A 56745-nucleotide genomic window follows, 5' to 3' on the forward strand; every position below is an offset into this window, starting at 1 on the left:
GCCTGTAGATGAATTTTAATAACACCTGTTCAAGGGATCAATTTCCATGTTGAAAACAACATTTCGTGGCCTCGCTCTAGCTGGCGTTCTTGCTCTTTCTCTTCCCGCATATGCTGATAACCATAAAGAAGACCGTGTGGTTGCAACCGTAAACGGTGCCAACATCTTTTATTCAGAGCTGGTTGAAGCGCAAAAATCCATGGGCGGTCAGGCCCAAGCTATGCCATTGGAAATGATCCAGGGAATTTTGGTTAATTCAATTGCGGATCGCAAACTTGTGGCTGCTGCTGCGCGCATGCAAGGTGTTCATAAAACAGATAATTTCAAAAAACGCATGATGGGCATTGAAGAACATGTACTTCAGCGTGAATTCCTGACCAAATTTGCGGAAGCTAAAATGACGGATAAAGCCGTTAAGGCAGCTTATGACGAAATGATCAAAGGCTTTGAGCCGAAAAAGGAAGTTCATGCACGTCATATCCTTGTGAAAACACAAGAAGAAGCCGAAGCCCTGATTAAGGAGCTTAAAGGTGGTGCGGATTTTGTAGAACTTGCCAAAACAAAATCAACGGGTCCTTCTGGCCCCAATGGTGGTGACCTTGGTTTCTTTGGTCAAGGCATGATGGTGCCGGAATTTGAAAAGGCGGCCTTTGCTATGAAAGCAGGGGAGTTTTCCACAGAACCTGTAAAAACAAACTTTGGCTATCACGTGATCAAGGTTGAAGAATTCCGCAAATCAGAAGCACCAAAACTGGAAGAAGCTGAAGAGCAGATCAAAGGTAAAATTGCCAATGATGCGGTGACGGCTTATGTGGCTGAGTTGCGCAAAAAAGCAAAAATCAAACTGTTTGATGAAAACGGTAAAGAGATTAAAGAAGATAAATAAAATTTATTTTTCCTGTCTTTAAAAGGCAGGGGATTATGAGCTCCTGTTGATGCAGGGGCTCAGTTTTTTTCTGGATGAGACGACATGACTGATATTTCCCCTTTGGCCCCTGAAAAGTTCCCTGACGTTGACCCTGTTAAAGGTGTGCGTTTTGCCACGCGCGGTGTTGGGGTGAAATATGAAGGACGCACGGACCTGATGGTTGCTGAGCTTGCCCAAGGCAGCGCCATTGCGGGTGTCTTTACTCAGTCTTTAACTGCCTCTGCCCCGGTTGATGCGTGTCGTGAGGCTTTGGTATCTGGTAAGGGGCGTGCGCGTTGCATGATCGTTAATTCAGGCAATGCCAATGCTTTTAACGGAAAAAAAGGCATTGCCTCGGTTGAAAATATCGTCAAGGCTTCTGCTGATATCTTTGGCTGTGAAGAAGGCGAGATTTTCACCGCCTCAACAGGGGTGATTGGGGAAGCGTTGCCCGATGCTAAAATCACCGGGGCTTTGGCTGAGATGAAGGGCATGCTTGGCACCGCAAGCTTTGAAGATGCCGCCAAAGCGATCATGACGACCGATACCTATGCCAAAGCAGGCTCAAAAAAAGTCAAAATTGGCGATGTAGAGGTGACTATTTCCGGCATTGCCAAAGGCTCTGGCATGATTGCGCCGAACATGGCGACCATGTTGTCTTTTGTCTTTACGGATGCAGCTATCGCACCGGACGTGCTGCAAGGTCTTTTAAAAGAAGCAACTGATAAATCCTTTAATGCCATCACCGTTGATAGTGATACCTCGACCAGTGATACGGTTTTATTGGCGGCCACTGGCAAGGCGGGGAATGGCGAAATTACCAGTGTTGGCGATGCAAACTTGGGTGAGTTCAAGCAAGCCTTTGAGGCATTGATGATTGATCTGGCTCAACAGATTGTGCGCGATGGCGAAGGCGCGACCAAGTTTATCAGCATCAAGGTTAAAGGGGCTGAAACTGATGGGGCTGCCAAACGTATTGCGTTGGCGATTGCTAATTCTCCTTTGGTGAAAACAGCCATTGCCGGTGAAGATGCAAATTGGGGCCGCATCGTCATGGCGGTGGGTAAGGCCGGTGAAAAGGCTGATCGTGATAAGCTGCAAATCTCCATTGGCGGGGTTCTCATTGCAGGTGAGGGGGAAGCCGTGGAAGGTTATGATGAAGCCCCGGTTGCCGCCCATATGAAGGGTGATGAAATTGACGTTCTGGTCGATGTGGGGATTGCCTCAGGTGAAGCAACCGTGTGGACCTGTGATCTCACCCATGGCTATATCACCATTAATGCGGATTACCGCTCTTAAAAAATCTGAATAAAAGGGTCGTGAAAATGGATGCAGAAGATATGGGCTGTTATGGCCTGCAGGTGACAAAACCGGGTTTGAGAACTGTGTTTGTCTCTGCTGTTGCCATGGTTGATGCAGATGGCCGTGTTTTGATGGCTGAGCGCCCTGAAGGTAAATCCATGGCAGGCCTGTGGGAATTTCCCGGTGGCAAGGTTGAAGCAGGTGAAACACCAGAAGTCACCTTGGTGCGCGAACTTCATGAAGAGCTTGGCATTGATATCACCGAAAGCTGCTTGGCCCCTTTTACCTTTGCCTCTCATTCCTATGAGGATTTCCACTTGTTCATGCCGCTTTATTTATGCCGCGTGTGGAAGGGGGAACCCCATGGCAAGGAAGGCCAGAAGTTGAAATGGGTTTATCCTCATAAAATGGTCGACTTGCGCATGCCCGGTGCTGATGTGCCTCTTATTGCCATGTTGCGCGATTTTTTAGGCTAAGCAGAATGTCTCTCAACTAAGCATTAATGCTTAGTTTTTATATTCTCTTCTTTGGTGTATGCTTTTATTTAGAATGATTATTACTCTTGCCTTTTGAATAAAGCTTAAAATTTTATGTAAATTGAGATCATTCTATTGGAAATTGTGGAACGATTGTGTTAGCGTCTGCAAAAAATAATAAACTAAATAGTTTTACTTAGCTGTAGAAATGCCATGTTAACGAAGAATGATACTCTTGATTTAAGCCACGATAGTGACGCACAGGAACTGTTAAAACAGTGGTGCTCGCTTGGGGAAACCCAGAAAAAAGCCTTACTCGCCATGAGTAAGGAACTGCAAAAAGTGACAGACTTGTCTGAATCCAGTGTTCAGGGCATGACGGGTAAGTTTATTGAAATGCATAGTCTGGCGGAAAACCAGTCAAAACGCATGGAAGATTTTGCTTATGCTTCTTCAAAGATTACCATTGATGAAGAAGAAATCTCCATCTCAGAAGCTTTTTCAACGCTTGAAAAAAACCTGTCCATTGTGGTTGAGAAAATTTTGCAGCTTTCCCAGCACGGCATCAGCATGTCTTATACATTGCAGGACCTTGGCACCTATGTTGATGAAATTCATTCCTATATGAATGAAATTCAAAATATTACCAAGCAGACCAATTTTCTTGCCATTAATGCGAAGATTGAGGCTCAACGTGCGGGTGAAGCAGGCAGGGGCTTTAACGTGGTGGCTAACGAAGTACGCTTATTATCCCAATCCATTGATAAAATCTCCACCTCCATTAACAATAAAATGGGGCAGATTTTTGAAAGTGTGACCAAGAGCCAAACCTCCATGGAAGCGCTTACGACAATGGATATGACGGAGAACCTATTGGTGAAAGACCGTCTGGAAAAAATTTCAAGCGGCTTGATGGAAAAGAATGCCAGCATGGAACAGTTGTTAAATGTTTCTGCCCAAGAAACCCATCATTTTGCGGATAATATTAATCAGATCATCAAGGATATGCAGTTCCAAGATCGCGCAACGCAATCCATGTCAACGGTTATGGCAGCGCTTGAAATGAGCTCGCGCCTTATCGATAGCTATCAAGCAGGCACTTATAATGTGATTGAACCTCACCTTAATGCAAATGAAGGGGTGGAACGTGTAGCCGCCCTTGCTCGTGAAATGGACATTGGTGAGAAGAGAAGCCATTTCATTGATTATGCGTTTTCGGGACGATATGATGAGTATGCGGCCGAAAGGGTTGCACAAGAAGCACAGGCTGAAAATGCCGATGCATCTGAGGATGAAGAAGAAATCGAATTGTTTTAAGTTTTCCTGATGGGGTGGGGGAATTAACCCCTTGCATTGGGTAGATGAAAAGAGTAAACCTGCGCCCTTCACTTGGGTGGGGTTTATTCTGTCCAAGTTTAACCTGCTCCTTGAATTATATATACGGTGATGTCATGGCTGTTCGTTCTGCCAATATCAATGTGATGGCGAAGGCTGTTGAAGCGGCTGGTCGCGGTCTGGTTCGCGATTTCGGTGAATTGGAAAATCTGCAAGTTTCAAGAAAAGGTCCGGCTGACTTTGTAAGCACAGCTGACACCCGTACAGAAAAAATCTTGGTCAAAGAACTGACTAAGGCCCGCCCTGAAATTGGCTTTTTGCTTGAAGAAGGTGGCGAGATCAAAGGCGAAGATGAGACCAAACGCTGGATCATCGACCCGTTAGACGGCACAACAAACTTCCTGCACGGCATTCCGCATTTTGCCATTTCCATTGCGTTGGAAGAAAATGGCGAGATTGTTACCGCCATGATCTATAACCCGATTACAGATGAAAAATACTGGGCAGAAAAAGCTCAAGGCGCCTTTTTAAATGGTCGCCGCCTGCGTGTCTCAGGTCGTCGCACAATGGAAGATGCGATTTACGCCACAGGTATTCCGTTTCGCGGTCGTGGCGATCACGGTCGTTTCCTCAATGAACTTGAAGCCATCATGAAAGTTTCTGCAGGCGTGCGTCGTATGGGCGCGGCCTCACTTGATTTGGCTTTTGTGGCTGCTGGTCGTTTTGACGGTTTTTGGGAAACAGGCCTCCAGACGTGGGATATTGCGGCTGGTATTTTGATCGTTAAAGAAGCAGGCGGTTTTGTTTCAGAATTTGATGCACGTCAGAAAATGCTAAAATCAGGCAACGTTGTTGCGGGTAACGAATTTCAACATAACCTGATGTTGAAGACCTTCCGCGATGCGCGCAAACGCGGATAAAAAAATCCAGATTTGTTAAAAAAGACCCTGATCTTTGTGATTAGGGTCTTTTTTTTATCTTCAATGGTTGTTTGTCGGGCCAAGCTTGGGTATCTTGTTTGATAATTGAATCTACAGGTAATGGGAGCGCTCCTTCACAAAGGGGTTTTGGTTGATGGGTAAACTGGCTGGTTTTCGTAAAGTTCTTATGAGCACATCTGTTGGTGTCGGGCTCGTTATTGCAGCATCTGCACAGGCACAAACAGCGATGAATTATGATAACAATGTCATGGTTGATCTAAGTGTATTGGAAGATAATGGGGTAAACCCATCTCGCCGTGCAGCGCCAAGCAGCAGTCCTTTTTCTTATGCTAAGATGCCGCCCGCTGCCATGCCGCGCTCGACCCTACATGGCTTGCCACGTAGCATGGGCCAAGCTGCCCCAGCGATGGATGAACACAGATATGCCCCACAAGGAGTGCCAAAATCACGCCTTGTGTTGCGCAAACCTGATGTGCAGCCCGCAGCAAGACCTACCCTGCCAAGTGAACGCAATAAATCACTTGTGCTGACTAAACCTGCGCCTGCACCAACAAAACCTGTTGAAAGAAAAGTTGAAGTTGCCAAGGCAGCGCCTAAGCCAATGGTGAAGGTTGAACCAAAACCTGTTGTCGTTGAAAAGCCAGCTGTCGTGGCCCCGAGCCCTGCACCAGAACCAGTTAAAGAAGTTGTAAAGGTTGAGCCACCAAAGCCTGTTGCGGCTCCGGCCACACCTGTTGAAGTGACAAAAGCTGAGCCTGTGATGCCTGCTGCGCCAAAAGTGATGGAGAAAAAGGCTGAAGCACCTGCTGTGCCAGAACCAGCTCCGGCACCTGCAACAGTGATGGCCGAAGCACCACCACCACCGCCACCTTCTGCGGTTGAACCTAAAAAGGTTGAATCTAAAATGAAGGCAGCGCCTAAGCCAACAGCAACGGCAGCGCTACCGCCAAAATCAGAATCTTCTGTGCGGGTATCTTTCCAATCTGGTCAAAGTAAATTGCCCGCGAGCGCGCAAAGCAATTTGAAAGAAATGGCTGCAACCCTGTCTAAAAACCCGGATGACCGTGTGCAGTTGCTTGCTTACGCCGGTGGGGAAGAACTTTCTGCCAGTAAGGCACGCCGCCTGTCATTATCACGGGCATTGGCTGTGCGTTCTTACCTGATTAATCAGGGTGTTCGTAGCACACGCATTGATGTGCGCGCCTTGGGTAACAAAACAACAGAAGAGCCGTTTGACCGCGTGGATGTACAACTCACACCACGCTAATCTCACGAAATAAAAAATTGGTCAGGAGCCGCAGATGACCCGCCCCCAACGATATCTTTTTCGGATGGTTTTATTCCTTATTGCAGTGGGGGCAGCGGCATTTTTGCTGTTGGGTCAGCTACAGGAAGCTTTTTTTGCCAATCCGGCTTTAAATGGTCTCATCCTTGGTGTTTTGCTCATCGGGATTATGAACAGTTTTCGCCAAGTCTTCATGCTTAACCCTGAAGTGCGCTGGCTGGAAGAGTTTAAATCTGATCGCCCAACCACAAGCTCAGGCACCCAACCCCATCTTCTTGCGCCTATGGCAACCATGTTGCGTGAGCGCGAAGGAGGGGAATTTACCCTTTCGGCCCTGTCTACACGTTCCTTGCTCGATGGCATTGCCACGCGCCTTGAAGAACAGCGTGATCTGTCTCGCTATAATATCGGCTTGCTGATTTTCCTTGGCCTATTGGGCACCTTTTGGGGGTTGCTTGGTACGGTCAGCTCTGTCGGGGATGTGATTAGTAACCTGACCATTGGGTCGGGCGGGGACCTTGGTGTTGTCTTTAATGAGCTAAAACGCGGCCTTGAAGCCCCGATTGAGGGCATGGGCACGGCCTTTAGTTCTTCCCTTTTTGGTTTGGCGGGCTCGCTCGTTTTAGGTTTTCTTGATCTCCAGATGGGGCAATCACAAAACCGTTTTTATACGGACCTTGAAGACTGGCTTGCCAGCCAGACACGCCTTTCAAGCGGGGCTTTGTCCGATGCGGGTGGGGATCAATCGGTTCCGGCTTACGTGCAGGCCTTGTTGGAACAAACTGCTGACAGTCTTGATAAGCTGCAACGCACCATGACCAAAAGTGAAGAAAGCAAATCTGCTGCCAATTCACAATTTATGGAATTGACCTCTAAACTGGGCACGCTTAGTGACACCATGCGCACTGAACAGGCTTTGATGCAGAAATTGGCGGAAGGTCAACTTGCGCAAAAAGCTTTGCTGGATAAAATTGCTCATGGGGCAGGTGGGGGCGGGGCTGGCCTTGATGACACCAGCAAGGGCCATCTGCGCAATATTGATATTTATACCCAGCGACTTGTTGAAGATATGCAAGGCGGGCGTGAAGAAACCGTTTCCCAGATCAGGCAGGAAATCCGCCTGTTAGCGCGCACGATCGCAGCCAAGGACGCATAAAATGGCGCTTGGGCGACGCAGACGCATTCATCAAGATAATATCTGGCCCGGCTTTGTTGATGCCTTGGCGACCTTGTTGATGGTGATCATCTTCTTGTTGATGATCTTTGTCTTGGCCCAAGTTTTCTTAAGTGAAACCCTATCAGGGCGTGAAAATACCCTTGAAAAGCTCAGCACCGATATGGGGGAATTGACCGAGCTGTTAAACTTGGAGCGCAAGGCCAATAAGGATTTACGCTCCAACATGGCGGGCCTTTCAAGCGAGCTTCAAGCCTCAGTTAAAATGCGTGATGATTTTTCAGCACGGCTGAAATCCCTTGAAGATGAAAATGGTCGTATTGAGACCCAGCTCCAAGATGCATTTCAGATTATTGAAGCCGATAAAGAAACCATCGAGATGAAGCTGGCTGAACTTGCCAAGCTGCAAAATGATGCCGAGGCTTTAGAAGCTTTGCGCGATGAGTTGACCAAGCAGGTGAAAGAACAAGCCGCAAAGCTTGAAAGTAAAGATGGCAAGATTATTGAAGAGCGCAAACTGGCTGAGAGTGCCAAGGCACAACAGGCCTTGATGAACAAGCAACTGGCAGCTTTGCGCGAACAATTAGCGGCCATTCAAGAAACGCTGGAGAGCTCTGAAGCTTTAAATAAAGAGCAAAAGACGCAAATTCGCTCCCTTGGGAAACGGCTAAATGCGGCCCTTGCCACCAAGGTGCAGGAGCTTTCAAAATACCGCTCTGAATTCTTTGGGGAATTGCGCAAAGTATTGGGCAACCAATCAGGCATTCGCATTGTGGGGGACCGTTTTGTCTTTCAGTCGGAAGTTCTGTTTAATTCAGGCCGTGCCGTTCTTGAACCCGCAGGCCAGTTCCAACTTCAGCAATTAGCGCGCACCTTAAAAGACATTACCCATAAAATCCCCTCCAAGATTGAGTGGATTTTACGGGTGGATGGTCACACAGATAATATCCCTATTGCCACATCCAAATTCGCGTCAAACTGGGAGCTTTCAACCCAACGCGCTATTTCTGTTGTGAAAGAGCTGATTAAACAGGGTATCCCTGCAAATCGTCTGGCAGCAACAGGCTTTGGTGAGTTCCAGCCCCTTGATGACCGTGTGGATGAAATTGCGCGTCGACGCAATCGCCGGATTGAGTTGAAACTAACGCAACGTTAGAGAATTTTTGAGATTTGCCCTTATTCAGCCAAAATTGCTATGCATAAGGTACACATTCAGATAGAAAAGACGTTTCTAATTAAGGGGCCTAGCCAGCATGTTTGTTTTATTCTTAGTCGTGTTTATCGACCTTGTTGGTTTTGGGATCGTGATCCCGCTGTTGCCCTTTTTTGGTGAACATTTTCAGGCCTCCCCCGATGTTGTCACGCTTTTGCTCGCAACCTATTCCATCACGCAATTGATCTCAGCCCCGATTTTAGGGCGTTTGAGTGATCGTTATGGGCGTCGTCCTGTTTTGTTACTCTCACTTTTAGGCTCCATCATCACCTATGTGTGGCTTGGCTTTGCAGAAAGTCTGATGATGTTGTTTATCGCGCGTGCCTTTAATGGGTTAATGGCAGGCAATATTGCCACGGCATTTGCCTATATTGCCGATATCACAACCCCTGAAAACCGTGCCAAAGGTATGGGGGTGATCGGTGCGGCCTTTGGTTTGGGCTTTATTATGGGCCCGGCAATTGGTGGTATTTTAGCAGGCGATGATCCGGCAAATGCAAACTTCCAGCTGCCTGCATTATGCGCGGCTGTTTTATCAGCCATTGCCTTTATCGTGGCGGTGGTGAAGTTAAAAGAATCGCTTTCTGATGAAGTGCGCGCCAAAATCGCTGCACAAGGCCCACGCAAACATTGGAAATCTTTCTTTGAAACATTGACCCGCCCGCATTTGGGCCTGTTGATTATCCTCTCCTTTGTTTGCACCTTTGTCTTTGCGGGCATGGAAACCACCTTTGCCATGTGGACGCGGCGTGAATTCAACTGGGGGCCGGAGCAAAATGGCTATCTCTTTGCCTTTCTTGGGGTGGTGAGTGCGATGATCCAAGGTGGATTAATCGGTCGTCTATCGCGCAAATTTGGCGAAGGCAAGCTCGTGGTGGCAGGCACGTTATTCCTTGGCCTTGGTTTAGGGCTGATCCCGCTGAGTGAAAATACCATCATGCTGGCAGGTGCAACTATGATTTTAGCCATTGGCTTTGCTTTATCAACGCCTTCGCTTAATAGCCTGATTTCACTGGAAGCTGATGAAACAGAGCGCGGTGGCGTTATGGGTGCAAGCCGTTCTGCTGCCACACTGGCGCGTGTGCTTGGCCCGATCCTTGCCGGTGTGCTCTTTGCCCAGCTTGGGCGTGATGCGCCTTATTTTGCCGGTATGGTGATCATGCTGGGCGTTACAGTGGTTGCCTTTGTCAAGCTGAGCTCAAAACGCGCACCAAAGGCTGTTGAAGCGACAGACTAATAAGCCCGTCTGACTTCACCAACCGTTTTGCCCTTGCGGTTTTTAAGCTGGGTGGCATAAAGATCTTCAACGCCTGCTTTGATGAAATCATCTTTGCTCAGCACGCCTAAATCTTCCAGCACGGCTGTGAGGATATGTTCTGCCCCTCTAAAGGCGCCATCATCGCATTTAACCGCAATGCCAAGCCCTCTTTCAGGAACAAAGGCGGTAAAGACCCCTTCAGCCCCGATTTTCACAAAGACTTTGCCCTTAAAGGCCGTCATCAGTGTGGTGTCATAACGCTCTTTACCCGCCACCATATAAGGGTGGGCAAAAATCGCATGGGTGAGGCGTTTAACCGCACTGGCGCGTTCATTTGAAAAAGATTGCTCCGGTGTGGCGTATTTGGCAAAACCCCATGCAAGGTTTTTAAGCGGCAGCGCCCATGTGGGGATATCGCAGCCATCAATCCCCACGGGAGCATCATCCAGATTAACCTCACAGACCTCTTCCAAGGCAGCTTTAATAGCTTGCTGTAAAGGATGATCAATTTCGGTGTAGCCTTTTGGCGTGACCTTCATATGTTTTAAATAGGCCAGAAAACCTGAATGTTTACCTGAGCAGTTGTTATGAAGGGGGCTGGGTGTTTCACCTTCCATGGCAAGGGAGCGCCCCGCTTCCTCATTCATGGGCCAGTGAGACCCGCATTGCAGGAGCTCTTTGGTCAGGCCCATTTTATTGAGCATGGATTGCGCCACGCCTGTGTGTTGGACTTCACCACCGTGTGATGCACAAGAAAGGGCGATCTCTTCATCGCTAAAGTCAAAAGCATCAGCTGCGCCACATTCCATCATGGCAAGGGCTTGAATGGCCTTGATGCTGGAGCGTGGAAAAATGGGCAGATCAATATCACCTTGGCTGAGAATAACGTTGCCCGCATTGTCGCACACACAAAAAGCACCACGATGTTGGCTTTCTAGCGTATCACCACGGGTGACTTCGACCAGCACCGGGTTCATGACAGGGAGACTTTTAGCTCATCGCCAAGGCGGGCAAGAAAGTCAGCTTGGTCGCGCGTCCCTGTCCATGCACCTTCAACATAGGCGTAATGGCTCGCCCCGCTTTTAGGAGACGCCATCCAAATCTCGCGATTGATGGCATTTTTATTGATGATATAGACACCGCCTGCGTCAAATTCGATATTGAGAATCCCGTCTTGCAGGTCAATATCGGCAACGTCACCAATGGCTTCATCAAGCTCATCAAAGAGTTTTTCCAGCAGTTCATCGGCAAGTGTGTGGTATTGGCTTTCATCAAGCGGCATCGCAAAAAATCCCATAATGCTTTAAGTCTTTGATCGGATATAGCAACCTCACCCCTGTCTCACAAGGTGAATTACACAAAAATGCAAAGAATGCCCTTGCACAGTCGTTTCATTGTGGTTATATAGGCGCCTCGTTTTCCCGACAACTATGTCACCCCTTTGGTGTGACTATAAAGATTGAGACGAAAAAAATGCAAAAAGAAATTCACCCAGAATACCACACAATTACTGTTCAAATGACAGACGGTACAACTTTCGAAACACGCTCTACTTGGGGCAAAGAAGGTGACGTTATGAAACTGGACATCGATCCGAAATCTCACCCAGCTTGGACAGGTGTACACCGTCTGCTCGATTCTGGGGGCCAACTGGCGAAATTCAACAAACGTTTCTCTGGCTTCGGCATCAAATAAGGCGCGCGCAATTTTATTTGCGACCCTCTTTTGTCGGGAATGCTATGCTTGAATCTTAGGATTTAAGCGATTTATTTAAAGGCGATGGATCATTTTGGTCCATCGCCTTTAATTTTAGTTGAAGAGTGACCAAATCTTGCGCACACTCTAAGAAGTGGCGTATAAATTTCCAGATGAATAATATGAAGAATACAGATACACAACTGGTCGAAAAATCAGATCTCTCTTATGAAGAGATGCAGCAGCTTGCCTCCCATGGGAATATAGAAATTCGCTGTCAGTTGGCAGAGCGTCGTGATTTACGCCCTGAAATTCTTTATTTCCTTGCTGAAGATAGTGAAAAAGAGGTGCGCAGACGCATTGCGCTTAACCCAACGACTCCAAGGCAAGCCGATCTTCTTCTTGCGCGCGACCAAGATGAAAATGTCCGCCTTGATCTGACTGAGAAAATTGCCAAGCTTGCCCCTGATGTGAGTGCAGAAGAGCGCAATAAAATTAAATCACTGACTTATGATGCGTTGATGGTCCTTTCGCGCGACCAAGCCACCGTTGTGCGCCAGATTTTGGCTGAAACCCTAAAAGACGTTGCGGATGCCCCAGCAGACGTGATCATGCAACTTGCCAAAGATATGGAAGTGGTTGTCGCAGGGCCTGTGTTGCAGTTCTCCCCTGTTTTAAGTGATGATGATCTGTTGCAGATCATTTCTTCAAGCCATGCCAAGGGTGCCTTAAATGCGATTTCCAAGCGTGGTGGTGTTTCTGAGGTTATTTCAGATGCGTTGATTGCCACCAATGAAGAAAGTGCAATTGCGGACCTTTTAGCCAATGACAGTGCACAAATTCGTGAAGATGCTTTGGATTTATTGGCTGAGCGGGCGCAAGACATTCAAACATGGCACGCCCCTTTGGTCAGAAGGCCGCAATTAAGCACTAAAGCCGCCAAGCGTATGGCGCATTATCTGGCGAAAAACCTGTTGAGCGTTCTTGCTGAGCGTAAAGATTTACCTGCAGAGGTGATTTCCCTTATTCAGGTTGAAGTCTCAAAACGCATTGACGGGGAGGAAGCGGCTGAAGAAGAGGAAGCCGAGGCTGAAATTTCCCCTTATGATATTGCCAGAGAGATGATCTCTAAAGGTGAGCTCAATGAAGAGCAGATTATGGACTGGATGGATGAAGCCAACTGGCCTTATGTTTCTGCTGGTTTGGCTGTTCTTGCTGAAGTTAAAACCTCAACGGTTAAGAAAATTGTCTCTGCCCAAAGCGGGAAAGGTATGATGGCCTTGGCCTGGAAGGCTGACCTATCGCCAAACCTTGGTGAAAGCTTGCAGTTCAAGCTGGCAAAAATTCCTGTGAAGAACATTTTAAAAGCCGATAAAGACGGTGATTTTCCACTATCAGAAGATGAGCTAGCGTGGCATCTGGAATTATTTACCTCTTAAAAAAATGAATGCAGCCCCTTGCGCCTGAAAATAGGGCTGCCTAATTCTCCTTTCATAAGCAGGCTGGCAAAGATGCCGCAAAGCGGGTCTTAAAACACCACCTGTCTATATGCACCCGACCTTGCCCAATATGGGAAGGTCATTGTTTTTAACCATGTTGCTCAATGGAGAATATGGACATGCGTACTTTTGACTTAACACCCTTATTGCGTTCATCAGTTGGTTTTGATCGCCTTCAACACGCCCTTGAAACCGCACAGCGTGTAGACCATGCAGCCAATGCCTATCCACCTTATGATATTGAAGTCTCAGGTGAAGATTCTTATCGTATCTCACTGGCTGTTGCAGGTTTTGCACAAGATGATATTGAGATTACGGCCAATGAAAACAGCCTTGAAATCGCAGCTCTTGCTAAAACCGATGAGACTGAAGGTAAAGAATATCTCCATCGCGGTATCGCGCGTCGCGCGTTTGAGCGCCGCTTTGAGCTGGCAGACCATGTAAAGGTGGTTGGTGCCAGTATGGAAAATGGTTTGCTCAACGTCGATCTGGTTCGCGAAATCCCCCAAAGCTTAAAGCCGCGAAAGATCGAAATTTCAACACAGACAACCCCAACACTGGAAAATAAAGATGCGGCATAAAGCCCGTATCAGCTGAACTCCCCTCCTTTCTAGTGTAACTTGGCGCATTGCTTGTCCGGCAGTGCGCCATTTTTTTATTTCTTGTCCATATGGTCAGCTTGGTGATAGTGTTTGAAATCGGTGCTATCAATGAAGGAGCCCTTGGCCCAATGCGTATCGATACGGAAGTCAAACTAGACTATAAAAATGTTCTTATCAGACCCAAACGTTCTTACCTGCATTCACGCTCAGAAGTGGATATGAACAGGGAGTTTCGCTTTCCCCATGCGCCTTATGTCTGGAAAGGCGTGCCGATCATTGCCGCCAATATGGATACGGTTGGCACCTTTAAAATGGCAAAAGTCTTGGCAGAACAGGGTGCGATGACAGCGCTACATAAGTTTTATGGCCTTGAAGATTATGAGGCTTTTGTGAAGGCTCAACGTTCTGTTGAGGCGGAAAATATCCCGCTTGAACCTGAGCTCGGTTTAAATGCATGGAACAGCACCTTCTTTTCTTTTGGCATTACCGAAAAAGACAGTTACAAGCTTGATGCGGTGATGAAAATTGCTCAGATGCGCCCCGAAGGCGAGCCTGTGTTCATCTGTCTGGATGTGGCAAATGGCTATAGCGAGCGTTTTGCCCGCATTGTGGAGAAAATCAGAAAGAAACATGCCAATACGGTCATTATGGCGGGCAATGTTGTCACTGGTGAAATGACCGAAGAATTGATCCTATCAGGTGCTGATATCGTTAAAGTGGGCATTGGCCCCGGGTCTGTTTGCACCACGCGTAAAATGACGGGGGTGGGCTTTCCCCAACTTTCAGCGGTGATTGAATGTGCAGATGCTGCCCATGGCTTAAAAGGGCTGGTGTGCGCGGATGGCGGCTGTACGGTTGCAGGTGATGTGGCAAAAGCTTTTGCAGCGGGTGCTGATTTTGTCATGCTCGGTGGGATGCTTGCGGGCCATGACGAAAGTGAAGGCACGGTGCAGACGCGACGTTTTTTAACTCACGAGCTTGATGAAAATGACAAGCAGGTGGTTAAGGAAGAAAAATATGTCGAATTTTATGGCATGTCTTCAGATACAGCCATGAACAAACATTATGGTGGCGTGGCAAAATATCGCGCCAGTGAAGGTAAGCGCGTGGAAATTCCCTATCGCGGCCCTGTTGAAGGCACGATCATGGAAATCCTTGGCGGGGTGCGCTCCACTTGCACTTATGTCGGTGCACAAAGCTTAAAAGAACTGTCAAAACGCACCACTTTTGTCATGGTGTCACAGCAAATTAACGAGGTCTTTGGCAAAAGCTAAACGGTTTATCGCTGGGGCCATTTAACGTGATGGGCATCGATGACAAAGGGGTGGGCGTGGCGCACTTCTTTGTGGCGATGCTCATGCACATGGGGTTCAGGCCCCTCCCAACCTTCATGATCATGCTCATGGTGATGATCATTATGGTGATGCGGGTGATCGTGATGTTGGGCTGCATGGGTATGTTCTACCACCACTGGATCGTTCGTTGGCCAAAGCTTTAAGGCCCAAAGGGTGAGGAGAGAGGCACAGCAGGCAAGAATTGAAAAGGTTTGTGAAAGCCCAAGCGTAGCCCCCAGCCAACCTGCCAGCACATAGCCCATAAACCAGCCGCCATGAGACAGCGCAAAATTGGCACTAAAATAAGCGGCACGATCCCCAGAGCTTGCTGAGCGGTTAACAACCCGCGCTGCTGGTGTTTGAATGAGCGACCAGCCCGCGCCAAGCAAGAACCAGATGATTAAAACCCCTGTCAGGCTAGGTAGTAGCATCCCCCATAATAGGGCTGAGGCAATAAGACTGCCGCCCAAGATCATCATGGGACGATCAGGTAATGTTTTAAGCAGGCGTGGCAAGATAAGCGCGATGATCATGGAGCCTGCACCCGAGGCCATCATCACAAAGGCGGTTTCACTTTCACCAAGGCCTAAATGGCTGCGCACATAGACAACCGTATTGACAATCACCATGGCCCCACCACAGGCCACCGCACCATGTAAGGCCAAAAGGCCGCGCAGGCGTGGGGTTTTTAGATAAGCCTTAATCCCAAAACTAACGTTTTTCCAGATGGAGCTTTCGCGCTCAGCCATCTCTGCCTTGGGTAAGGTGGTGATCAGCACAAGAAGGGCTGACAGTATGAAGGTCACGCCATTGAGCATAAAGAGACTGTCAAAAGACCAAAGGGTCAAAAGCAGGGCCGCAAGCGTTGGGCTAAGCATATTTTCCAGATCATAAGCCAGACGGGAATAGGACAGCGCCTTGGTATAGCGCTCTTCATTGGGCAAAATATCGGGAATGGTGGATTGAAACAGCGGCGTAAAACAGGCTGAACAAACGTTCAGTAAAAAGATCACCGCGTATAATTCAACAGGGGTGCTTAAAAACGGCAAGGTCAGGATTAATCCGGCGCGGATCACATCTAAAATAAATAAGCTGGCTTTTCTGGGCAGCAGATGGGCAAAGCCCCCTGCAATGGGCGCAACAAACACATAAGCCACCATCTTGATGGCAAGCGCGGTTCCTAAAACCTGTCCGGCATCCTCACCTGCCATGTCAAAAGCCAATAATGCAAGGGCAATGGTGGTTAGCCCGGTGCCCAGCAAAGAGGTCACCTGTGCGAAAAACAGGTTTCGATAGCTGGGGTTTTTAAGCGGTGAGGCAACAGATTGGGTCATGCGATTGATTTTAAACGATCCTATTTATAATAGAAGGTTCTTTTCTTCTTATTCATACGATAAGCTAAATCTAGGTTCGTACAAAATAGATTACATGATGCAGTTTTTATTCGCCCTTTCCTTTGCCTTGATGGTTGCCGCCTCCTTATTTATCGGGAATGCTTTATCTGGGGGCTATGCGCCTTATATGGGGTTTGGCGCATCAGCCCTTTTGCTCCTAGCCCTTTTTATGCCCTTTATGAGTGAATATAATGTGCTCCATCGTGGCTTTTCAAAGATCGGTGATAATTTTAAAACACTGATGAAAAGTGAAACACATGAAAAAGGCGATGTGGAGATTTTGGTGCCGGGCCAATCCCATGCCCTTGAAGAAGCAATAGCTATTGAGAAAAAGCAAAAACTGCCTGTGGGCATGATGGTGATCGTGGTGCTTTCCATTATTTTACTGGGCGCAGATGCGGTGAATTTTTATCTTTTGGGTGATGGCTTAAAAACCGATACAGGCCCAATCAGCAATTTTTAACCAGCTCATTTGCAATTTGTGCAGCCAATGTTGCATTGTTTTTAAGTAAAGCAATATTGCTGGCTTTACTTTGCCCCTCACTTAATTCACCAAGTTTTGCCAGCAGGTAAGGGGTAACGTCTCGCCCGGTGACACTCATTTCACTTAAGGCCTGAGAGATCAGACCTTCGACCTCTTCTTTGGCAAATTCATCCTCAAGCTTAATGGGGTTGGCAATGAGAACGCCGCCTTTAAAGTGTAGCGCATCGGGCCAGCGGGCTAAATTCCATTTATGGATAAGTAGATTCGCAATGTCAGAGACTTTATCAAGGCGCGCTGAGGGGGAAAGCCCGCTGTTGCGATAATAAAAAGCAGGAAATTCATCACAGCCATAAGAAATGGTCGGCACACCCTTGGTTTCCAGCACTTCGAGTGTTTTGGGGATATCCAGCACCGCCTTGGCCCCGGCACAAACCACACAGACAGAGGTGTTGGCAAGTTCTTCAAGGTCTGCTGAGATATCAAATGTGCTTTCAGCCCCGCGATGCACCCCGCCAATGCCGCCTGTGGCAAAGATGCGTATATCTGCTTCATGGGCAATCATCATGGTGGTGGCAACTGTGGTTCCGCCATTTTTTTGAATGGACATGGCTAAAGGCAGGTCGCGTCGGCTCAGCTTTAAGGCTTGCTCGTCTTTTGCCAGTTTTTCTAATTGCTCAGCACTTAAACCTACATGGATTTGCCCCTCCAAAACCGCAATGGTGGCCGCAACCGCGCCTTCATCGCGCACGCAGGCTTCAAGAGCTTGGGCGGTGGCGAGATTATCAGGATAGGGCAAGCCATGGGTGATCACCGTGCTTTCAAGGGCGACAACGCCTTGGCGTTGTGAAAAAGCATTTCGAACTTCTTGGCTGATGGTGATGCGGCGGCTCGTTGGCTTGATCATCTGCTTTCTGTGCCTTTCAATGGTGATTTAAGCTTGCGTCAATTGCATTCCTAAGGGATGTTATAACAAATTATGGCGCTAAGGTGGGTTTGATGATTTCGTTACATTTTAAAGGTTTGTTTTTAGGGGCTTGTGGATTGCTGTTAAGCGCATGTGCGTATCAGCCAACACCACAAGAAGTCTCTAAATTGCGTGAAATGCCACAGCTTAGCTATATTCCAAATTCGGTCTATTATGTGGGCTCAACTGGCCCTGAGCGCGAAGCAGCTTACCGTATGGATGAAGATGCCTATAAGGTTGGGGTGACGCGTGTGCAAAAATGGTATGAGTATGAATTACCGCGCGAACAGGTGCGTTCACGCAAATTCTTTATCACCACCACGCCCATTACCAATTATCAATATGGTGCTTTTATTCGTGAAACTCACCGCGAAGCCCCCAATGTGGATGTGGTGGATTGGGAAAGCTACGGCTTAAATCAGTCTTTTGAAGTAACACGCAAATATGCATGGGGGCCACAAGGCTATGGGGCAGGACGCGATGATCATCCGGTTGTTCTGGTTGATCTTGATGATGCCAAGGCCTATGCCCGCTGGCTGAGCCAAAAAACGGGTAAATACTGGCGCTTACCAACAGAGCGCGAATGGGAACTTGCCGCACGCGGTCTTGATGGGCGCGCGTATCCTTGGGGCAATAGCTTTAATCCAGCAAAAGCCAACACAGCAGACCTTGGCCCGCATGATACATTGCCTGTTGGGTCTTTTCCCCGTGGGGCCAGCCCATTTGGGGTGCTTGATATGGCAGGTCAGGTCTATGAATGGACAACAACACCGGGCGAAAAGGGCCGTATCACGGTTAAAGGCGGGGCATGGGATGACCGTGGCTGTGGGGTCTGTCGCGCGGCAGCACGTCACCATCGACGCCCGGATATGAAACATATTCTTATTGGTTTTCGCCTTGTGCAGGAAATCGAAAATTAATCAATTTTACGACTGAATAAAAGAAAGAGAAAGACATGGCCTTTTTGAAACTGGGCATTCCAAAGGGAAGTTTGGAAGACGCCACCATTGAATTGTTTGAACAAGCCGGTTGGAGCATCAAGAAACGCGCGCGTAACTATTTCCCCGTAATTGATGATGACGATATCGAATGTTCGCTTGTGCGTTCCCAAGAAATGTCGCGCTATATCGAAGATGATGTTCTTGATGTGGGCTTATGCGGCCTTGATTGGGTACAGGAAAATAATTCTGATGTGGAAGTGGTCTCTGACCTGATTTATTCCAAAGTGTCAGACAAGCCTGCACGCTGGGTGTTGGTTGTGGATAAAGACTCGCCCATTCAATCGGTGAAAGACCTTGATGGCAAGCGCGTGGCAACAGAGCTGGTTGGTTTTACCAAACGCTACCTTGCTGAAAATGGTGTGAAAGCCGATGTAGAGTTTTCATGGGGCGCGACAGAAGCCAAGGTGATCCAAGGTTTGGCGGATGCAGTTGTGGAAATCACTGAAACAGGCACAACCATTAAAGCCAATGGCCTACGCATTGTTGAAGAATTGATGCAGACCCATACGGTCTTGATTGCCAATAAAGCAGCCTTAAAAGACCCACAGAAAAAGGCAAAGATTGAGCAGGTTGCCTTGATGTTGCAAGCCGCTTTATCTGCGCGCCATAAAGTCTTGTTGAAGATGAATGCGCCGGATAACAATCTGGATGAAATTATCAAGATGTTGCCAAGCTTACATGCCCCAACGGTTAATGCGCTGTCGGACCAAAACTGGCATGCTGTTGAAACAGTTGTGAATAAAAAAGAAACACGTGATCTTATTCCACAATTGAAAGCTGCAGGGGCCGAAGGTATTTTGGAGTTACCTTTATTGAAAGTCTGCTAAGCCTCTTAAAAATTAGGGTTTTATGAGGGGCATTTTATGTCTTCGAGACCTTGAACTCGGCTATTTCGTTCTTAAGTCCATTGAGTAAGTTCTAAAGGAGATGACATGAAACAGGCACCAATTCCTGAAAACGAGAAAGAGCGATTAGCCTCTTTGAAACGAATGGATTTGTTATCAACCGCCAGGGAAGGGGACTTTGACCGGGTGACTCGCACGGCGCAAAAGTTTTTTCAAACCGAAATAGCACTGGTGTCTTTAATTGATGAGGGACGCCAGTGGTTTAAGGCCCGTTGTGGACTTGATGTGAGCGAAACACCACGCGATATCTCTTTTTGCGGTCATGCCATCATGGGGGAGAAAACCTTTGTTGTTGAAAATGCCTTTGAAGATGAACGTTTTGCCGATAATCCGTTGGTAACAGGCGGGCCTGAAATTCGCTTTTATGCAGGCCACCCTTTGACCAATCAGGAAGGCTATCGCATTGGTACGCTTTGTATCATCTCACCAAAACCCAGAACATTTAGTGAGGAAGATGGGCAGACTTTGCGCGATTTGGGCCGCATGATTGAAATTGTTATGGAAAATCGTGCGTTAAATGAGCTGCAAACAAGCTTGCTCCATTCTTTAGAAAATACCGAACGCGATACCATGATTGATCCCTTAACAGGGGTATGGAATCGAGAGGGTTTTGATGACTTCTTTTCCAGAGAGACTTCACGCGCTTTGCGTGATGGGACCTCTTTTGGGGTGGCCTATGTGGACCTTGATCATCTTAAAAAAGTTAATGAGGCCTATGGTGAAAAGGCTGGGGATGATGCCCTTAAATTAACCGCTTCCATTTTGGTGGATGCATCGCGCGCAACAGATGTGGTTGCCAGAATGGGTAGTGAGTTATTTGCTTTAATTATTGATGATATTGATGAACTGACCCTGCCAAGCTTGGGTGAAAAATATTTAAGGAAATTTCGCCGCCGTGCAAAAGTTGAAACGGAACAAGGATGTTGTAATTTCACTGTGAGCATGGGCATGGTTTATGTAAATCCAGCCATTGATGTGGGGGATTTACAAAGGGTCGTGTTAGACCAAGCCGATGAAGCCTTGCTTAGCGCCAAGAAAGCAGGACGTGATTGTTTTAAAATCAAGGATTTCCAAGAAGAAGTTCTTCGCTCCTTGGCGATCTCTTAGAAACTATCCCAAAGAAAAAGGCCCTCATGAAGAGAGCCTTTTTTATGCGTCATACTGATATAGAATAGTATGAATTAGTCTTTGGCACGCTCAACGTAAGTACCGTCCATTGTGTTAACCACAATGCGTGTACCCGCTTCAATATGCGGGGGGACAAGAACTTTAACGCCATTGTCCAAAATAGCCGGCTTATAGGAGGAAGACTGTGTTTGGCCTTTTACAACTGCATCGGCTTCAGCAATGGTGAAAGTCATTTTTTCTGGCAGCTTAACGCCGAGAACTTCACCTTCGTAAGACTCGATCTCAACCGTGATGCCATCTGTCAGGTATGGTGCTTGTTCTTCAAGTAAGAAGCTATGGTTGGCTTCGATCTGCTCGTAGGTTTCATTATCCATGAAGGTCAGCAGTTCGCCATCGCTATATAGATATTGATATTCTTTTTGCTCAAGGCTCACGCGATCAACGGTTTCAGAAGCACGAAAACGCTCGTTAAGTTTTGTGCCGACACGAATGTCTTTGAGCTCAACCTGATTAAAGGCACCACCTTTACCCGGTTTTACCGCTTGGCATTTAACTGCGCGCCACAGGGCGTTTTTATGATTAATGACATTACCCGGGCGAATTTCGTTACCGTTGATTTTCATTGTTCTCGATGTCCTGAAAATAAAGAATGAATTTGCGCGCAACCTAACAGGAAGTTGCCTTTAAAGCAATTATGAGTTCAAAAGGGCTGTGAATTTTTTAACGGCCTCTTCAGGCCCGTCTGGGTGGTCCCACACACCACCACATACAGCGATAAAATCGGCACCGGCCTCTAAAAGAGGGGTGGCGTTTTCATCTGTGATACCGCCAATGGCAACACAAGGCACTTCAAACATGGAGGTCCACCATTCTAAAATCCAGGGCTCTGCCTTGGATTTAGGCTCTTTTGTCTGTGTGGGGTAAAAGGCACCAAAGGCAACATAATCAGCACCTTGTTCACCAGCAACCATAGCCATATGTTTTGAATCATGGCATGTCATCCCGACAATGGCATCCTTGCCCATAATCTCACGGGCTTTTTTATAAGGGGTATCTTCTTGGCCCACATGGACGCCATCACACGCGAGTTCTTTAGCCAGTGTTGGATTGTCGTTTAAGACAAAGGCGATATCGCGATCTTGCACAATAGGGCGCAGTACCGCACAGGCCTTGCGGATTTCATCATCTGAGGCCTCTTTTAGGCGCAGCTGTACGCAAGATACATCTCCTGCATCCAGTGTGTTTGCCAAAGTCTTTGCAAATTCATCAAGGTCAAATTTAGGCGGGGTGATGAGGTAAAGCTGCTGTGTCATAGGTTATAGGCCTGTGTTTGCCATGGCAATGGAGGTGTCCAACATGCGGTTTGCAAAACCCCATTCATTATCATACCAAGCTAAAACCCGCACAAAGGTGCCGCCAATGACACTGGTTTGGGTCAGATCAAATGAAGAGGAATTGGGGTTATGGTTAAAATCAATGGAAACAAGCGGCAGCTCATTGGCCCCAAGTACGCCTTTTAAGCGCCCGTTTGCAGCCTCAACAATAGCGCTATTGATTTCTTCCACACTAGTTGCGCGCCCCGCATCAAAGGTGAGATCAATGAGGGAGACATTGGGGGTGGGCACGCGGATTGCGCAGCCATCAATTTTGCCGGACAGTTCTGGTAAAACAAGCCCAAGTGCTTTGGTCGCACCCGATGTGGTCGGGATCATGGACATATTGGCTGCACGTGCGCGGTGTAAATCTTTATGAAGCTTATCAACCGTATGCTGATCACCCGTATAGGCATGAACCGTGGTCATGTAACCTTTTTCAATACCCACAAGCTTGTGCAATACATCAGCCACAGGGGCGAGGCAGTTTGTGGTGCAAGAGGCATTGGAGACGATTTTATGCTCATTTGTTAATTGATCATGGTTAATGCCATAAACAACTGAGAGGTCAGCATTTTTACCCGGTGCAGAGATCAAAACCTTTTTTGCCCCGGCATCAAGGTGGCCTTGGGCTTGGGACTTTTCTTTAAACAAGCCCGTGCATTCATAAACGATATCGATATTAAGCTCACCCCATGGCAGGTCTTTGGGGTTGCGCTCTGCCGTGCAGGTGATGGATTTCCCATTAACCGTGATGGTGTTATCTGTGGCAGACACATCTGCTTGAAGTACCCCATGGACAGAATCGTATTTAAGCAGATGGGCGTTGGTATCAACCGGGCCGAGATCATTGATGGCGATGAGCTCAATATCGTCACGCCCGCTTTCGATCAAAGAGCGCAGACAGAGACGGCCAATACGACCAAAACCGTTAATTGCGATGCGAAGTGCCATGATCCCCTCCCTTAAGGAAACAGTTAGTATTACTTAAGAATCCTATAGCATGGAGTTCATCTTGAAAACTAGGAAGAGTTAAGAAAATCACATGAGCAGGGGTAATTAAAAATACTTTTCACTCTGTTTCGCCGCTTGCCTCTTGCCCAATGGTGGATTTTTTGTCATTACCTTAGGCTTGGAATTTTCCACTAACTGCATATGGGGCGACTCTTTGTCCGGTTCTGCACAGGTTTCACCACGGATTTTGTCTGCATTTGAGCGACTCGACACTGCAATTAATCAATTGCAAAAGGCGTGCGATTCGCAAAAAGACAAAGTTGATGTGAGCGAAGTTGATAAACTGCATTCTCAAGTTGAAGGATTGCAGCAGGATAATCTTGCCTTGTCTGTAGCCCTAGAAGCCCATGCAGAAGCCGATTATGACACCCAGTTTGATCAGCTAAATGAAAAGCTTGGTGATCTTGAAGGCATGAATGCCTTGTTGGAAGAAAAGAATAGTTCCTTAAAAGAAATGAATAGTGATTTTTCAACGCGTTTGGAAAAGCTCATCGGTAATGTCGAACAGGTTTTACAGGAGGAGGAATAATGGCTTCTGTTTCTGTAACCATTAACGGGCGACGCTATGAAATCGCCTGTGAAGAAGGCCAAGAAGCACAACTGGCCCGCCTTGGGCGTTATGTGGATGATCGTGTGCGCCAATTGGCAGCCGCGGTTGGGCAACTGGGGGACACGCGATTGATGGTGATGACCAGCTTGTTGCTTGCTGATGAACTCAGTGAAAAAAATGACGAGCTGGAATCATATAAGGTGGAGCATAATGCCGCCGTGCGTGACCATAAAGATGAAGTGGTTGCGGATAAGCTGGACCGTATGACTGCGCGTATCTTAGAAATTGCAAAAACACTTGAAGGTGATGATCCGCTGGTTTTTGAGGCTGGTGAGTCACAAAGCGTGGATGATACTTCAGAAGAAACGTGACATTTTCACAAAGACTGACTATATAGCGTTTTGTGAGGCTGCGAAGTGCGTAGGTGTTCATGAGTCCCCGGGGCCAATAACGATACCATAGGGAGCTGTCCCTGTTTACCTCGTGGGGTAATTACACGGCGCCCACCTGCTTTGGCAGGCCTATGGTGGACCTAGTAAATATCACGGCTTATGTGGCTTCACTCTAATTTTTAAAACCCATGGGGGTTATGTGCTGGATCTGGATGATCAAAAAGCGCAGTTGCGCACAAAAATGTTGTTTAAGCGGAAATCAATTTCCCTAAGCGGGCAGGATGTGCGCCTTAAAGAGACTTTTTTTTCCACCGACCTTTTTACCGATTATAAAAAAGTTGCGGCTTATTGGCCCATGGCAGGGGAGCTTGATGTTCGCGCGCTTTTACATGCGCTTTCGGCTGAGGGCCGCACCTGTGCCCTGCCCATTGTGAAAAAAAAACATGCTCCCTTGGTGTTTTTGCACTGGCAAACCGGAGATGTGTTGATCAAAGGTGCCCATGGCACACAACAGCCCGAACCAAGCGTCGCTGAACTTATCCCTGACCTTGCCCTCGTTCCCTTATTGGGGTTTGATCAAAAAGGCGGGCGTCTTGGGTTTGGCGGGGGCTATTATGATCGCACGCTTGAGGCTTACCCCCAGATTAAAACCATCGGGGTTGCTTTTGATGAGCAGGAAGTCGACCACATCCCCATGGATGTGTTTGATCAAAAAATGGACTGGATCCTCACCCCCACACGGGTTATTGAAATTCAAGAAGAAAGTTAAAGGACAGATAAATGCGTTTTATGTATTGCGGTGATGTTATGGGCAAAAGTGGTCGCAAGGCCATCTTAGACGGCGTGCCGCAATTGCGCGAGCGTTTGGGCTTGGATTTTGTCATCGTCAATGGGGAAAACTCAGCCCATGGTTTTGGCATTACGCGCAAGATTTGTGATGCTTTTTACGATGTGGGTGTGGATGTGATCACCACTGGTAACCATGCGTGGGACCAACGCGAGGTCATGAATTTTATTGATGACGAACCCCGCCTGTTGCGCCCGCTGAATTACCCAGAAGGGACACCGGGGCGCGGCATCAATGTCTATGAGCTTGCTGATGGGCGAAAGTTCTTTGTGGCTCAAGTCATGGGGCGTTTGTTTATGGACCCGCTTGATGATCCGTTTTCCATGATCTCGGCTGTTTTGGATAAGCACGTATTGGGTAAGGATATCCATGCAGGCTTGGTCGATATCCATGCAGAAGCCACCAGTGAGAAAATGGCCATGGGCCAGTATCTGGATGGGCGTGTTTCATTGGTGGCCGGCACCCATTCCCATATCCCCACAGCGGATGCGCAGATTTTACCCCAAGGCACAGCTTATCAGACAGATGTAGGCATGTGCGGGGATTATGACAGTGTAATCGGTATGGAAAAGACCGTGCCTATTGAGCGTTTTACAAAAAAGATCAGCGGTCGCCTCTCTCCCGCTGAGGGTCCGGCAACCCTATGCGCTGTTTTTGTAGAAACCGATGATAAGACGGGCTTGGCAACGCGTGTATCGCCTGTGCGCATCGGCGGGCGTTTGATTGAAATCGTGCCTGAAGGCTAAGCTCGCTTTTATAAATTAAGCATAAAAAAAGAGGCCCGCTGGTTAAAAGCGGGCCTCTTTTTTCGTTTATGTACAGCAAACTGAACTTAGTTGCTGCGAACTTGTTGAAGGAATTGTTGTACAACACCTTTAAGGGAGTTCGCTTGGGAGTTCAGCCCGCTGGAAGCTTCCAGAACCAAGTTGGCAGCGCTACCCGTTTCTGCTGCAGCCAAGTTCACATTTTCAATGTTCTTGGTTACTTCGACAGTACCGTTTGCCGCTTCTTGAACGTTTTTGGAAATCTCAACCGTTGCCGTACCCTGTTCTTCAACAGCGATGGAAATACTGGATGAAATATCGTTCATATTGTCAATGGTCTGGGCGATGCTGCCAATGGCACCAACCGCATTACTTGTTGCAGACTGCATGGCATCGATCTGTTCGGTGATCTCTGCTGTTGCACGCGCTGTTTGGTCAGCGAGGTTTTTCACCTCAGAGGCCACAACCGCGAAGCCTTTACCTGCTTCACCTGCGCGCGCCGCCTCAATGGTGGCGTTTAGGGCAAGGAGGTTGGTCTGTTCTGCAATTGATGTAATCAACTCGACAACTTCACCCACTTTATTGGCTGCTGTTGAGAGGCTTTCAACCGTGCTTGTTGCCTGTTGGGCTTCATCTACAGCACCTTTGGCAATATCGCGTGATTGTTCAACTTGGCGAGAAATCTCACTAATGGAAGCAGAAAGTTCTTCCGCCGCAGAAGCAACAGTTTGAACGTTGCCTGTGGCATGTTCAGCCGCGGTTGCTACCACGTTGGATTGCTCAGACGTATCAGCTGCCGTAGAAGACATGCTTTGAGCTGTGACTTCCATATCTTGGGCTGCTGTGCCAACGGCTTCCACAACACCAGAGACATTGCTTTCGAAATCGTCCGCCATTTTATTGAGAACAACGCGTTGCTTTTCTTCAGCCTTGCGCTGGTTTTCAGCTTGTTCGTCACGAAGACGTTCAACTTCTTGGGCGTTTTTGCGGAAGATACGCAGGGCATCTGCCATTTCACCCACTTCGTCAGAACGTTTATCCTTAAGGATTTTCACCTGAAGGTTACCTTCAGCCAGAATGTGCATCACTTTTGTCATTGCCGCAATCGGTGTGGCAATGTTGCGTGCAACCACAAGGCCGATGACGATTACCACAGCAAGGGTCAGGCCCGCACCAACGATGATGAAGGTACGCATTTCATGAACGCTTTCCAGAACCTCATCTTGGGACATTTCAGCAACCACGCCAAATGTATGCCCCATGAATTTAAGGGGTGCGTAAGCGGCAAAAACGTCATTGCCTTGATAATCGGTTGTTTCAACAATACCGGATTGACCTGTTAGAACTTGTTGAACCGCATCATTATCGATTTTCTGTTTCAGGATGGTTTTGTTTTTCACATGGCGAAGGTCACTGCGCAGCAGCTTGTCTTTACCAATGATGTAAGTTTCACCCGTTTCGCCAAGACCGCGTGGGTTTTGCATGACTTCATCAATTCGCTTGATCGGCATGCGCACTACAAGAGCACCGACAAATTCGTCTTCTTCGTTTTTAACCGGGCTACCCATGAAGCTGGCAGGTTTGTTGTCAGCTGCATAGATGGAGAAATCAGTGAGGGTGACATAGTCTTCATCATCACCGTGATCTTTAATATCTTTGAAAACCTTACCGAAAGCTGTTTTGTTCCACTTACCCGTTTCAAGATTGGTGGCAAAATCGGCCGTCTTATAAACGGAATAGATCACATTACCTTTGGCATCTACAATAAACAGGTCATGATAGTGACGTGATTTTGTAAGGGGGCGAAACCAAGCGTGGTAACGCTCGTGCGTGTCGTGATAGGCATCTTCCGTATCACCGCGCCACAATTTATCACGCTCTGTCGCTTTATGCGGGTTACTTGCAACATATTGCTGTTGCAGGAAGTCGGTCGCATTGCCGTGCTCAGCACCAACATCTTCATAATCAACGGCAAGCTCAACCAAGGCGTCTTTCACCATCTGGTTGCTGGACAGGATACCTAAATCTTGCTGAATACCTTCAAGCAGGTTTTTAATTGCGGCCTTACGGCTATCAATCAGGGTTACCATATTGTCTTCTGCCACAACGGTCATGTTGTCGGCGGATTTGAAATAGGCAAGCATTCCGGTGATCAAAATTGACACAAGAGTTAAGACAACGAGAATTGCCGGAAGTTTTACTGAGATTTTGATATTCGACAGAGTCATTTAAATATCCGTTCTTATTGGTTTAGCCTCAAACCTGCTGGTACAGCTTTAGTGACATTTTTATTTGGCGGGAAAAATATAAATATCCCCGTCACGTTTATTGCACATTAGATAGGCGTAATTATAGAAAAAAAACGTGACTTAGCTCAAAGTAAACGTCGTTTTTTCAAATATTTAACCTAACTATCGTAATGGTCTTGTACGAAAGTAGTATCATAAAATTGTTAACCGATACTTTAGTGAAAAAAATGAAATGATTCAAGCTGTGCGTTGTTTGTTGAGGCCAACCTGTGCTAAGAGAATCCCCAGAGATGCAATTCTCATCATTTTCTATATAAACCAAAGATTAAGTGTAGGATCATGGCAGGCCATTCCAAGTTTAAAAACATCATGCACCGCAAAGGCGCGCAAGACAAAAAACGCGCTAAAGAATTTGCAAAATTATCCAAAGAAATCATGGTTGCAGCCGGGATGGGAACGCCTGACCCGGATATGAACCCGCGTCTTCGTACCGCCATTGCGGCAGCGAAAGGCGCCTCCATGCCTAAAGACAACATCGAGCGGGCCGTTAAAAAAGGCTCAGGCGAGATGGATGGCGATAATTACGTTGAAATGCGCTATGAGGGCTATGGCCCCGGTGGCGTTGCCGTTATCGTTGAATGTCTGACCGATAATAAAAACCGTTCTGCCTCTGATGTGCGCTCCACATTTACAAAACGTGGCGGCAACCTTGGTGAAACTGGTTCTGTTGCGTTCTCTTTTGCACGTCGTGGCTTAATTACATATGCTGCTGATGTAACAGATGCAGACACCATGTTTGAAGCTGGCCTTGAAGCAGGGGCGACAGAAGTCGAATCTAGTGATGACATTCACGAAATTTCTTGTGAGCCCGATGAGCTGCACGCCGTTCTTGATGAATTGGTGAAACAGTTTGGCGATGCCAAAGGGGCGTCACTGGATTGGAAACCAACCAACACAACAGAACTTGATGCGGATAAAGCAGAAAGCCTGATGGGGTTGGTTGAGGCACTGGAAGATTTGGACGATGTTCAAGAAGTCTTCACCAATATGGAAGTGTCTGACGACGTCATGGCAAATCTGGCAGGCTAATTCATGCGATTATTGGGGTTGGATCCGGGGTTGCGTATCACCGGATGGGGCATCATCGATATTGATGGTAACCGAATGAGCTATATTGCTGATGGTGCGATCAAGACAAATGCCAAACTTCCCCTCGCTGAACGTCTGGTGCAGCTTTATGAAGGGATCGAAGAGGTGATTAAACGCTTCGGTCCCATTGAAGCAGCCGTTGAAGAAACCTTCGTGAATAAAAACCCCAATTCAACCTTGAAACTGGGCCAAGCCCGCGGTGTGGTGATGTTGACACCCGCACGTGCGGGCCTAAATGTGTGTGAATATACCCCCAACCAAGTAAAGAAAACCGTGGTGGGGGCAGGCCATGCGCAAAAAGAACAGGTCCAGATGATGGTGAAAACACTTTTACCTGCGGCAAAAATTGAAAATGCCGATGCAGCAGATGCACTGGCGGTGGCCATATGCCATGCCCAGCATCGCAACACACCGGATAAATGGGGAGCCTTGAAATGATTGCGAAATTAAAAGGCCTTGTGGATAGTCTGGGTGAAGATTGGGTTGTTCTGGATGTGAATGGGGTGGGCTATCTTGTGTTTGCCTCCTCTAAAACATTGGCAAAATTAGCCAAGGTGGGGGAAGCCTGCTCGCTTTTGATCGAAACCCATGTGCGCGAAGACCATATCCATCTTTATGGTTTTGCCGATGCGGCTGAGCGTGACTGGTTTAAACTGCTCACAACTGTACAAGGGGTCGGGGCCAAGGTTGGTCTGGCACTTTTATCGGCCTTATCTGCTGAAGATATCGTTCATGCCATTGCCGCGCAGGATAAAAAAGCCCTGACACAGGCCAACGGGGTCGGGCCAAAAGTGGCAACGCGTATTTTAACTGAATTAAAAGACAAAGCCGGTGCCATTGCCTTAAGCCCAACATCCTCAGCAGGTGCCGATAGCTCTTCACAAGGAGGGACGCCAAGCTTTGGTGGGGCACCAGTGGAAGCAGCCTCTGCTTTGGTTAATTTGGGCTATGGTCGCTCAGAAGCCTTGGCTGCGGTGTCTAAGGCCAATAAAAAGCTTGGCGGGGAAGGGCAGTTACAAGACCTGATCCGTGAAGCCTTGGCGGAGTTATCTTTATTATGATGATGGACATATATCATGTATGATGAGGAAGAACGCGTCGTCTCTTCTGAGCGCAGTATGGAAGATAGTCCTGAAAGTTCTTTGCGCCCTTTGGCCTTGGAAGAATTTATCGGTCAAAAACAGGTGCGCGAAAATCTAAGGATTTTTGTTGAAGCGACAAAAGTACGTGGCGATGCCATGGACCATGTGTTGTTTTATGGCCCCCCGGGCTTGGGTAAAACCACCTTGGCGCAGATTGTCGCGCGTGAGCTTGGTGTTGGCTTTCGCGCAACCTCGGGCCCTGTAATTGCAAAAGCGGGTGATTTAGCTGCGCTGTTGACCAATCTTCAGGCGCATGATGTGTTGTTTATTGATGAAATTCACCGCTTAAACCCTGCGATTGAAGAAGTGCTCTATCCCGCTATGGAAGATTTCCAGCTGGATTTGATCATTGGGGAGGGGCCAGCTGCGCGTTCTGTGCGTATTGATTTGCCGCCTTTTACCCTTGTGGGGGCAACCACGCGCTCAGGCTTAATCACAACGCCACTTCGTGATCGCTTTGGTATTCCGCTGCGCATGAATTTTTATGAAGTTGATGAATTAGAAGAGATCGTTACGCGCGGTGCGCGCATCATGGATATGGAAATGACGTCTGATGGTGCCCATGAAATTGCCAAACGCGCACGTGGAACGCCACGTGTCGCCGGGCGCTTGCTGCGCCGGGTACGTGACTTTGCCATGGTTGCAGGGGTAAGTCCGGTGGATGCAGCCTGCGCCGATGGGGCTTTAAACCGTTTAGAAGTGGATCATCGCGGTCTTGATGAAATGGACCGACGTTATCTTAAATGTATTTGTGATAATTACGGCGGTGGTCCTGTGGGGGTTGAAACCATGGCAGCAGCCCTTTCAGAACAACGCGATACCATTGAAGAAGTGATCGAACCTTATTTGATCCAGCAAGGGCTTTTAATGCGCACACCACGCGGGCGCATGCTCTCAGAAATGGCCTATCGTCATTTGGGCCTTGAAGCCCCAAAGGGACGCGAGGCTGCCCAAATGGATTTACTTAAAAGGACTGACAAGGAATGACACAAGGCCGCCTAGAGGGTTCAACATTCATTTTCCCCATCCGTATTTATTATGAAGATACGGATGCGGGCGAGATTGTGTATTACGCCAATTATTTTAAGTTTGCAGAGCGTGCGCGCACGGAATTTTTGCGCCATTTTGGCATTAAACAGTCAGAATTATTGGAAAATGATCGCATTGCCTTTGCGGTGCGCAAAGCCGAAGCAGATTATCGCAAACCCGCCAGATTAGACGATTTACTTGAAGTCCATACAGAGTTGGTCAAGCTGGGCGGAGCCTCGCTTGAGATGGAACAACAACTTAAACGTGGTGAAGAGACTTTAGTTTCTGTAAAAGTTCGGGTAGCTTGTATTCACCTTGAAGGGCGTCCTATGCCCATTCCGCAAAATATACGGAAAATTTTCAAAGAGATGTTAGGGGAAAACCATGGAAGCTAACGTGGTCGAAGCCGCGGTATTGGCAGGGTCTGTCACAGCGCCGGATTTAAGTATGCTTGGTCTATTTATGCGTGCAGATATTGTGGTTCAGGCTGTGATGGTCGGGCTGTTGCTGGCCTCTATCTGGTGTTGGGCGATTATTTTTGACAAGGTTGTGCGCCTGCGCAAGCTCAATAAACTCGCCGATGGCTTTGAAGATAAATTCTGGTCGGGCCAGTCCCTTGATCAGCTTTATGATGCGCAAGGCAACCAGCCCAAAGACCCGATGACAGCTGTTTTTGTAACCGCCATGCGCGAAGTACGTCGCACGCAGGCCAAAAACAAAAATAGTGGTGATGAAATGCGCACGCGCTTGCAAGACCGTGTGGATCGCGTCATGCAAATTACGGTTGGTCGTGAAATGGAACGTGTTGAAAAAAGCATGACATTTCTGGCTTCAACAGGTTCCACGGCCCCCTTTATTGGCCTGTTTGGAACGGTATGGGGCATTATGAATGCCTTTACCGCCATTGCCCAAACCAAAAATACCACGCTCGCGGTTGTGGCCCCTGGTATTGCAGAAGCTTTGTTTGCAACGGCCCTTGGCCTGGTTGCGGCGATCCCGGCTGTAGTTGCTTATAACAAACTCAGTCGTGATCTGGATCGTTATGCTGGTCGCCTTGATAGTTTTTCTGGCGAATTTGGTGCAATCCTGTCTCGTCAACTGGATGAAAAGAAGTAAGGACCATGGGGGCTTCTTTAAATCAAAGACGCAATAAAGGCCATTATGGGCGCAGACGGTCTTCAGCACAAATGTCTGAAATCAACGTCACGCCCATGGTTGATGTCATGCTGGTGTTGCTGGTGATCTTTATGGTGACCGCACCTTTGCTTACTGTTGGAGTAGAAGTTGATCTGCCCAAAACAAAAGCAGGTGAAATTCAGGGCCAAGATGAGCCTTTGGCGGTCAGCATTGATAAAGATGGCAATTATTTCGTTCAGGACACACAGGTTGAACTGACAGGTCTTGCGCCGTTATTGCTTGAAATCAGCAAGAACAATCAAGATGTGCGTATTTTCGTGCGTGGTGATGAGAATATCGATTATGGCACGGTGATGCGGGTCATGGGTGTTCTCAATCAGGCTGGCTTTACCAAGGTTGCGCTGATTGCGCGCAATCCTGATACTAGTAAAAAGAAATAATAATATCTGATGCGCAGCAGTCTTTTCATATCGTTTCTGTTTCACGTTTTTGTGATTCTGGTGGCTTACTTCGGTATTCCGTTGTTGCCCGATAATGAATTGATTGTGGAGCCACCTATTGTGGTGGAAGTCGTCAATATTGATGATATCTCAAATGTGCCAGCCCCAACGCCTAAGGCAAAAAAGCCGGACGTGAAAAAGCCTGAGCCGAAAAAAGCAAAGCCCAAGCCACCACCGCCAGCCCCTGCCAAGCCCGAGCCGGAACCAGAGGCCGAAGCTGAGATCATTCCGGATAAAAAGTCCAAGCCAAAGCCAAAGAAAAAAGAGCCTAAGAAAGAGGTTTCTAAGCCTAAGCCACGGGTAAAAACGGTGAAGCTGGCCAGAAAGCCCAAGCCCCCGAAAAAGAACGATTTTGATTCTTTGATGAAAAACCTCGCCCCAACGTTGAAAGAAACGCCCAAGGTTGTGGAAAAGAAAGAACAAGAGCAGTTCAAACTGGATGATTTGGCAAAAGAAATTCAAGAAGCCATTAAAAAGCCAAGTAAGTTTAGTGATCCTAATAAAAAGGTGAGCATGTCGGAAATTGATGCGCTTCGCCAACATATTGCCCAATGCTGGAACCCGCCCATTGGGGCGCGTGAGGCTGAAAACCTCAAGATTGAGATCGAAGTGACCATGAACCCGGATGCCACACCACGTGCGGCCTCTATTGGCTCGCGCAGTAACTTATCTGACCCGTTTTATCGCGCAGCTGCTGAAAGCGCGCTTCGGGCGGTAAACAACCGCCGCTGCTGGCCTTATCCGCTTTCTCCAGAAACATATGGTCAATGGCGCGACTTGACACTGGTCTTTGACCCGCGCGAGTTGCTTGGGCTTTAAGTCATGTGTCACACTGGCGCAGGCTGGTGTCTAGTCTTTGTGATATCTGGATGACGAGACATTGGGGCTTGGCATCTGAAACAATCCTGCGTATCTTCCATGAAACATGTTTTATAGGATTTTCGTAATGAAGTTTGCTGTGCGTTTTCTCGCCGTTTTTGCCGTTATTTTGTCAGCCTTTCCGGCCTTGGCAGAACTACGGGTCGATATTACACAGGGCCGTGTTGAGCCTATGCCGTTGGCGGTGGTGGAATTTACCGGGGATAACCCAGAGGCCGCACAGATCGGTCAGCAGATTGCCCGTGTGATTTCAGCAGACTTGGAACGTTCCGGCCTGTTTCGTCCCATTGATGAAAATGCGTTTATTCAAAAAGAACTAACCATGACGACCCTGCCGCGTTTTGGGGATTGGCGTATTTTAAATGCCCAAGCCTTGGTACAGGGCCATGCGGTTCCTCAAGCCAATGGGGAGCTGGCGATCCAGTTCCGCCTATGGGATGTGTTTGCGGAAAAGCAGATGGTCGGGCTTGCCTATAATACGGTTGCAGATAACTGGCGTCGTGTGGCCCATATTATTGCAGATACCATTTATCAACGCATTACGGGGGAAAGCGGCTATTTTGATACCCGCGTGGTTTATGTGGCTGAAAGCGGCCCTGCAAACCGCCGTGTAAAACGCCTCGCGATAATGGATCAGGATGGGGCGAACCACCGCTTTCTGACCGATGGTGCCGATATGGTGCTGACACCACGTTTTTCTCCGACCTTGCAAGAAATTACCTATCTTTCCTATTATAAGAACACCCCGCGGGTCTATCTGTTTAATATCGATTCAGGCAGACAAGCCCTGTTAGGGGATTTTCCGGGCATGACCTTTGCCCCGCGTTTTTCTTTTGATGGCACCAAGGTCATTATGTCCATGGCCAAAGATGGCAACTCCGATATTTACACCATGGATATTGCCACCAGACAAGCACGCCGTTTGACCCGTCATTCCTCCATTGATACCTCGCCAAGCTACTCACCTGATGGGGATCAGATCACATTTAACTCCGATCGCGGGGGCTCTCAGCAGATCTATGTTATGGATTCGAATGGAAAAAATGTCCGTCGTATCAGTTTTGGCAAGGGTCGGTACGCTACACCGGTGTGGTCACCGCGTGGTGATTTAATCGCTTTTACAAAAATGTTACAGGGTAAATTCTACATTGGTGTGATGCGTACAGACGGGTCTGGTGAGCGTCTGTTAGCCGATGGTTATCTGGTCGAAAGCCCAACGTGGTCGCCCAATGGACGCGTTTTGATGTTCTTTAGAGAAACCCTTCGCGGGGGTGAAAAAACAACCAAACTTTATAGTGTTGATTTGACTGGATATAACGAAAGAGAGATGATTACGCCGCTTGAAGGATCAGATCCTGCGTGGTCCCCCTTGATTCCTTAGAAAGGTGCGCATATAGTCTTTGCCAAGGCTATGGACGTATTTCTTATTTACAGGGGGCGCGTCGTAAGGTCTGGTTAATTTAATGGTTAAAATATAATAGTCCTACAAGGGGATTGCTCATGCGTAAGTTTCTCGGTCTGGTTGGTGCTGTAGCCCTTCTCGCTGCTTGTGAAACCGCACCACAAGATGGTGCAAATGCTTCTGGTGCAGCTGCTGCTCAAAAACTGGGCCCAGCTTCTGGTACAGCTCAAGATTTCGTTGTTAATGTCGGTGACCGTGTGTTCTTCGGCTTTGATCAGTACAACCTCACAGCTGATGCTCGTTCCACTTTGGAAAAGCAAGCTATGTGGTTGAAAAAATACCCGAACGCGACAATCGCGCTCGAAGGTCACTGCGACGAACGCGGTACACGTGAATATAACTTGGCACTCGGTGAGCGCCGCGCGAATGCTGCCAAAGAATTTTTGGTAAGTCTTGGCGTTGATGCAATGCGCGTCAAAACAATCTCTTTTGGTAAAGAACGTCCGGTAGCACTGGGCCACAATGAAGCGGCTTGGGCTCAAAACCGTCGCTCTGTGACTGTTGTGTCTATGGGCGCTGGTTCCTAATTTCTAGGAATTTACCCTAAAAGACTTCGAATAAGGCGTTTGCTGCATATCTTGTGGCAAACGCCTTGTTTTTTTGTGCAAGAAAAGGCACAAAGGCTGAAACGCGAAATTTGATGCAGGTTTGATTACCATGAAGATATCTTTCAAGACACTCCTTACGACAACATTCCTCGTGATAGCGAGCGCCATGCCCGCCATGGCGCAGGATGCAGATATGCAAGCCTTAATGGATCGTCTGGAAAGAATGGATCGTGACATCAAAGCGCTGAACTTAAAAGTCTATCGCACAAGTGGTTCAGAAAGTTCTTCCATCACCCCAAGCGCGGGTGAGGATGTTTCTGGCCCGTTAGGCGCGCGTCTTAGTGTGCGCATTAATGAGCTGGAAAGCCAGATGCGCCAAATGACAGGCCAGATTGAGGAAACTTCATATCGCATTTCGCAAATGACCACGCGTTTGGACAAGCTGATTGTCGATATTGATTATCGCCTGACAGCCCTTGAAGGTGGTACGCCTACAGGTCAGCCGCAAAACGCCCTTGGGCAAACAGGCACAGAAGGCCAAGTGAAATTACCAAGTGGTATGAGCGGTCAGCAATTGGCCCCACCAAGCGGGCAAGCCCCAGCCCAACAAGTGACGGGCACTAAGCCCGGTACATTGGGCACATTATCTGGCTCTGATCTTAAGAATCCTTCTTTGGCAAATAAGCCATCACCAACACCAGCACCGGTTTCAACAACGCCAGCCCCTGCGGCGACTGAGACTGTCCAGCTAAACCCTGAAGCGCTTTATCAAAGCTCGCGCCAAATGCTCATGCGTGGTGAGTTTGTGAATGCAGAGAAAAACTTTAAGTCCTTCTTGGAAACAAATAAGGACCATAAGCTAACAGGCAATGTGCGCTATTGGTTGGGGGAAACCTATTATGTGCAGGGCAACTACGCCCAAGCAGCTTCCACCTTCCTTGAAGGTTATCAAAAGTCTTCTCGTGGGGCCAAGGCACCTGATAGCTTGTTAAAGCTTGGTATGTCTTTGACACGTATGGAAAAATTACGTGAGGCTTGCGCGACATTTGGTAAACTACGTGCTGATTTCCCAAAAATGCCAGCTCATCTGTCCAAAACGCTTGAGCGTGAGCGTTCTTCGGCAAAATGCAACTAGGAACGGATGAATTTTCTCATCTAATGGTGGCCCTGCCCACGGTGGGGAAACGATTTGCTGTGGCTGTATCAGGCGGGGCGGATAGTCTTGCACTTTGCTTGCTCTGTGCTGAGTGGGCTGTACAACATGGCAAAAAACTTATTGCCCTCAGTGTAAATCATGGCTTGCGGGCAGAGGCTGAAGGCGAATGCCAGTGGGTTTCTCAAGCTTTATCGCATTATAATGTTGAGCATCATATTTTAACAGGGACGAGTGAAGCCCCTAAAAGTGATATTCAGGCGGCTGCGCGCGAGCTGCGCTATCAGTTGATGCAAGATTTTTGTATTGATCATGATATTTCGGACCTGTTTTTAGCGCATCATCAAGATGATCAGGCCGAAACCTTCTTGTTACGTTTGGCCCGTGGCAGCGGTGTTGATGGGCTTTCTGCTATGAAACCTGTGACGCAAAGGGGGCATCTCAGGCTTTTGCGCCCCCTTTTAACTGTACCTAAAGCCAGCCTTGTCTCTTATCTTGAAGAGCGAAATCAAAGCTGGATTGAAGACCCGTCAAATGAAAATACCGCCTTTGAGCGGGTGAAAATGCGAAAAGCCATGGGGGCTTTGGCTGAACTTGGCTTAACGCCACACCGTTTAAGCCAGACCGCAGGCACTATGCAGCGTGTTAGTGGCGTGATGACACGGCTGTCTCAGGACTGGCTTGCGCAGAATTTTCGTTTATTTGAAGAAGCATATGGTGAGTTTTCCCACTCAGCCCTTAGTCAAGGTGAAGAAGAAGTTATCTTAAGGTGCTTATCGCGAATCGGTATGGCGATAAGCGGTGAAATTTACCCGCCACGATTTGAAAAATTACAAAAGCTTTTGGGGAAACTATTAGCCAAACAGGACGCAACCTTGATGGGTTGTCGCTGGATAAATCAGGGTGAGGATATTTTAGTTTGTCGCGAAGTGCGTTTAAACGAAGTATCATCAAACATCTATCAAATTGATAATCATCATTCTAAATCAGCATATTACGTGCGTATGTTAGGTCAAGATGGCTGGGCTGAGATTATCAAATGTGATGAGACGTTACGTCAATCGCCTTTGGTTAAGCCTGTGCTTTATAGCCTGATTTCCTTCTGGGATGACAAGGGTGTTCTGGCTGTACCGCATTTGGACTATGTGCGTGAAAATGAGTCATTTGAGGTGGATTTAGCTTTAATTGCTAAAAAACGGCTATTTTCATAAGTTTCGCCTTGCGCAAGGCTGAAAATAGCTTATCTCTAATTCACAACGAATTGAGTATACGACGAAAAGGAATTCAAACGTGAACTTTAGCAGGAACCTAGCGCTGTGGGTCATCATCGCACTGTTGATCTTTGCGCTGTTCAATCTGTTCCAAAGCTCTAACCAGCATATGGACCAGTCGACTGTACCGTTCTCTACTTTCATTGATGCAGTGGAAGAAGGCAAAGTCCAGGAAGTTACCATTCAGGACAATACGATTACGGGTACATATCGTGACGGCATCAAGTTCCATTCTTACACGCCAAACGATCCGAACCTGATCACCACTTTGCGTGACAAAGGGGTCAAGATCACGGCGATGCCAAAGGATGATAGCGTTTCATTCTTCTCGATCCTGATCAGCTGGTTCCCTATGCTGTTGTTGATAGGTGTCTGGATTTTCTTCATGCGCCAGATGCAAGGCGGTGGCGGCAAAGCCATGGGCTTTGGTAAATCCAAAGCGCGCCAGCTTACTGAACAGCAAGGCCGCGTGACATTTGAAGATGTTGCAGGCATTGAAGAAGCCAAGCAGGAATTGGAAGAAGTTGTTGAATTCTTAAAAGATCCAAGCAAGTTCCAACGCCTTGGTGGTAAAATTCCACGCGGTTGTCTGCTGGTTGGCCCTCCGGGGACAGGTAAGACACTGCTGGCACGCGCCATTGCAGGTGAAGCCAACGTTCCGTTCTTTACGATTTCCGGTTCTGACTTTGTTGAAATGTTTGTTGGTGTTGGTGCATCGCGGGTTCGTGACATGTTTGAACAAGGTAAAAAGAATGCGCCTTGTATCATCTTCATTGACGAGATCGATGCGGTGGGTCGCCATCGTGGTGCCGGTCTTGGCGGTGGTAATGATGAGCGTGAGCAAACGCTCAACCAGTTGCTGGTTGAAATGGATGGCTTTACCGATAATGAAGGTGTGATCCTGATTGCAGCGACCAACCGTCCTGACGTTTTGGACCCTGCTTTGTTGCGCCCGGGTCGTTTTGACCGCCAAGTTGTGGTGCCAAACCCAGATATCCAAGGCCGTGAACATATTCTTCTTGTACATATGAAGAAAGTGCCTTTAGGCCCGGATGTTGATCCTCATACAATTGCACGCGGCACGCCTGGTTTTTCTGGTGCAGACCTTGCCAACCTTGTTAACGAAGCCGCCCTTTTGGCTGCGCGTCGCAACAAGCGTCTGGTCACAAATGCAGAGTTTGAAGATGCCAAAGACAAGGTCATGATGGGTGCTGAGCGCAAATCTATGGTCATGTCGGAAGAAGAGAAAAAACTCACAGCCTTCCACGAAGCGGGTCACGCCTTATGTGCCCTTCATATGGAAGCCTCTGATCCAATCCATAAAGCCACCATCATTCCACGTGGTCGCGCGCTTGGTATGGTGATGCGCCTGCCAGAAGCAGACCGTGTTTCTCTTTCCACGGAAAAACTGCGTGCTGATTTGGTTGTTGCCATGGGTGGTCGTGTTGCTGAAGAGTTGGTCTTTGGTAAAGATAAGGTCACAACGGGTGCCTCAAACGATATCAAGCAAGCCACAAACATGGCCAAACATATGGTTATGGAATGGGGCATGTCTGAGAAGCTTGGCCCGATTGCTTATAGCGAGAATGAACAGGAAGTTTTCCTTGGTCATTCCGTGACGCAAACGCAGAATAACTCTGAAGAAACGGCAAAAGCCATTGATTCAGAAGTGCGCCAGATCATTGAAACCGCTTATGAGCATTCAACTGAAATCCTCACTAAATATCGCAATGAATTGGATATCATCGGTGATGGTCTCATTGAATATGAAACACTCACAGGTGATGAGATTAAAGACCTGATTGATGGCAAACCACCTCAGCAAGGTGGGAATGGTTCGGCAAATGGGGACGGCAAGCGCCGCAGCTCCATTCCAACAGCAGGTCATAAGAAAGACTCCTCTGATGATAATGGTGTTGAGCCAGAACCACAGCCTGGTGAGTAAACTTTACCTGTGAAAATAGGTATTTATGAGCCCCTGTTTTTGCAGGGGCTCATTTGTTTTTAGGGGAAATCCTATGACTGTTTATGAAAAAGATTTTAATCTAAGCGCACTGCCGCGCGGGTTTTGCACGCCTGAGTGCGACCTTGGAAAAATGATTTACCTGCGCCCGCTTGCACGCTTTCGCCAAGGCCGTTTTGACTATCCTCTTTATGAGCTCTCTCTTCGCATAAAAGGTGAGGTTCAGCGTTTTAAAGCCAGTCAAAGTGATTTGATGGTTTGGGCTGAAAATGAGGGTGAAGACGTGATTGTACAAGTAGGTAAACTGCTTGAACATTGTGAAATACCTCGTCCCTCTTTTGCCGGGCTTAAGGTTGAAAAACGTCCGCTCATTATGGGGATTGTGAATGTCACGCCCGATAGTTTTTCAGATGGCGGGGATAATTATAATCCTGAAGTTGCCATTGCCCATGCCAAGGAAATGGTCGCAGCAGGCGTGGATATCCTTGATATCGGCGGCGAGTCAACTCGACCGGGCGCAGCTGCTGTTGCGCGTGAAGACGAATTAAAACGCGTCATTCCAGTGATTAAGGGGATTAAAGACTTAGGGGTAAAAATTTCCATTGATACCCGCCACAGTGCGGTGATGCGCGCCGCCATTAATGCGGGGGCTGATATTATTAATGATGTCACGGCTTTAGAAGGGGAAGGCTCGCTTGAAGTGGCCGCTGAACTTGATGTGCCGGTCATGCTTATGCATATGCAAGGTGAGCCCCAGACCATGCAGGAAAACCCCATTTACGAAGACTGCGTGCTTGATATTTATGACTATCTTCATGAACGGGTGCGCGCGTGTGAAAATGCTGGCTTAAAGCGTGAAAATATCTGTGTCGATCCGGGTATTGGCTTTGGCAAAACGCTGGATCACAATATGGAGATCATGAACCAGTTGGCACTTTACCATGGTCTGGGCTGTAGTGTGCTTCTTGGGGCATCGCGCAAAAGCTTTATTGCCAAAATCTGTGGTGATGTGGCGGCAAAAGACCGTTTGCCCGGTTCTTTGGTTGCTGCCCTTCAAGCTGCGCAAGCAGGTGTGCAGCTCGTGCGCGTTCATGATGTGGCACAGACCAAGCAGGCCCTTGATGTGTGGGAATGTATTTGATCTGCGAATCGTGAGATGCTAAACCTTATTTAACAGTTATCCACGAACAGAATCGAACATCTAGATGACACGTAAACTCTTTGGCACAGACGGTATTCGCGGGGCCGCCAACCTGCATCCGATGACGGCAGAAATCGCTATGAAAGTCGGGATGGCAGCGGGGCATTATTTCGTGCGTGGGGATCACCGCCACCGTGTGGTGATTGGTAAAGATACCCGTCTTTCCGGTTATATGATCGAACCTGCACTTGTTGCTGGTTTCACCGCCATGGGGATGGATGTGTTACTGGTTGGCCCTATGCCCACGCCTGCGGTTGCCATGTTAACAGATTCCATGCGTTGTGATCTTGGGGTGATGATTTCAGCCTCTCATAACCCGTTTTATGATAACGGCATTAAGTTGTTTGGTCCTGATGGTTATAAGCTGCCCGATGAGGTTGAGCTTAAGCTTGAAGAACTGATTGGAAGTGATCTTTCTTCCATGTTTGTAGCCCCTGAAAAATTGGGCCGTGCTAAACGTTTGGAAGATGCCTCTGGGCGCTATGTGGAATTTGCCAAAAATACCTTCCCGGATGATTTACGCCTTGATGGGCTTAAGATCGTGGTCGATTGTGCCAACGGGGCGGCCTATAAGGTTGCACCGGAAGTCTTGTGGGAATTGGGCGCAGAAGTAATCCCGGTTGGGGTTGCGCCAAACGGTTTTAACATCAATAAAGAGTGCGGTTCGACCTCAACCAGCACATTGAGCGAACAGGTGATCGCCCATAATGCGGATATCGGTATTGCGCTAGATGGTGATGCGGATCGTGTGATCATTTGTGATGAAAAAGGCCAAGTGGTTGATGGTGATCAGATCATGGGGCTGGTGACAACTCATATGCATAAGCGCGGCCTGTTAAAAGGCGGCGGCTTGGTTGCAACCGTCATGTCCAATATGGGCTTGGAAAAATACCTTGAAGGCAATGGCCTTAGCCTTGAGCGCACCAAAGTGGGTGATCGCTATGTGGTTGAAAAAATGCGTTCAGATGGCTTTAACGTAGGTGGTGAGCAATCCGGCCATATTGTTTTAGGTGATTATGCCACAACAGGGGACGGCCTTGTCGCCGCCCTTCAAGTACTCGCCGTGGTTATTGAACAGGGCAAACCGACTTCACAGGTGTGTAAATTGTTTGAGCCTTACCCGCAGATTTTAAAGAATGTACGTTATGGGGCGGATAGCTATCCACTGGATGAAGACAGCGTAAAACAGGCGATTTCAACAGGTGAAGACCGTCTTAATGGCTCAGGTCGTGTGTTGATCCGCAAATCCGGCACAGAACCTTTAATCCGCGTGATGGCGGAAGGCCAAGATTCGCAACTGGTGGAACAAGTGGTTGATGATATCGTTGCTGCGGTTACGGCTGTGGCATGAAGGGGCGCGTGCTGATCATCGCTGGTTCTGACAGTGGTGGCGGGGCAGGCATTCAGGCTGATCTTAAGACCGTTACCTGCCTTGGTGGCTATGGGATGACAGCCATTACAGCCCTGACGGCACAAAATACCCAAGGTGTTAGCGCTATTCATGATGTGCCAGCTGATTTCATTAAAGAACAAATCCGTGTTGTGCTGAGCGATTTGGGTGCGGATTGCATCAAAACAGGTATGTTAAGCCAACCTGCCACCATCCATGCCATTTGTGATGTGTTAGATGAGCTCGATATGGACATCCCCATGGTGGTTGATCCGGTCATAGTGGCAAAAGGCGGGGCCTCCTTGCTGGCTCAAGAAGCCATGGCAGCACTAAAAACCCGCCTGATCCCGCGCGCAACCATGCTCACCCCCAATGTACCAGAAGCCGAAGCCTTAACCGGCATAAGCGTTATGACAGCAGATGATATGGCAAAAGCTGCTGAGAAGCTGTTCGAGTTGGGACCCAAAGCTGTGTTGATGAAGGGCGGGCATTTGGATGAAACGGGCGAGCAAGTGACCGATTATTTATTTGAAGCTGGTGGGGGGAGCCATCACTTTTCAGGCAAGCGCATCCAAAGCCGCCATACCCACGGTACAGGCTGCACAACCGCCTCAGCCATTGCCTGTGGAATTGCTCAAGGACTAACAGTGGTTGAGTCTGTACAACGGGCAAAAGACTATGTTTTTGAAGCCATTAGAACCGCACCGGGATATGGCTCAGGCCATGGGCCGCTTAATCATGGTCATACAGTCAAGGCCTAGGGGCAAGCTGTGCGAAACAGGGATGCTTTTCGTCAAGAATAAAATACCCCTACTTATTGCTGGTTTTTGACCTAAGTTATTTAGGGTACTATGGCAATCAGGTACAAATTGTCGAAAATAAACAGGACGTCGAGTTTTGCCATGAAGGATACCTTCGGTCGCACCATTACATATTTACGTGTCTCTATCACAGATCGTTGTGATTTTCGCTGTACCTATTGTATGGCAGAAGATATGACGTTTTTACCGCGCCAAGAAATCCTGTCTTTTGAAGAGATGGAACGTATCTGCACCGCCTTTATCAATCGCGGTGTGACGAAAATTCGCTTAACGGGCGGCGAGCCGCTTGTGCGCCGTGGCGTAATGGATTTGATAAAACAGCTCAGCCGCCATTTAGAGACAGGGGCGCTTAAAGAGCTTACGCTTACGACAAATGGCTCTCAATTGACCAAATATGCCGATGATTTGGTTAAATACGGTGTGCGTCGCATTAATGTCTCGCTTGATACCTTAGACGCGCAGCGTTTTGCCGATATTACCCGCCATGGCAAGCTTGATACGGTGCTAAACGGCTTGGAAGCTGCCAAAAAGGCCGGGCTGAAAGTCAAAATCAACACGGTGGCGCTTAAAGGCCAGACCGATGAAGAACTTGATGATTTACTGGAATTTGTTGGGGATAACGGGTTTGACCTGACCTTTATTGAAACCATGCCGTTGGGTGAAATTGGTGGCTCGCGCGTTGATCATTACCTACCACTGACTGAAGTGCGCGAACGTATTTCAAAAAGATGGACAATTTCGGATACGGATTATGTAACGGGTGGGCCTGCGCGTTTTGTCGATGTGGCAGAAACAGGCAATCGCATTGGTTTTATCACACCACTTAGCCACGGTTTTTGTGAAAGCTGTAACCGCATGCGCTTAACCTGTAAGGGCGTGCTTTATATGTGCTTGGGCCAAGATGGCAATGTGGACTTGCGCGAGGTGGTGCGCTCTAGTGAAAGTAACGAGCCATTACAAGCCGCTATTGATAAAGCCTTGAACCTGAAACCAGAAGGCCATGAGTTTATTATTGAAGAAGGCCGCGACGGTCCGGCACTTAATCGTCATATGAGCGTGACAGGCGGCTAAAGCTGAGTCATATTAGGGCGAAACTTCACTGAAGGATGAGGCAGATGGCTGATCCCAAAATTGCATTTGTTGCTGGAAAATCAGATACCGCACAAGATGCAATGTCGCGTTTATGCGGTATGTATGACCATGTTACCCCAGATAAGGCTGATGTCATTGTGGCCTTGGGCGGGGATGGCTATATGTTGCGCACCCTTCATAAATATCTGCATCTTAATAAACCTGTCTTTGGTATGAACCGGGGATCTGTCGGGTTTTTGATGAATGAATATCGCGAAGATGACTTAATGGAGCGGATTTCACGCATGGAATCCTTTGAAATCCACCCTTTGCGCATGGAAGCGCAATGTAAGGGCGGCAAAATCCATGAAGCCATTGCCTTTAACGAGGTCTCGCTTTTTCGCGAAACAGGCCAAGCAGCACACATCCGCGTCAGTGTCGATGGTGTCGTGCGTCTTGATGAAATGGTCTGTGATGGTCTGTTGATTTCAACACCTGCAGGCTCAACGGCTTATAACATGTCAGCCTATGGCCCGATCTTGCCTTTGGGTGCGGGGGTTTTGGCCCTTACGGCGATTTCAGCCTATCGCCCCAGACGCTGGCGCGGCGCAATTTTGCCCCATAGTGCCTCGGTTAATTTTGAAATCATCAATGATGAAAAACGCCCGGTGGGTGTTTCTGCCGATTTTAACGAGTTTCGTGATGTGCTTAATGTGAAGGTCTATGAAGACCGCAGCCTTTATTCCATGGTGCTGTATGATCCTGAACATAATCTGGAAGAGCGGATTTTACAGGAACAGTTTATGGGCTGAGCTCAGCCTTAGCTCAGCGCAGCAGGGAATGATGCGCGCTGATCACCGTGATTTTTTCATCAACCAATTGGGCTTTGATCTTTTCCCAATCCGGCTTTTTAGCCCCAAAACTTGTGCGCAACATGCGATTAACCGCTTCGCTTAATGGGCTGCTGGACGCGAGGGCAACCACACGGTAATCAATAGAGTTATGAATGTTTTTCGGCAAAATCATACGCCAGCCGATGAGGCCTTTTTGCATTTGGGCTTGCATCAATCCTTCACGATCAGCCAGCAGGAAATGCCCATCGCTTAAACGCTGGGCAAAGGCCCACATATAGGCAGGCGCGCCGATGTTATTCACCGAAATTTCCAAAGCACATAGGCCGTTAAGCGAACTTGATGGGAAGCTTTGCCCATCGCGCATGAGCGGGATGGTATCAGGGGCCTGGCAGCCCTGATTGGCATTGGCGCGTAGCTCAGAAATACCAAGTTTCAGGCTGCCTGCGCGCAAGGCGATGATATTGTCTTCAAACTGAAGGTAAAGCCCAATGCCAAGGGCAAAGAGACAGACGACCAAAGCAATGATTTTTGCAAAACGATTATCTTTAATGGGGGGCGGTGCATTGGGATCAGGCTTGTAAAGATCAATCTCTTGCTCAGCACTTTCCTCTTCATCCTCTTCTTCAAGCTCATCAGGTAAGGGATCGTTCAGGTTAAAGCGTTGAATGATGCGTTGAATGTTGGGCAGGGATTCTAGATGGAGCAGCTCGCCATCTACATGTAAGTTTTCAAGAAACTCATCATCAGGCACAAGGCCAGCCCCGCCGGGAATAAAGCAGAAAAGGCGCACATTATCAGCGCGCAGCTTTTCAAAAATCTCTTGTGAGGCCAGTAGTTTTTCTTTGATATGATTAACAGGGCGCACATTTAGATCACGGTCTAGCTCGCCTGTTAACCAAATGGCATTTTCAACTGTTTCTTCAGGTTTTGCGAGAAGGTCTTCTGCAAAAAGGGCGTGGGCGGCAAAGGCACCGAGTTGCCAACTGTTACCATCGGTAATGGGGGCAGAGAGGTCCATGCGATATGAGGGGTGATCATAAGAGCGTTGGATTACGCCTGTGGGCTCTTTGACAAAACTGTCATAAGCTCGTGAAATCGGCAAAGCCTTGGCGGTGCCGTTTTCACAAACAACGCTGCGCACATCTGGGTCTTCGCGCGTAATGCGCTGAACTTCAACCGGGCCTTCGGTGGTAGCGATATAAACTCTGATACTCATTAGCTGAGAATGACTTCACTTTTTACATTACGCAAGGCTTTGACGATATCATCATCACTTGAAAGCAGGATTTGTGCCTCACCATCATAAAAGTCATCAATGACAAGGCGCAAAATCGGGCCATCTTCTTGATTGATGAAAAGCAGGCTTGGCGTTTCATCGCGATCAATGGCTTCAATCAGTAGATAAATCTGACTTGCATCGGCTTTTGAGGGTTTCAGGCTGATCTTAAACCCATCGGCTTCGCGTATATCAATATCACCTGTACTGGCGGCGGCTGCGCGTGCCATATGGACAATGGATTGTTTTTCAAGCAAGCGTTTTAAACCCCGGCGTAGCTTCAGGTCATTTAAAAGTGCAGCTTGTAGGACTGGCGAGGATGTATGGTTTGGGTCATGGGCATAGGCAAAGAGCTCACTAAAGGCGACTTTTTGCGCTGCCTCATCGGGAGGGCCCATGAGATGGTCATAATTATGCAGGGCCTGAAATATCTTTGCGGCATCTTTGCGTGAAGATTTAGTCATCAAAACCCTCCATAAATTTTGCTGAACTGCCCGCTAAAGACGGTGCGGTCATAAGAAAATTGTGATTGCCAGCCCCCACCTGCGAGGGAGAGATTATCAAGGCGCTCTAAAAAAGCATCGATATCGCGCGAAATATCCAACAATAAATCGGCCCCTTGTGAAAACGCGAGGCTTAGTTCTGGAGCTTGGCTGACGTCTTCTTTAAAGCCTTTGCGCGAAAAACCGTTATAGGCTTGCTCGGCATCGACCATGAGCTTTGCAATATCTGGCCCGACGGTTTCTTCATCATGGATGATCTCAATAAAATGCTGTGTGATGGAGGTGCTTTGCAGGGTGACAACATTGCTACCCTCGTCACTCTCTTCAATCAAATGCTGGGCCAGCGGGGCAAAATCAATGCCGGGTTCCAACTTTAACATCACATCCACAGTTTCTTTTTGGCGTGCTTTAGCAAGAGCATGCAGGCTGGCATAGATGGCTTTTTGAATATGTTTGTGCATGGATTGATAGGTGATTTGGCGTTCTTGATAAGTCTCCTGCGGGCCTTCATCAATAATCTCATCAAGCTCATTTTTTTCAACATGGCGGCGCAGGGCTTGGGTCAGGCGGGCTTGTGGCTTGGTGAAAATATCACTGCGTAAAATGGAAAGCGGCAGGCGCAGGGCCAAGCCACCCGCATTAAGCAGACCTTCAAGGTTAGCGCATTCCTGTTTATTGAGGAACTTAACCAGATTAAGCGGGCTGGAGTTGAGCTCTATTAAGGGGGAGAGGGTTTCTTCAACGCTTTCAAGTGTTTCGGATAATAAATCAGGGGCGATCTCACCGGCTTCATGATCCCCGCCAATGGAGCCTGCATGGCGCATGGCCGCAAGGTCTCTGGCGCTTTCAACGGCTTGTATGGCGCGCACAAAAGTTAGCAACACACTGTCATAGGTCTTGAAATCAACGCCTTTTTCTTTTTCTAATGAGGCGGCCTGCCAAAAATCCAAAATCATTGGGTCATCAACACTATCCACATCATCATTACAATAGGCGAGAATTTTGCGAAATTTTCGTTGGGATTGGGCTGTGGGCAGATGTTCACCCAAATATTTATAAAGCTGGCGCGATAAGGTATTTGCGGCCTCTGAAACAGACTTGCGCGTGAGTTCTTCACTAAGGAGATTTTGTAAGACCTGGTCAATATCGCTATAGCCAAGGGCGGTAAGGAGAAATTCCAATAAGGCGGAAAGGACGGGCATCCGGCTATATTGGATTGAAAATTCACCATCAGGGTAGGAGAGGGTTAGCCCATTTTCACTGAGGCTGAGGGTTGAACCGTTATAGTCTGCATAAGCATGGTGGCAATAGCTTTGATAGCTGGAGCTGCGCGCCACCCCACTGTCCCAAAAGAAAAATTCATAGCGACCCTTTTGGAAAGAAAGCTCACTTGCAGCCACAATCAGGTGGGAAAGTTCCATCAAAGGGGTGGCATAGGTGCGACAGACAACAAGCTTGCCGATTTCGCGACAAATCATCGGGGAGAATTTGGCTTCCCCGTCTATCTCACTTTCAGCCATGGTATGTAATACGGCTGTTAGCTCACCGCTTTTTCCTGCCTCAAGCAGCAGTTCTTCGGATCCCATCTTATGCGTCCCTGATTTTCGTTTTCCTTATTGTAAAGGAAAACAACTTTAGGTCTAGAGTATATCTATGAAAGGGTTAGGGCGTTTTTTTCAAGAAGACGTCACTTGGTTGCGACCATTTTCTTTGGACTGATAGAGCGCTTTATCTGCACGGCTAAACATATCATCAAGAGTATCGCCTTTTTGATAAGTCGTAACCCCAAAACTGCCTGTGACCTTGATGGAATGCTCACCACTTTTAATGAGGGTTTCTTCAAGTTGCTTGCGGATGCGCTCAGCAAAGCCCATCGCACTTGTCACATCTGTTTCAGGCAAGGTTACAGCGAACTCTTCCCCGCCAATGCGCGCAAGATGGCTGTCATTATTGCGCTCGTCACTGATGTTGAGATGACGTGAGTTTTCATGCCACAGGCTCACAATCATTTTCAAAACATCGTCACCAGCTTCATGACCATAGGTGTCATTGATATTTTTAAACCAATCCAGATCAAAGATAATCAGGCTTAAAGGGTGGTCATTTTCATTTGCATGTTCCAACACTTTGACGGACTCTTGCATGAAATAGCGCCGGTTATAGGCTCCAGTTAGGGGGTCTGTCATGGAAAGGCGCACCAACTCGCGCTCTTTCATGATCAGTTCTGTGACATCTTGCAGCACAATTTGCACACAGTTTAGACCTTCCCAAGGCAGTTTACCGATGCTGATATTAACAATATGGCATTTGCCATCACTGGTATGGAGGTCAACTTCAGTAAGGTTAATGGGTTCTGGGTTATCAAAGGCCTGCATGAATAGGGGCAAAAGCCGCTCGCGCAGCTCATCAGTCATGAAATCAAGCAGGTGTTTGCCGAGCATATCATCATGACTGGTGTTAAACATGCGACAGATTTCATTATTGACGAAGAGCATGGCTTGGGGTTGATGGATTAAGAGCCCCATGGGAATAACATTGGGCAGCAAATCCAGCAGGGCGCCCATGCGTTCTTGTGTATCAATTAAATGTTGTTGGGTTTGAACGGCTTGTTCGGTACCGTCGGTGTCATCCCAAAAAAAATCCGTCAATGGTTGCTCATCTCATATATAGCTATGTAAAATATTGAGTAATATTTACTCAAATTCAACCCTGTTGCGCCCGTTTTCTTTCGCCTTATAAAGGGCGAGATCAGCACGTCTGATCAGGTCATCAAGACTTTCATCGCCATGTTTAAGGCTTGTTGCGCCAAAGCTTGCCGTAATCTTAAAACGCAGGTCTTTAAAAATAACTGTGTTTTCTGCAATTGCACTGCGGATGCGCTCTGCAATGGCAGTCGCACCATCTTGGTCCACATTTGGCAGATAGATTGCAAATTCTTCCCCGCCAATGCGCGCAAGGGTGCTGTCGTTTTTGCGGTTATCAAATTCGTTTTGGCGGGTGTTTCTTTGCCAAACGGCGCTAATGGTTTTTAAGGCTTCATCACCAGCCTGATGACCATAGGTGTCATTTACTTTTTTAAACCAGTCCACATCAAAAATAAGGAGGCTGAACGGTTTAGCTTCATCAAGGGCATATGCAACACTTTCTGAGGCATGTTGTATGAAGTAGCGACGGTTAAATGCCCCTGTCAGTACATCATTAAAGGTCAGCTTTTCCAACTCTTTGGCTTGCTGCTTAAGCTCTGTGACATCTTCCAGCATAATCTGGATGACGCTGGTGCCTTCCCAAGGCAGGCGACCAGCGGAGACTTGGATGTGAGACAGGCTACCGTCTGATCTTTTTAAAGTCAGTTCAGGAAAGCGCACCGGTTCATCACGCATGAAGGTGGACATGAACATTTCAGACCATTTTTCACGCGCATCATCTGGTGCATAATCCAAAATATGCTTGCCGACCATGGCTAAATGGTCTTTTTCAAACAGATGTAATGCTTGTTGATTGGCAAAAAGCACGCCTTGCATCTGATGGATAATAAGGCCTGTAGGCATTAAATCCAGCAGTGCGCCCAGTTTCTCCTGAGTATCAATAAGGGTCTGATGGGTTAAAACCGCATCAGTGGTGCCCTCATTGTCGTCGAAAAATACTACGTTTTCTACCATTGTCTCACTACTTGTATAGTTAAGACTAGGATAGCCTGCTTCTAGCCTTTATGCAAAAAGTAGTTGGACTAGATGAGTAAAAAAGAGGGGGATAACCCCCTCAAAACTAAAATAAATCCGAATTTAGCCTTACCAACCGGCGTTATTTCGCGGGCCGAAGTCATCATTTGAGTTATTCGCCGGATTTCCTCCTAACTCATCTGAAAGATTCTCCCACCTGCCACGGTTGTTATTATCATCTCTTCTGCGATCAATGCGTCTATCTCGATCCGCTGTCGGGCGACGGTCCCATCGGTTTGAAATCAGATACCAAGCAATATTATCTTCCCGACATGCAACAGCGGTTGAATTATACCACTGGGAACTCATCATCACACCAAAGCGAAAACGCCGACAATCACGATCGCGACGATCACGCACATTTCCAGTTGGGCGCAAGCGCGCACTTGATCCGGCATACCAGCTGGTTGTCAGCCCGTTATTAGAGAAAAACAGGGCCTTTTCAATTTCACTGTTCATTTTATCTTCATTGGCGATGCTGAGATCAAGGTTGGCTTCGGATGCTAAAATAGAGCCAATATCCGTGCCATATACTTCGCCGGGGCGCAGGGAACCTGTTGTTTGGCAGGCACTTAAAAGGGCAATGGCACAAAAGCCGAGAAGTGTCTTTTTCATCTTATGACCTCATTCTTAGAAAATATATTTAAACATCAGGCATCCCAACTGGCGAAAGTCTTGGTGTCTTTACTCACGCGCGAGAGATAGGTTTTGGTTTCCCCATAAGGGAGATGAGCTTGAAGGTGATTGTAAATTTCCTGTGCACTCATGCTATTTATCTTTTTAATGGCAGGGCGCAATTTCATTTTACCGGTAAAGGCTTTGGCCACATTGCCTGCCCCGGTGTTATAGGCGCAGATGATAAGATACTGGCGGGCTTTTTCATCTTTGACCTTGCCGAAATATCGGGTGTTGAGCAAATGCAGGTAGGTTGCGCCTAACATGATGTTTTCATAAGGGTTATAAAGCACATCAGGCCCCGGTGTGGCCTCTTTACCCAACAGATAACTATAGGCTTCCTTGCCCCCGCTTGTGGCGACCAGTTGCATCAAGCCCATAGCATTGGCATGAGAACGTGCACGCGGGTTAAACGAGCTTTCATTTTTAATGACCGAGAGAATAAGCGAGCGGGGCAAACGGTATTTTTGCGCAGCTTCCAAAATAGGGCCGCGCAGGGATTGGGCACTTAATTGGTCACGCTCAGGGCGCAATGGAATGGTGATGCGGGCCATTTTTGCCATTTTGCCTTTGGCAAGGCGTACATCGCGTTTAACAAAAACAGGGCGCACACGCGGGGCAATCAGGGTGGAAAGCTCGCGGTGGCGTTTCCAGTTGATTTTGGGGCGTGCTGGTTTGGTTTCTACGCGTTGTTTTTCAACCTGTTTTTCCTCAAAACTTTCTTCAGGGATATCTTTAAAACGGTCATTTTGGGGGCGTTTTTCACGGACGTCTCGTCTCGGGCGAACGGGGGCGTCCTCATTCCAGAATTCATCGGCCTTTTCTTGAAGCTTGCGACGCAATAGGGCGCGCTCATCAAGGGTGTCACTATCTTCTATCAGGATTTCTTGAAAGTCAGTGAAGAGGTCTTTTTCTTCTTTATCAAGCCCTTCAATGGACATTTCACCGCGCTCATAATCCACAATGATCCGGCTGGTACGGTCTTTGCTGTAGCCCACCCAGACTTTGGGTTCTGGCAGTTGGCGGCTTTCCCCCCAAATCTCTGCAAGTTCGCGGTCTAATTCTTCAACACCTTCGCGCATGGCACGATCAAAGGCTTTATCGGTTTGTTCGAAGGTATCTTCAAATTGGCTATCAATTTTATCGAGCCAATCGGTTTCAGCCTGAACAAGGTTGGGTGCAATCAGGCTAAAGGCGAGAGCAGAACAGAGCAGCTTATAGGTGAGGGCTCGTTTCATCAGTTTAATCCAATGCCACAATCAAGCGGCCCTGTTTGACCGCCTCTAAGGGGCGCATCATCTGGGCATCTTTATTTGATAAAACAATCTGATTATCTTTTGAAATACGCAAAGCTGAAACGACAAGTGGATTTTCACCCGTGATCTCAAGCGTTTTGGCCTTTTCAACGGATTTTGAATAATGGATTAAGCCTTTTTCCATAACCGCCGCTGGATCAACACTGTCTTGTGAATAGACCATTTCTTGTTTTTCATTAATGACTTGCGGGGCCAAGGCGGGCAGATACATGGCCTGTTCCAGATCAATGATGACCGCACTATAGCGCGATGTGGAGGCAGGGGCTTTAGGCGTAGTTTGAGGGGCAGTCGGTTTAAGGTCTAAGCTCGCGTTGGTCAGGTTCTGCTTTGTATCCTGACAGGCAGGGCTGATACAGACACGCATGGTGACTTCAGCCATGACCACTTCGCCGCGCCTGCTCGAGCTATCTTTATGCCATGTGATTTTTTCATCAATGGCACGTGCACCACGCAAGGTACCTTTGATCCGAGTGGCTGCGCGTGTATCGCCTGCACCATGGGTGCCAATTGTGGTAAGGCCTGTTAGGCGTATACCTTTGATGATTTCAAGCAAGCGCGCCTGTGCGGTGGTGCGTGCAGCCTGTTTTGCCATCAGTTCTTCTTGAACGCGATTTCCCATATAACGCGAGGTGCCTTGGGCGCTGGCTTCCACATAACCTTGTGACCAGTTTGTGGTTGCATCATCACTGGCCTCAACCCAGCCATCAAGGGCCCATGATTGAGAGGCAAGGCACATGGCAAATACGGCAGTTAATAGGGATCGTCTCATTTTATTTTCCTTAAAAAACAACATCACAATCAGTCTTATGAATGGATGTGGGGTATTTTAAAGGGCAAGGGGGAGAAGAGAAGACAGCGATGATGCCGCCTTCTCTTCTTGTGTAACGTCTACCACTTGGCGCCATCTTGATAATAACGACTGCGGCGTTTGTTTACCTTGGAAACTGTAAACTCTTTACCTTGATATTTTACACGACCAGACATGCCGAGATATTCAAGCGCGCGAATGAGGTTGCGCTTCATTTTACCCGTATGCAGGCGCGTTTTATAAACATATTCATGGGTGCGACCGTGTGATGCAGCGGGGCGGTGGTCCACATAGCAGGAGAATTTGGCGAGAATGACATCTTCCATATCGAGCATTTCTTGTTCAGTAAAGTTCTGGAAGTTAAGGAAAACGTCTTGTACGCGACCACGACATCCATCATTGCCGCGACGGCGTGCCATATCTTTTGTAGAGCCCTTGTCATAACCATCGCGATCATCGTAATCATCACGATCATCATAGCCATAATCAACTTCATCCCCGAGTTTTTGCACCAAAACATCAGCCACATCACGTGCCAGCAGGCGGGCATTGTTGCCGACGGTTTCAAGGATACATTCACGGTTACAATTGACCGGTGCGCGGAAATTGCGCGGGGAGGAAACTTCAAAGTTACCCAAGCGGCGACCGGAATGAACATCAAGCAGGCGACCAGATAAACGGGTGCGTACCTTTGTTGTGTAATCTAAACGTTCCGCACTGGCGTAGACTTCAAAAAGGACGACTACATCAATGGGCGGGCGTTTTACAGAACGGGCAATATCGATTAATTCCGCATCAGAACGGCGCGAACGCCCCTGAGCATAATCATCAAGGGAAACAGCGGTTTCATCATAGACATCAAAACCATCTGCATTCATGGCATCGGCGAGTTCATTAAGGACCCGGCGAAAAACACGACTGTCGCGTGGAATGGCATCTCTGTCGTTATCTTCACCCATGATCATGAGATAAGGCAACTCAGCAGCTTGTGCAGAGTTCGCGCTGAGGCCGATGAGTGAGACAAGCCCCATCATGGTTAGGAAAAAGGATATGGTTAAACGTTTCATTTCGTCCCCCTTGAGACAATAAAAATTATTCAAACATCGGATCGTCGTAACGATATTTTAGTGTGCGCCCTTCAAGTCTAAAATCAAAAGAGATGTCTTGTGCCTTTAAAAGGGCTGAAATCTCTTGATTTAACGTGCCGGGCTTTAATAATGACCAATAGGAAAGGCTCAGAGCCTTTTTTTTCTGCACGTCCAGTTTATGACGTACATAGCCGCTCAGGGCGCTTAGGTCGGTTTCAAGAAATTTGATGGTTTTTTCATCAAAACGTTGGAAAGACAGCCGATAGCGCTGGCCTTCCTCATAGACTTCTTTGCGGATATTCTCAATCAAGGCGGCGGCGACCTGCGCACTTGGGCCATAGATATGGTCTTTGGCTTGGTTGATGATGGCTGCGTGATTACTTTTTTCATCCCGTGTCCAGTCGCTCATGGCAAAACCGACTTCTTCTTTGGCAAGGGATCGGTTAGTGGCGACTTCAACGCTTTCAAGGCGTAGCTTATAGGGATGATTGCGTGCTTTAATCACTTCAACAAAAATGATGAAATCAACCTTGTTGCGTCTTGCGCGCTTTAAGTTATTTTTGCGATCCGTATAACGGTATTTGTCTTTGGCCTTTAGGCGCGTGGCTTCAAAATCCAGTGTTTCAAAACGAAAATCTTCGCGCAAAGTACTTTCAACAGCCTCACTTAACAGGTGGAAATCATCACTTAGGCTGGAAAGAGAATCAAAATCTTCATCAATGGGCGCGACCAGAACGCGTGGATGTGCCGCCATTTTCATTAAGGTGGATAGTGCAATACTGCTGTCCTTGAGGGATTGCTCATCAACCTCAGCCTCAATCGTGACTTCAACCATGCCTGATGGATCGACTTTTTTATCAAGGATTTTATAAGAACGCACAAAGCCTTTTGTGTGGCTGAGTATTTGTTGGCGCACGACCTGAAAGTTTTCAACCAATGTGTTGTTTTCAATTTCAGTGCCCAAGGTCATTTCAACAGCTTGGCGCAGCGCATTATTCAACGCTTGGCGCTGGTTGCTGCCTTGCGCACTGACTTGCAGGGCATGGGCACTGGAGAGTGACATGAAACTTGTAATCAAAAGTGCCGACAACAAGATAAGAGAACGTTTCATAAGAAAGAGACCTGTTTTCAAACCAAGAATTTAATGTTGTTACACTTATGAGAGGGTTAGGCGCGTTTTCATTTATGCGAACGTTATCATTTCTTTTTGCACGTTAAAAGATATCTTTGTCGGTCTTTGGTTGTTTTTTACATCTTTTTGCACTGTAAATGAAAAAAGCCGCAAGACCATGACAGTCTTGCGGCTTTTTGAAAAGAAACTCTTCAGCTTCTAGACGTTACTTACTTGTTTTCTTTCAAGTAAGCGATTACGTCAGCACGAGCTTTTTCTTTTTTCAGTTTGAAAGTCATTTTAGATTTAACTTTCTTACCTGCTTTAGAAGACAGGTATTTAGATGGGTCTTTGAGGTATTCCATCAGGGCAGCGTCGTCCCAAGTCAGGCTAGGGGCCGCAGCCATGTAACCTTTAGAATATTTGTAACCATCAGCAGAACCGCCAGATTTACCAACAACGCCAAAGAGGTTAGGGCCTACTTTGTGTTTGCCGCCGTCTTTGATTGTGTGGCAAGACTTACATTTTTTGAATACTTTTTTGCCCTTTTTAGCATCGCCTTCTGCAAGAGCAGAACCGCTAGCAAATGCAAC

General features: G+C 47.7%; 58 protein-coding genes and 1 other RNA gene (1 of these 59 only partly in view). 40 read left to right on the top strand and 19 right to left on the bottom strand.

Features of this window, described 5'->3' with window-relative positions; all coding sequences use genetic code 11:
• Positions 1-46 precede the first annotated feature (46 nt).
• From MTBPR1_RS18300 to MTBPR1_RS09860, 9 genes are all read left to right on the top strand, one after another.
• On the top strand, positions 47-886 hold the full coding sequence (locus MTBPR1_RS18300; RefSeq protein ID WP_069188837.1) for a foldase protein PrsA: 840 nt from the start codon (positions 47-49) through the stop codon (positions 884-886).
• 84 nt (positions 887-970) lie between these two features.
• Positions 971-2206, top strand: coding sequence for a bifunctional glutamate N-acetyltransferase/amino-acid acetyltransferase ArgJ (gene argJ / locus MTBPR1_RS09825; protein WP_069188838.1), 1236 nt, complete (start codon positions 971-973; stop codon positions 2204-2206).
• Positions 2207-2232: 26 nt separating this feature from the next.
• Positions 2233-2685 (top strand): 8-oxo-dGTP diphosphatase MutT, encoded by a 453-nt coding sequence (gene mutT / locus MTBPR1_RS09830; protein ID WP_205631232.1) that lies wholly within the window; start codon positions 2233-2235, stop codon positions 2683-2685.
• A gap of 213 nt (positions 2686-2898) precedes the next feature.
• Entirely contained in the window at positions 2899-4002 is a 1104-nt protein-coding gene (locus MTBPR1_RS09835) for a methyl-accepting chemotaxis protein (protein WP_069188839.1), read from the top strand.
• A gap of 134 nt (positions 4003-4136) precedes the next feature.
• Positions 4137-4940 (top strand): inositol monophosphatase family protein, encoded by an 804-nt coding sequence (locus MTBPR1_RS09840; protein ID WP_069189031.1) that lies wholly within the window; start codon positions 4137-4139, stop codon positions 4938-4940.
• 154 nt (positions 4941-5094) lie between these two features.
• Positions 5095-6228, top strand: coding sequence for an OmpA family protein (locus MTBPR1_RS09845; protein WP_069188840.1), 1134 nt, complete (start codon positions 5095-5097; stop codon positions 6226-6228).
• 34 nt (positions 6229-6262) lie between these two features.
• Entirely contained in the window at positions 6263-7402 is a 1140-nt protein-coding gene (locus MTBPR1_RS09850; protein WP_069188841.1) for a flagellar motor protein MotA, read from the top strand.
• Position 7403: 1 nt separating this feature from the next.
• A complete protein-coding gene (locus MTBPR1_RS09855; RefSeq protein WP_069188842.1) occupies positions 7404-8576 on the top strand; it encodes a peptidoglycan -binding protein in 1173 nt (390 codons plus the stop codon).
• Positions 8577-8673: 97 nt separating this feature from the next.
• Positions 8674-9870 carry an MFS transporter gene (locus MTBPR1_RS09860; protein ID WP_069188843.1) on the top strand — a complete coding sequence of 399 codons (1197 nt, stop codon included), beginning with the start codon at positions 8674-8676 and terminating at the stop codon, positions 9868-9870.
• On the opposite strand, the gene MTBPR1_RS09865 is transcribed toward MTBPR1_RS09860, so the two are convergent.
• Together MTBPR1_RS09865 and cyaY are read right to left on the bottom strand one after the other, a co-directional pair.
• Positions 9867-10868, bottom strand: a complete 1002-nt coding sequence (locus tag MTBPR1_RS09865) for an asparaginase (protein ID WP_069188844.1) — start codon at positions 10866-10868, stop codon at positions 9867-9869. The two genes, MTBPR1_RS09860 and MTBPR1_RS09865, sit on opposite strands and share 4 nt — an antisense overlap.
• Entirely contained in the window at positions 10865-11188 is a 324-nt protein-coding gene (cyaY, locus tag MTBPR1_RS09870; RefSeq protein ID WP_126465155.1) for an iron donor protein CyaY, read from the bottom strand. Before cyaY ends, MTBPR1_RS09865 begins: the two co-directional genes overlap by 4 nt.
• Before the next feature lie 176 nt (positions 11189-11364).
• Between cyaY and rpmE the strand changes: the two genes are divergently transcribed.
• From rpmE to MTBPR1_RS09890, 4 genes are all read left to right on the top strand, one after another.
• The gene (gene rpmE, locus MTBPR1_RS09875; protein WP_069188846.1) at positions 11365-11586 is read left to right on the top strand and encodes a 50S ribosomal protein L31; all 222 of its coding nucleotides are present in this window, start codon (positions 11365-11367) and stop codon (positions 11584-11586) included.
• A gap of 182 nt (positions 11587-11768) precedes the next feature.
• Positions 11769-13025: a DUF2336 domain-containing protein gene (locus tag MTBPR1_RS09880; RefSeq protein ID WP_069189032.1), complete on the top strand. Its 1257-nt coding sequence runs from the start codon at positions 11769-11771 to the stop codon at positions 13023-13025.
• Positions 13026-13204: 179 nt separating this feature from the next.
• Positions 13205-13666, top strand: a complete 462-nt coding sequence (locus MTBPR1_RS09885) for an Hsp20 family protein (RefSeq protein WP_069189033.1) — start codon at positions 13205-13207, stop codon at positions 13664-13666.
• Between the two features lie 149 nt (positions 13667-13815).
• The gene (locus MTBPR1_RS09890; RefSeq protein WP_069189034.1) at positions 13816-14961 is read left to right on the top strand and encodes a GMP reductase; all 1146 of its coding nucleotides are present in this window, start codon (positions 13816-13818) and stop codon (positions 14959-14961) included.
• Positions 14962-14966: 5 nt separating this feature from the next.
• Here the strand turns inward: MTBPR1_RS09890 and MTBPR1_RS09895 are convergent, their stop codons facing one another.
• Positions 14967-16355: an MFS transporter gene (locus tag MTBPR1_RS09895; protein ID WP_069188847.1), complete on the bottom strand. Its 1389-nt coding sequence runs from the start codon at positions 16353-16355 to the stop codon at positions 14967-14969.
• Between the two features lie 94 nt (positions 16356-16449).
• Between MTBPR1_RS09895 and MTBPR1_RS09900 the strand changes: the two genes are divergently transcribed.
• A complete protein-coding gene (locus tag MTBPR1_RS09900) occupies positions 16450-16878 on the top strand; it encodes a hypothetical protein (RefSeq protein WP_126465157.1) in 429 nt (142 codons plus the stop codon).
• Here the strand turns inward: MTBPR1_RS09900 and MTBPR1_RS09905 are convergent.
• Entirely contained in the window at positions 16865-17803 is a 939-nt protein-coding gene (locus MTBPR1_RS09905) for a pseudouridine-5'-phosphate glycosidase (RefSeq protein WP_069188849.1), read from the bottom strand. The genes MTBPR1_RS09900 and MTBPR1_RS09905 overlap by 14 nt on opposite strands.
• 92 nt (positions 17804-17895) lie before the next feature.
• On the opposite strand from MTBPR1_RS09905, the gene MTBPR1_RS09910 reads away from it, so the two are divergent.
• The 3 genes from MTBPR1_RS09910 to MTBPR1_RS09920 all read left to right on the top strand — a co-directional run bounded on the left by MTBPR1_RS09910 (position 17896) and on the right by MTBPR1_RS09920 (position 20876).
• Positions 17896-18783, top strand: coding sequence for a formylglycine-generating enzyme family protein (locus tag MTBPR1_RS09910; RefSeq protein WP_126465159.1), 888 nt, complete (start codon positions 17896-17898; stop codon positions 18781-18783).
• Positions 18784-18818: 35 nt separating this feature from the next.
• Entirely contained in the window at positions 18819-19691 is an 873-nt protein-coding gene (gene hisG, locus MTBPR1_RS09915) for an ATP phosphoribosyltransferase (RefSeq protein WP_069188851.1), read from the top strand.
• Positions 19692-19796: 105 nt separating this feature from the next.
• Positions 19797-20876 carry a sensor domain-containing diguanylate cyclase gene (locus tag MTBPR1_RS09920; protein ID WP_069188852.1) on the top strand — a complete coding sequence of 360 codons (1080 nt, stop codon included), beginning with the start codon at positions 19797-19799 and terminating at the stop codon, positions 20874-20876.
• A gap of 74 nt (positions 20877-20950) precedes the next feature.
• On the opposite strand, the gene efp is transcribed toward MTBPR1_RS09920, so the two are convergent.
• The 3 genes from efp to gap all read right to left on the bottom strand — a co-directional run bounded on the left by efp (position 20951) and on the right by gap (position 23224).
• Complete coding sequence (efp, locus tag MTBPR1_RS09925; protein ID WP_069188853.1) at positions 20951-21520, bottom strand: elongation factor P; 570 nt, start codon at positions 21518-21520, stop codon at positions 20951-20953.
• 69 nt (positions 21521-21589) lie between these two features.
• Positions 21590-22210, bottom strand: a complete 621-nt coding sequence (thiE, locus tag MTBPR1_RS09930; protein WP_069188854.1) for a thiamine phosphate synthase — start codon at positions 22208-22210, stop codon at positions 21590-21592.
• Positions 22211-22213: 3 nt separating this feature from the next.
• Complete coding sequence (gene gap, locus MTBPR1_RS09935) at positions 22214-23224, bottom strand: type I glyceraldehyde-3-phosphate dehydrogenase (RefSeq protein WP_069188855.1); 1011 nt, start codon at positions 23222-23224, stop codon at positions 22214-22216.
• 214 nt (positions 23225-23438) lie between these two features.
• Between gap and MTBPR1_RS09940 the strand changes: the two genes are divergently transcribed.
• The 5 genes from MTBPR1_RS09940 (at position 23439) to MTBPR1_RS09960 (ending at position 25819) form a co-directional block, all read left to right on the top strand.
• The gene (locus MTBPR1_RS09940) at positions 23439-23813 is read left to right on the top strand and encodes a hypothetical protein (protein ID WP_069188856.1); all 375 of its coding nucleotides are present in this window, start codon (positions 23439-23441) and stop codon (positions 23811-23813) included.
• Positions 23813-24205, top strand: coding sequence for a cell division protein ZapA (locus MTBPR1_RS09945; protein WP_069188857.1), 393 nt, complete (start codon positions 23813-23815; stop codon positions 24203-24205). The genes MTBPR1_RS09940 and MTBPR1_RS09945 overlap by 1 nt, the downstream gene beginning before the upstream one ends.
• Positions 24206-24237: 32 nt before the next feature.
• Positions 24238-24398, top strand: a non-coding RNA gene (gene ssrS, locus MTBPR1_RS09950) — 6S RNA.
• Positions 24399-24425: 27 nt separating this feature from the next.
• Positions 24426-24995, top strand: a complete 570-nt coding sequence (locus tag MTBPR1_RS09955) for a 5-formyltetrahydrofolate cyclo-ligase (RefSeq protein ID WP_126465162.1) — start codon at positions 24426-24428, stop codon at positions 24993-24995.
• An 11-nt stretch (positions 24996-25006) separates the two neighbouring features.
• Complete coding sequence (locus MTBPR1_RS09960) at positions 25007-25819, top strand: TIGR00282 family metallophosphoesterase (RefSeq protein WP_069188858.1); 813 nt, start codon at positions 25007-25009, stop codon at positions 25817-25819.
• Between the two features lie 86 nt (positions 25820-25905).
• Here MTBPR1_RS09960 and MTBPR1_RS09965 read toward each other — a convergent pair whose 3' ends face one another.
• Positions 25906-28065, bottom strand: coding sequence for a methyl-accepting chemotaxis protein (locus tag MTBPR1_RS09965; RefSeq protein WP_069188859.1), 2160 nt, complete (start codon positions 28063-28065; stop codon positions 25906-25908).
• Between the two features lie 360 nt (positions 28066-28425).
• On the opposite strand from MTBPR1_RS09965, the gene MTBPR1_RS09970 reads away from it, so the two are divergent.
• The 18 genes from MTBPR1_RS09970 to MTBPR1_RS10060 all read left to right on the top strand — a co-directional run bounded on the left by MTBPR1_RS09970 (position 28426) and on the right by MTBPR1_RS10060 (position 45614).
• Positions 28426-29175: a YebC/PmpR family DNA-binding transcriptional regulator gene (locus MTBPR1_RS09970; protein WP_069188860.1), complete on the top strand. Its 750-nt coding sequence runs from the start codon at positions 28426-28428 to the stop codon at positions 29173-29175.
• A 3-nt stretch (positions 29176-29178) separates the two neighbouring features.
• Positions 29179-29673: a crossover junction endodeoxyribonuclease RuvC gene (ruvC, locus tag MTBPR1_RS09975; protein WP_069188861.1), complete on the top strand. Its 495-nt coding sequence runs from the start codon at positions 29179-29181 to the stop codon at positions 29671-29673.
• Complete coding sequence (ruvA, locus tag MTBPR1_RS09980; RefSeq protein ID WP_069188862.1) at positions 29670-30296, top strand: Holliday junction branch migration protein RuvA; 627 nt, start codon at positions 29670-29672, stop codon at positions 30294-30296. Before ruvC ends, ruvA begins: the two co-directional genes overlap by 4 nt.
• A 15-nt stretch (positions 30297-30311) precedes the next feature.
• Positions 30312-31364 (top strand): Holliday junction branch migration DNA helicase RuvB, encoded by a 1053-nt coding sequence (ruvB, locus tag MTBPR1_RS09985; protein ID WP_069188863.1) that lies wholly within the window; start codon positions 30312-30314, stop codon positions 31362-31364.
• Entirely contained in the window at positions 31361-31801 is a 441-nt protein-coding gene (gene ybgC / locus MTBPR1_RS09990) for a tol-pal system-associated acyl-CoA thioesterase (protein WP_069188864.1), read from the top strand. The genes ruvB and ybgC overlap by 4 nt, the downstream gene beginning before the upstream one ends.
• Positions 31791-32522, top strand: a complete 732-nt coding sequence (gene tolQ / locus MTBPR1_RS09995) for a protein TolQ (protein WP_069188865.1) — start codon at positions 31791-31793, stop codon at positions 32520-32522. Before ybgC ends, tolQ begins: the two co-directional genes overlap by 11 nt.
• Positions 32523-32527: 5 nt before the next feature.
• Positions 32528-32983, top strand: coding sequence for a protein TolR (tolR, locus tag MTBPR1_RS10000; RefSeq protein ID WP_069188866.1), 456 nt, complete (start codon positions 32528-32530; stop codon positions 32981-32983).
• 9 nt (positions 32984-32992) lie between these two features.
• Positions 32993-33862 carry a hypothetical protein gene (locus tag MTBPR1_RS10005; protein ID WP_069188867.1) on the top strand — a complete coding sequence of 290 codons (870 nt, stop codon included), beginning with the start codon at positions 32993-32995 and terminating at the stop codon, positions 33860-33862.
• A 127-nt stretch (positions 33863-33989) separates the two neighbouring features.
• On the top strand, positions 33990-35303 hold the full coding sequence (gene tolB / locus MTBPR1_RS10010) for a Tol-Pal system beta propeller repeat protein TolB (protein ID WP_240492880.1): 1314 nt from the start codon (positions 33990-33992) through the stop codon (positions 35301-35303).
• Positions 35304-35422: 119 nt separating this feature from the next.
• The gene (gene pal, locus MTBPR1_RS10015; protein ID WP_069188869.1) at positions 35423-35911 is read left to right on the top strand and encodes a peptidoglycan-associated lipoprotein Pal; all 489 of its coding nucleotides are present in this window, start codon (positions 35423-35425) and stop codon (positions 35909-35911) included.
• Between the two features lie 130 nt (positions 35912-36041).
• The gene (gene ybgF, locus MTBPR1_RS10025; protein WP_083223019.1) at positions 36042-37067 is read left to right on the top strand and encodes a tol-pal system protein YbgF; all 1026 of its coding nucleotides are present in this window, start codon (positions 36042-36044) and stop codon (positions 37065-37067) included.
• Positions 37058-38296, top strand: coding sequence for a tRNA lysidine(34) synthetase TilS (tilS, locus tag MTBPR1_RS10030; protein WP_083223020.1), 1239 nt, complete (start codon positions 37058-37060; stop codon positions 38294-38296). Before ybgF ends, tilS begins: the two co-directional genes overlap by 10 nt.
• Positions 38297-38375: 79 nt before the next feature.
• Positions 38376-40301, top strand: a complete 1926-nt coding sequence (ftsH, locus tag MTBPR1_RS10035) for an ATP-dependent zinc metalloprotease FtsH (protein WP_069188873.1) — start codon at positions 38376-38378, stop codon at positions 40299-40301.
• Between the two features lie 73 nt (positions 40302-40374).
• Positions 40375-41460, top strand: coding sequence for a dihydropteroate synthase (folP, locus tag MTBPR1_RS10040; protein ID WP_069188874.1), 1086 nt, complete (start codon positions 40375-40377; stop codon positions 41458-41460).
• 64 nt (positions 41461-41524) lie between these two features.
• A complete protein-coding gene (gene glmM / locus MTBPR1_RS10045) occupies positions 41525-42871 on the top strand; it encodes a phosphoglucosamine mutase (protein ID WP_069188875.1) in 1347 nt (448 codons plus the stop codon).
• Positions 42868-43671 carry a bifunctional hydroxymethylpyrimidine kinase/phosphomethylpyrimidine kinase gene (gene thiD / locus MTBPR1_RS10050; RefSeq protein ID WP_069188876.1) on the top strand — a complete coding sequence of 268 codons (804 nt, stop codon included), beginning with the start codon at positions 42868-42870 and terminating at the stop codon, positions 43669-43671. The genes glmM and thiD overlap by 4 nt, the downstream gene beginning before the upstream one ends.
• Before the next feature lie 141 nt (positions 43672-43812).
• On the top strand, positions 43813-44802 hold the full coding sequence (gene moaA / locus MTBPR1_RS10055) for a GTP 3',8-cyclase MoaA (protein ID WP_069188877.1): 990 nt from the start codon (positions 43813-43815) through the stop codon (positions 44800-44802).
• Between the two features lie 44 nt (positions 44803-44846).
• Positions 44847-45614, top strand: a complete 768-nt coding sequence (locus tag MTBPR1_RS10060) for an NAD kinase (protein ID WP_069188878.1) — start codon at positions 44847-44849, stop codon at positions 45612-45614.
• Between the two features lie 13 nt (positions 45615-45627).
• On the opposite strand, the gene MTBPR1_RS10065 is transcribed toward MTBPR1_RS10060, so the two are convergent.
• The 11 genes from MTBPR1_RS10065 to MTBPR1_RS10115 all read right to left on the bottom strand — a co-directional run.
• A complete protein-coding gene (locus MTBPR1_RS10065) occupies positions 45628-46872 on the bottom strand; it encodes a hypothetical protein (RefSeq protein WP_069188879.1) in 1245 nt (414 codons plus the stop codon).
• Positions 46872-47396 carry a hypothetical protein gene (locus MTBPR1_RS10070; protein ID WP_069188880.1) on the bottom strand — a complete coding sequence of 175 codons (525 nt, stop codon included), beginning with the start codon at positions 47394-47396 and terminating at the stop codon, positions 46872-46874. Before MTBPR1_RS10070 ends, MTBPR1_RS10065 begins: the two co-directional genes overlap by 1 nt.
• Positions 47396-49021 (bottom strand): hypothetical protein, encoded by a 1626-nt coding sequence (locus tag MTBPR1_RS10075; protein ID WP_069188881.1) that lies wholly within the window; start codon positions 49019-49021, stop codon positions 47396-47398. The genes MTBPR1_RS10070 and MTBPR1_RS10075 overlap by 1 nt, the downstream gene beginning before the upstream one ends.
• Positions 49022-49111: 90 nt before the next feature.
• A complete protein-coding gene (locus tag MTBPR1_RS10080; protein WP_069188882.1) occupies positions 49112-50083 on the bottom strand; it encodes a sensor domain-containing diguanylate cyclase in 972 nt (323 codons plus the stop codon).
• 45 nt (positions 50084-50128) lie between these two features.
• Positions 50129-51094 carry a sensor domain-containing diguanylate cyclase gene (locus MTBPR1_RS10085; RefSeq protein WP_069188883.1) on the bottom strand — a complete coding sequence of 322 codons (966 nt, stop codon included), beginning with the start codon at positions 51092-51094 and terminating at the stop codon, positions 50129-50131.
• A gap of 129 nt (positions 51095-51223) precedes the next feature.
• Positions 51224-51769 carry a membrane lipoprotein lipid attachment site-containing protein gene (locus tag MTBPR1_RS10090; RefSeq protein ID WP_069188884.1) on the bottom strand — a complete coding sequence of 182 codons (546 nt, stop codon included), beginning with the start codon at positions 51767-51769 and terminating at the stop codon, positions 51224-51226.
• A gap of 35 nt (positions 51770-51804) precedes the next feature.
• The gene (locus MTBPR1_RS10095; RefSeq protein ID WP_069188885.1) at positions 51805-53067 is read right to left on the bottom strand and encodes a transglycosylase SLT domain-containing protein; all 1263 of its coding nucleotides are present in this window, start codon (positions 53065-53067) and stop codon (positions 51805-51807) included.
• A 4-nt stretch (positions 53068-53071) separates the two neighbouring features.
• Positions 53072-53914 carry a hypothetical protein gene (locus MTBPR1_RS10100; RefSeq protein ID WP_126465166.1) on the bottom strand — a complete coding sequence of 281 codons (843 nt, stop codon included), beginning with the start codon at positions 53912-53914 and terminating at the stop codon, positions 53072-53074.
• A gap of 119 nt (positions 53915-54033) precedes the next feature.
• The gene (locus MTBPR1_RS10105; protein ID WP_069188887.1) at positions 54034-55020 is read right to left on the bottom strand and encodes a hypothetical protein; all 987 of its coding nucleotides are present in this window, start codon (positions 55018-55020) and stop codon (positions 54034-54036) included.
• Between the two features lie 25 nt (positions 55021-55045).
• Positions 55046-56152 carry a hypothetical protein gene (locus tag MTBPR1_RS10110; protein WP_069188888.1) on the bottom strand — a complete coding sequence of 369 codons (1107 nt, stop codon included), beginning with the start codon at positions 56150-56152 and terminating at the stop codon, positions 55046-55048.
• A 230-nt stretch (positions 56153-56382) separates the two neighbouring features.
• Positions 56383-56745: the 3' portion of a c-type cytochrome gene (locus tag MTBPR1_RS10115; protein ID WP_069188889.1), read on the bottom strand. It continues 36 nt past the right edge of the window; the window shows 363 of its 399 coding nt (coding positions 37-399); its start codon lies off the right edge, out of view — the gene reads right to left on this strand; its stop codon occupies positions 56383-56385.

Source organism: Candidatus Terasakiella magnetica (genome assembly GCF_900093605.1).
In the GTDB taxonomy this organism is placed as follows: domain Bacteria; phylum Pseudomonadota; class Alphaproteobacteria; order Rhodospirillales; family Terasakiellaceae; genus Terasakiella; species Terasakiella magnetica.

Excerpts from the sequence above, each read along its gene's own strand:
- MTBPR1_RS18300 (WP_069188837.1), top strand. The coding sequence starts at position 47 with ATGTTGAAAACAACATTTCGTGGCCTCGCTCTAGCTGGCGTTCTTGCT.
- argJ (WP_069188838.1), top strand. The coding sequence starts at position 971 with ATGACTGATATTTCCCCTTTGGCCCCTGAAAAGTTCCCTGACGTTGAC.
- mutT (WP_205631232.1), top strand. The coding sequence starts at position 2,233 with ATGGATGCAGAAGATATGGGCTGTTATGGCCTGCAGGTGACAAAACCG.
- MTBPR1_RS09835 (WP_069188839.1), top strand. The coding sequence starts at position 2,899 with ATGTTAACGAAGAATGATACTCTTGATTTAAGCCACGATAGTGACGCA.
- MTBPR1_RS09840 (WP_069189031.1), top strand. The coding sequence starts at position 4,137 with ATGGCTGTTCGTTCTGCCAATATCAATGTGATGGCGAAGGCTGTTGAA.
- MTBPR1_RS09845 (WP_069188840.1), top strand. The coding sequence starts at position 5,095 with ATGGGTAAACTGGCTGGTTTTCGTAAAGTTCTTATGAGCACATCTGTT.
- MTBPR1_RS09850 (WP_069188841.1), top strand. The coding sequence starts at position 6,263 with ATGACCCGCCCCCAACGATATCTTTTTCGGATGGTTTTATTCCTTATT.
- MTBPR1_RS09855 (WP_069188842.1), top strand. The coding sequence starts at position 7,404 with ATGGCGCTTGGGCGACGCAGACGCATTCATCAAGATAATATCTGGCCC.
- MTBPR1_RS09860 (WP_069188843.1), top strand. The coding sequence starts at position 8,674 with ATGTTTGTTTTATTCTTAGTCGTGTTTATCGACCTTGTTGGTTTTGGG.
- MTBPR1_RS09865 (WP_069188844.1), bottom strand. The coding sequence starts at position 10,868 with ATGAACCCGGTGCTGGTCGAAGTCACCCGTGGTGATACGCTAGAAAGC.
- cyaY (WP_126465155.1), bottom strand. The coding sequence starts at position 11,188 with ATGGGATTTTTTGCGATGCCGCTTGATGAAAGCCAATACCACACACTT.
- rpmE (WP_069188846.1), top strand. The coding sequence starts at position 11,365 with ATGCAAAAAGAAATTCACCCAGAATACCACACAATTACTGTTCAAATG.
- MTBPR1_RS09880 (WP_069189032.1), top strand. The coding sequence starts at position 11,769 with ATGAAGAATACAGATACACAACTGGTCGAAAAATCAGATCTCTCTTAT.
- MTBPR1_RS09885 (WP_069189033.1), top strand. The coding sequence starts at position 13,205 with ATGCGTACTTTTGACTTAACACCCTTATTGCGTTCATCAGTTGGTTTT.
- MTBPR1_RS09890 (WP_069189034.1), top strand. The coding sequence starts at position 13,816 with ATGCGTATCGATACGGAAGTCAAACTAGACTATAAAAATGTTCTTATC.
- MTBPR1_RS09895 (WP_069188847.1), bottom strand. The coding sequence starts at position 16,355 with ATGACCCAATCTGTTGCCTCACCGCTTAAAAACCCCAGCTATCGAAAC.
- MTBPR1_RS09900 (WP_126465157.1), top strand. The coding sequence starts at position 16,450 with ATGATGCAGTTTTTATTCGCCCTTTCCTTTGCCTTGATGGTTGCCGCC.
- MTBPR1_RS09905 (WP_069188849.1), bottom strand. The coding sequence starts at position 17,803 with ATGATCAAGCCAACGAGCCGCCGCATCACCATCAGCCAAGAAGTTCGA.
- MTBPR1_RS09910 (WP_126465159.1), top strand. The coding sequence starts at position 17,896 with ATGATTTCGTTACATTTTAAAGGTTTGTTTTTAGGGGCTTGTGGATTG.
- hisG (WP_069188851.1), top strand. The coding sequence starts at position 18,819 with ATGGCCTTTTTGAAACTGGGCATTCCAAAGGGAAGTTTGGAAGACGCC.
- MTBPR1_RS09920 (WP_069188852.1), top strand. The coding sequence starts at position 19,797 with ATGAAACAGGCACCAATTCCTGAAAACGAGAAAGAGCGATTAGCCTCT.
- efp (WP_069188853.1), bottom strand. The coding sequence starts at position 21,520 with ATGAAAATCAACGGTAACGAAATTCGCCCGGGTAATGTCATTAATCAT.
- thiE (WP_069188854.1), bottom strand. The coding sequence starts at position 22,210 with ATGACACAGCAGCTTTACCTCATCACCCCGCCTAAATTTGACCTTGAT.
- gap (WP_069188855.1), bottom strand. The coding sequence starts at position 23,224 with ATGGCACTTCGCATCGCAATTAACGGTTTTGGTCGTATTGGCCGTCTC.
- MTBPR1_RS09945 (WP_069188857.1), top strand. The coding sequence starts at position 23,813 with ATGGCTTCTGTTTCTGTAACCATTAACGGGCGACGCTATGAAATCGCC.
- MTBPR1_RS09960 (WP_069188858.1), top strand. The coding sequence starts at position 25,007 with ATGCGTTTTATGTATTGCGGTGATGTTATGGGCAAAAGTGGTCGCAAG.
- MTBPR1_RS09965 (WP_069188859.1), bottom strand. The coding sequence starts at position 28,065 with ATGACTCTGTCGAATATCAAAATCTCAGTAAAACTTCCGGCAATTCTC.
- MTBPR1_RS09970 (WP_069188860.1), top strand. The coding sequence starts at position 28,426 with ATGGCAGGCCATTCCAAGTTTAAAAACATCATGCACCGCAAAGGCGCG.
- ruvC (WP_069188861.1), top strand. The coding sequence starts at position 29,179 with ATGCGATTATTGGGGTTGGATCCGGGGTTGCGTATCACCGGATGGGGC.
- ruvA (WP_069188862.1), top strand. The coding sequence starts at position 29,670 with ATGATTGCGAAATTAAAAGGCCTTGTGGATAGTCTGGGTGAAGATTGG.
- ruvB (WP_069188863.1), top strand. The coding sequence starts at position 30,312 with ATGTATGATGAGGAAGAACGCGTCGTCTCTTCTGAGCGCAGTATGGAA.
- ybgC (WP_069188864.1), top strand. The coding sequence starts at position 31,361 with ATGACACAAGGCCGCCTAGAGGGTTCAACATTCATTTTCCCCATCCGT.
- tolQ (WP_069188865.1), top strand. The coding sequence starts at position 31,791 with ATGGAAGCTAACGTGGTCGAAGCCGCGGTATTGGCAGGGTCTGTCACA.
- tolR (WP_069188866.1), top strand. The coding sequence starts at position 32,528 with ATGGGGGCTTCTTTAAATCAAAGACGCAATAAAGGCCATTATGGGCGC.
- MTBPR1_RS10005 (WP_069188867.1), top strand. The coding sequence starts at position 32,993 with ATGCGCAGCAGTCTTTTCATATCGTTTCTGTTTCACGTTTTTGTGATT.
- tolB (WP_240492880.1), top strand. The coding sequence starts at position 33,990 with ATGAAGTTTGCTGTGCGTTTTCTCGCCGTTTTTGCCGTTATTTTGTCA.
- pal (WP_069188869.1), top strand. The coding sequence starts at position 35,423 with ATGCGTAAGTTTCTCGGTCTGGTTGGTGCTGTAGCCCTTCTCGCTGCT.
- ybgF (WP_083223019.1), top strand. The coding sequence starts at position 36,042 with ATGAAGATATCTTTCAAGACACTCCTTACGACAACATTCCTCGTGATA.
- tilS (WP_083223020.1), top strand. The coding sequence starts at position 37,058 with ATGCAACTAGGAACGGATGAATTTTCTCATCTAATGGTGGCCCTGCCC.
- folP (WP_069188874.1), top strand. The coding sequence starts at position 40,375 with ATGACTGTTTATGAAAAAGATTTTAATCTAAGCGCACTGCCGCGCGGG.
- glmM (WP_069188875.1), top strand. The coding sequence starts at position 41,525 with ATGACACGTAAACTCTTTGGCACAGACGGTATTCGCGGGGCCGCCAAC.
- thiD (WP_069188876.1), top strand. The coding sequence starts at position 42,868 with ATGAAGGGGCGCGTGCTGATCATCGCTGGTTCTGACAGTGGTGGCGGG.
- moaA (WP_069188877.1), top strand. The coding sequence starts at position 43,813 with ATGAAGGATACCTTCGGTCGCACCATTACATATTTACGTGTCTCTATC.
- MTBPR1_RS10060 (WP_069188878.1), top strand. The coding sequence starts at position 44,847 with ATGGCTGATCCCAAAATTGCATTTGTTGCTGGAAAATCAGATACCGCA.
- MTBPR1_RS10065 (WP_069188879.1), bottom strand. The coding sequence starts at position 46,872 with ATGAGTATCAGAGTTTATATCGCTACCACCGAAGGCCCGGTTGAAGTT.
- MTBPR1_RS10070 (WP_069188880.1), bottom strand. The coding sequence starts at position 47,396 with ATGACTAAATCTTCACGCAAAGATGCCGCAAAGATATTTCAGGCCCTG.
- MTBPR1_RS10075 (WP_069188881.1), bottom strand. The coding sequence starts at position 49,021 with ATGGGATCCGAAGAACTGCTGCTTGAGGCAGGAAAAAGCGGTGAGCTA.
- MTBPR1_RS10085 (WP_069188883.1), bottom strand. The coding sequence starts at position 51,094 with ATGGTAGAAAACGTAGTATTTTTCGACGACAATGAGGGCACCACTGAT.
- MTBPR1_RS10090 (WP_069188884.1), bottom strand. The coding sequence starts at position 51,769 with ATGAAAAAGACACTTCTCGGCTTTTGTGCCATTGCCCTTTTAAGTGCC.
- MTBPR1_RS10095 (WP_069188885.1), bottom strand. The coding sequence starts at position 53,067 with ATGAAACGAGCCCTCACCTATAAGCTGCTCTGTTCTGCTCTCGCCTTT.
- MTBPR1_RS10100 (WP_126465166.1), bottom strand. The coding sequence starts at position 53,914 with ATGAGACGATCCCTATTAACTGCCGTATTTGCCATGTGCCTTGCCTCT.
- MTBPR1_RS10105 (WP_069188887.1), bottom strand. The coding sequence starts at position 55,020 with ATGAAACGTTTAACCATATCCTTTTTCCTAACCATGATGGGGCTTGTC.
- MTBPR1_RS10110 (WP_069188888.1), bottom strand. The coding sequence starts at position 56,152 with ATGAAACGTTCTCTTATCTTGTTGTCGGCACTTTTGATTACAAGTTTC.